Raw genomic sequence first — 57,671 nt, forward strand, 5'->3', positions numbered from 1 at the left:
AGCGCTTACATTATCTGCTGGATTCGCTTGTGCTCCTGCACTCTCATCTACTGTTAATGATATATTTGTAACTTTTGCGGCTTCTACTGCTGCATCATTTAAATCTGCACTTGGTCCATCATCTTTTATATTAAATACACCTACATCTACACTTGTATCACTTGATGCTAATGCTACTGTTGCTGTATCTGTATCTCCATCTGCATCTGTTACTGTTTGTGTTAAGTTTATTGATACATCTTCATTATTTAGTTGTCCTAGTACTAGGCTCTCTGTATCATTATCACTTGTTGTATCTGAATGCCATACATTCTTACTTTGTGTAAATGTTACTGTTGATCCGTTATTACTAATTGTAAAGTATGTTGTTGTCCCTACTTTACCAACTATCTCTCCATTCTCTTCACTTAATAAAATCTCTGCACCTTTTGCACCATTCACACCTAATGCATATAATCCTGATGATACCCCTGATACTGTTGTTCCTGTTGCATTTGTTAAGCTTAGTGAGTAACTTATACTTCCTGCTCCATCTGTTCCATATACTTCTGAGGCTGTTACTCCCCCTACTCCTACTACTTTAAACAAGCTTGAGAAGTCAGCCTCTGATGAGTTAGCGCTTACATTATCTGCTGGATTCGCTTGTGCTCCTGCACTCTCATCTACTGTTAATGATATATTTGTAACTTTTGCGGCTTCTACTGCTGCATCATTTAAATCTGCACTTGGTCCATCATCTAAAAATCTAATATCTAAAGATTGTTCACTTGTTGCAGAAACTGTATCTTTATCTGCATCTGTAATTGTTAATTTTATTTTAATTAAGTCATCTAAGGTTAAAGGTGTATCCTCGTGGTCTAAAATACCATCATTATTTAAATCTGCATTTACATCTGCATCATCAGAATGTTCCATTGCTTGGTATTGAGTAACTGTAACTTCGCCAGTGGAACTATTAATTGAAATTGTAAATACAGGATTTGTAGTTGTATCACCTGCAACATATCCAGAAAAAGATCCATCATTATTTTCTTTTAATAAGATTTCCGTATTATCGCCAGTTAAATATAATCCTGTTTGAGCTCCATCAGTTACTGATAAACTATACTCTTCTGTTACATTTCCAGTACTATTATCAGCACCTACAGAATAAGTAAATAATCCAGATATTGCGCTTGCAGAAATTGTTGCACTTGTTTGTCCTGCAATACCACTATCAAAATCAGATTCATCAAGTTTAACTAATAAATCGCTTTGATTATTTTTTATAGTTGGTTCATCATCTTCAAATTGAAGAGCATTACTAATATCAACATTTGCTGTTCCTGTTGCACTATCTTCGTCACTATCAGTAACTACTGCTGTTGCATATAAAACTACATTTCCATTAGCTAATCCAATAATCTCATCAGTACCACCTGCAATATTATCTGGAGTACCATGATCTATCTCTTCATATTGAGTTAAACTAACTTCACCAGAAGTTGCATCAACACTAACTTTGAATACTTCAATACCAGAAGTTGTTGTACCAATAATATCTCCATTTGGATTTACTGATACACTAATTGGTTCACCAGCATGAGTTAAACCAGTAGTAGTATTTTTAACTGCTAAACTATAAGTAATAGTACTGCTTGCAGAAGCATCATTATCAGCTCCAATACTTACATTATTAATATCAAAAAGAGTTGAAAAAGAAGCTTTAGCAGTACTTTCATTAGCTCCAATTGTTTCTTCATCCAATGTTGTTAGTGTTGGGATATTTTCTTCATTATACTGAATATCTGCACTTGGAGTGTCGTCAACAATATTAAGATTTAACTCTGCATCAGCAATATCACCATCATTATCTCTTACAGAAATAGCTATTGATGAAGAAGGTAAAATATTTGAACTATTGTTTGTAGCATCACCATCATCCAATTCACCTTCATGATTTACATTATCTAATAAAGTGTACTCATAATTAACTTCATATAAATTTGCACTTACTTGAGTAAATCCTGTAATTACAATTTCACCTTCTCCAACATTAATTGGATTTGAAGAAGTAGTGTTTGTTGCAAGTAATTCAGCTAAAGTAAAATCTACACCTGCAATAGTTATTAAAGATATCCCATCTGGAGAATCAATTGAAAAATTACCATTATAAATCTCACTATCATCAGATGAACTTAAAAGCCCAACTTCATAAACAGTCCCTGCATCGCCAATAATCAATAGTGGCGAACTATCAAGTTCTGCGGCATCAACTTCTCCATTTGGATCTGCTGGGTCAAAAGTAGTACCTCTACCTCTTCCAACTACACTATTAACTTGTCCAGATGGATCAATAGGGTCATTTGTTAGACCTCCTGTATCACCAACTTCACCTCCAGCTGCTGCAGCATCTAGTTGTTCAGCTAAAGCACCGAAACCATCAATAACAATACCATCAAGGAAAGTAGGATCAGGATTGTTTGTATCAGCTAATAATTCTTTTAATTGGCTAATAACATTATCACCTTCAAAGTCATAATTTAAGGCTGTTTCATTAAGCTCTTTAAGTCCATCTTCGTCATTCATAATACCAAGAACAGTTTTTTCTTTTTCATTAGCAATACCATCAGATGCTTTGATAAAATCTGCCATATTTTCTAGAACTATAACAATTCTTTCACCATTACCAGTAAAGACAAGTTCAATAGAACTTTCACCATCTTTTAGGTTAAAAGTATATTGTCTACTCCCATCTGAATTATCAAAATAAAACTGTTGCCCAGATGTAGGAGAAAAAGTAGTATTCTCTGAAATTACTTTGGTTTCAACTAGACCATTTGGATTTTTTATTATTAACTTAATCATGACTTTTCCTTTAAGTATTTTTTTATACTTTATTTTATAAAAAAAAAGTCTCTATAAAGTCTCTTTAAAAAAATTGTTGATTTTTTTTAATAATTGTAGATATTACTTGTTAGTAATAATTTTAAAAAGTGCACCATCTTTTTTATTTTCTACCCAAAGTCTTCCATTCATGTTATTTTCAATTATTAATTTTGACATAAATAATCCTATTCCTGTACCATTCATTTTTTCATAGGTAAAAAACGGTTTGAATATATCCTCAATGGGTTTTACTTTTACTCCGCCACCATTGTCTTCAACACAGATAATAACTTCATCTTCTGCTTCGTCAATAGTTATTATTATCTTTGGATTTTTTATTTTTCTTTGGATTAATATATCTTTTGCATTATTAATAATATTAATTAAAACTTGCGTATATTCATTTTTATAACCATAAACTGTTGGATTTTTTTTAACAATAATATCTAACATGATATTATTATTTTTTAAACTACTACTTAAAATATTTAAAGAAGCGTTTATTTGAGAAGATAATTTAAACTCCTCTTTTTCTTTTGTTGTAGCAAAAAAGTTTTTAAAGTCATCAATAGTATTTGACATATATTTAGTTATTTCATTTAATTTAATGATTGTTTGATTTAACTCTTTTTTATCAATATCTAAATCAAAATCTATTTTTGCTTGTATTGGAATAAATAATGAAGAAATTTCCATTAATGGTTGTCGCCATTGATGTGCAATATTATTTAGCATCTCTCCCATAGCTGCCATTTTGTTTTGTTGGAACATTATTTTATCTTTTTGACGATTTTTTTCAACCTCCAAATTAATAAGCTTTTCAAGTTCTTTATTCTGTTCCTCTAATTCAAGGAATTCATCTAGTTTTGTTTGTCTCATAACTAATCAATTAATCTTTAGGGGAGGGAGAAACCCCTTAAAGATTAAAAGTTTTCACCTCTAGAAAAAATAGATTTTGTAATCTCTTTTCCTTTTGAGTTTAAATATGCTGTTTTTCCATTAAGAATAACCTTCGCAAATCCTTTTGAAAAATCAAATGCATAATCATATTTTGGTTGAGCTAAGACATTACAAGTTTCGTCAATATAACCCCATTTACCATCTTTAACAGTCCTTGCAAAACCGTCAACATAATTGTAAATTTCATCATATTCATCATTGATTTTAAGATCCATGTTTTTTGTTATACAACCCCATTTGCCATTTGCATTAGATTGTACAAAAGTTGCATCTGCAAAAAACTCTCTTGCATTTTTAAATATAGGTTTTTGGACAACTTCAAACTTTTTGTTCATATATCCATACTTACCATCAATTTTAATAATTGAAAAGCCATTGAATAGTTTTGAAATTGAATCATAAATTGGTTTTACAACCATTTCATTTTTTCTATTTACAATTCCATACTTCTTATTATATTCAACTACAGTATACTCATCACCATAATAATTGTGTAACCAATGAAAATTTAGAACATTTGGATGTTTAGTTTTAATATTTTTATTTTCTACATCATCAAAACTTGACATCTCGTCATAAATTGGTTTTATTATTACTTCACTATTATTTTCTAAAGTTCCATACTTACCATTTTCATTGATTATTGCTAGACTATTTTCACTAGAGTTTGAACACCCTGTAAATACTAACAATAGTAAAGAACTTAAGAATAGTATTTTTTTTGCCATAATTTATCCTTATTTATTTGGATCTGTCTCTATTCTGAACTCAACTCTTCTAGATAATACATAGTTTTCAGTTCCATCTTCGTTTAGAACAGATTGTGATGAAGATTTTCCATCAGCTACAAAAGCTTTTTCAATAAAACCTTTATTTTCTACAACTGCATTATCACTATTTCCAGTTATATATTCTAAAACTTTATCTGCTCTTTTTTGAGAAAGAATTCTATTTTTTTCAAATTTTTCTTCAGCTGTCTTTGCAGTTCTATACCTAGATGAAGTGTGACCTTCAACATGTACAGAAGTGATTTCATTACTATAATCTTTTAAAATATTTACATATCTTGGGAAGAAACTATTTAAAATCTCTTTATAATTAGTAGAAATTTTACTACTTCCTCTTGTAAACATCAATGCTGGGTTTTTAAATCTAAAAGTTAAAGTATCTTCATCAATCTCTGCATTCCATTGTTCAAAATCTGGTTCAAACTCAGCTTTTAAAGCATTATATAAATCATTTAATACATGAATTGTTAAATCATCTTGAGCTTTACCCCTTTGATTTGCTGAATTAATTGCCATTGCCATTGCTGTATAATCACCATTTTCCATTTTTTTCTCAACTTGGGCACACCATCTATCTTTATTGATAACACCTTCAGTTATTGTCTCTCCACCATCAAATGATAATTGAACTTGTTTTACATCAGCATCTAAAACATCACCACAAATTTTTGGTGTATTATCATTAATTATTTCATAATCATCCATTGTAATTAAATTATAAAATTGTTCAGCAGGAGCTGCAACCTTTTCTGGTTCTTTACATTCTGATTCAACATTTTCAGTTCTTAATAACTTTGCAATTAAAACATCATTTGTTTTTGAAGCATAATGAAGTGGAGACATCTCATATTTATCTAATACATCTCTTTTTGCGCCATTACAAATTAATAATTTAGACATTTTTGTATAACCATTTCTTGTTGAGTCTATTAATGGCGTATCTCCATATTTATCAACACTATTAACAGTCGCACCATTTTTAATAAGTTTTTCAGCAATATCAAAATGATTAAATCTTGAAGCTAAATGTAAAGGTGTGTAACCAAACTTATCTTTTTCGTTTAAATCAATTTTTTCATTAATAAAAAAATCAACTAATTTCATATCGTTAATTCTAACTGCATCGTGAATAGATGATTCAGTTAAAATATCCTTATGTTTTAAACTTGTAACATTATCTCCAGTAACTGTTTTATTAGAATTAGATGCAGTAGAAGTAGTAGAAACTTCTTTACTAGAACATCCACTTAAAACAATTAGTGTAGCAACACTAAAACCAATCAAATATTTTTTCATTTTATTCTCCCTTTATTTAATTTTATCTTTCATGTAACGAATCTTGTTTTACTTTTAAAATAGGTTTTAAAATAAAATCTAGTATCGTTTTCTTACCAGTTACTATATCAACACTTGCAATCATCCCTGGAATAATTGGAAGTTTCTTCCCATTTCTCTCAAGGTAGTTTTTATCTGTTTTTACAATAACTCGATAATAACTTTTGTCCTCTTTTGAATTTTCATCTACAATTGAATCCGCCGAGATTTCTACAATTTTACCAACCAACCCACCATAAATTGAGAAATCATATGCTGTAATTTTTACAATAGCCTTTTGGCTAGGATTTATAAAAGCAATATCTTTTGGATCAATCTTTGCTTCAACAAGAAGAATATCACTTTGAGGAACTATTTCAATCAAGTCCATACCTGACTTTACAACACCCCCAATAGTATTAAAGTTAAGTTGCTTTACAATTCCATCAACAGGTGACAAAATTGCAGTTTTAGCAACTTTATCCTCTTCACCAACTAATTTTGCTTCAAATTTATTTATCAAGCTTGCAGTTTTTTGTAATTCATCAGATGCTTGTGCCCTAAAAGAATTCAATTTCTCTGATATTCTATTATTTGCTTCAGATATTGCTAGTTCAGATCTTCTTATTGATAATAATGAAGCTTCTAATTCCGCACTAACATCAGTATACTCTTTTTCAATATTCAATAAATCGTATTTAGACCTTACACCCCTTTGAACTAGTTTTTGAATGGTTGCTTTTTGCTCTTTTATAAGTAAAAAGCTTTTTTTCAAGTTCTTAATTGTATTTCTAATCTCTTTTAATTCTTGTTTCTTTTGACCTAGTTGAGTTTCTAAAACTCTAATTGATGACTTTAATTCTTTATATCTATTTTCTAATAGATTTTTTTCCAATTTATCATAACCTGAAGAGTCTTCAACAACCTCTTTTGGAAAATTTATTTTAGGTAACTCTTTTGTAATATCTATTCTTGATTCTATTTCAAGTCTTTCTCTAACAGCTAATAAACTTAAATATTCTTGTTTATTTTCTTCTAATGTTGCTTGAAATCTTGTAGTATCAATCTTCATAAGAGGAGTACCTTGCTTTACAATTTCTCCTTCTTTTACTAATATTTCTGAGATAATACCACCATCTAAAGATTGAACTCTTTGGATTTTATCAGAAGGGATTACTTTACCATTACCCCTAGCAAGTTCATCAATTTCAGCTAGCGCAGCCCAGGTTATAGCTCCAATTATAAAAATAGAAATAAAGATAAATGCTAAATTTGAGAACTTGCTTGGATTTTCATTTGCATGGGCATAATTAGAATATATAAATTCTAAATCCTCATCCTCTTCATCTTTTAAGCCATATAATTTGCCAAACCATCCAACTTTTTTCTTCGACTTTAATTTTTGTGAAGCTTCAGTATAAGATTGATTATAATCTTTATTAAAAGTTTTTAAATTAGTTTCTTGTAATAATGTTTCTTTATTTTCCATTATTACCACCTAAATTTGTTTTAAACAACTCCTCTTTAGATCCATCAAAAGCTATTTGTCCATCATCTAAAATAATAACTCTATCAACTAATTGAAGAAGTGAAGTTTTATGAGTAACAATTACTAATGTCTTATTTCCAATAATTTTTTCAATTTTATTTATAAATGCTTTTTCTGTTTGTCTATCCATAGCATTTGTTGGTTCATCAAGCATTAATATACTTGGATTTGAAACTAAAGCCCTTGCAAGAGTTACAGATTGTCGTTCTCCTCCACTTAAGCCTTCACCTCTTTCCCCAACCATTAAATCAAACCCTGCTTCGTGTTTCCCTAAGAAATCATCGAGTCCCGCAATTTTTGATACATTTATAAGCTCTTCATCAGATACATATTGTTCACCAATAGTTATATTATCTTTAATTGTCCCCATAAATAAAAATGGTTCTTGAGGCACACATCCAACAGCATGTCTTAAATCTATTGGATCAATTTGTCGAGTATCAACTCCATCAATTAAAACAGACCCATTAGTTGGTTCATATAAATTCATAATAAGTTTTAATAATGTAGACTTTCCAGAACCTATTTTCCCTAGAATTGCAATTTTTTCACCTTCATTTATTTTAAGGTTTAAATTTTTAATTGTTTGATGATTTTGTTCTTTATATGAAAAATTTAGATTCTTTAATATTATTTCACCCTTTAAATTTGGTCTACTAATATAAGTTTTATCCTCTTTTTCAAGGGGCATCTTCATAACATCATCTAGATTTTTTAAAGACAACATTGTTTTATCAAATCTTATTAACAAACCTACTAATTGTGAAACAGGAGAGATAACTCTACCATTTAGAATCATAGCTGCAATAATAGCACCCATTGTAATTTCACCTTCAGCAGCTAAATAAACCCCTCCTGCAACTATTGCAATATTTGAAAATTGTGAGATAAAAGCTGTAAAAAAAGTAATACTTTGAGATAAGAAATGTCCCTTATCTGCATAATGTACAGTTTTATTAACAGACTGATCCCAGTTTGTTCTCATTCTATTTTGAGCTCTTACACTTTTAATTATCTCTAAACCTGTAACTGATTCAATTAAGGTTGTTTGTTTAATTTGTTCCTCTTTAACAGATTTTTCAATCAATTTTTTTAAAGGTCTTTGCATATACCAAGAAGTAATTAATGAAATAATTACAGTTGCAATAGTAATATAAGCTAAAGGACCACCTATATAAAATATTACACCAATAAATATTATTACAAATGGGAAGTCTACAAATGCAGCAATTGTAGCACTTGTAAAAAACTCCCTAACTGTTTCAAAAGATTGTAATCTACTTACAAATTGACCTGTAGAAGCTGGCTTTGAATCCAATTTTATATTTAGTACATGATTAAAAATTCTATTAGCAACTAAAGTATCTGTTCTTTTACTTGCTATCCCTAAAAAATAAGATCTTAAAACTTTAAGAATAAAATCAAAAAACATAACTAAAGATATTCCTATAAATAAAGCCCACATTGTTTCAATTGCATTATTAGGAAGTACTCTATCATACACATTCATTGTGAATAGAGGTGTTGCTAGAATAAAAAGATTTATAAAAAGTGAAACCATAATCACTTGCTTATAAATCCCTTTGTTTTTAAATAAAGTTCCCCAAAACCACTCTTTAGGATTTTCAACAAGAACCTCTTTTTCAACCCTATTATTAAAATTAAATTCTGGTTTTATAATTATTAGTTCACCTGTATATTCAGAGTTTAATTTATCTAAATCAATTGTTGTTTCCCCAGAACTTAATCCTGGCATTATAACTTTTGCAAGTCCTTCTTCTTCATCATAATCTAATAATATACAAGATCTATCATTATCTAATAAAAGAACAGAAGGTAAAGCTAGTTTTGTAAGTTTAGTAATTTTTCTTTTTACAATTTTACTTGCAAGCCCAATTCTAGTAGCAGACTCTACAAACATATCAATATTTAATGATCTATTATGAACTGGTAAATTAAATTTTAATGATTCAGCAGAGGTTTCTCTTTTGTGATATTTTGCAAGAAAAAGTAAACACTCAAGTAAAGTATCTACCCTTCTTCTATCTTTTAAATTATTAAAATTTTGTTCTATGCCATTTTTATCTTGCAAGTTTAATCCAATATTTTAATTATATTTTGCGTATAAAGCCTGATGTTTACTTATATTATCAACATAAGGTTTACCAGATAAAATACTTGGACTTAATGATTTAAGTGCCTCTTTTGCTTCTTTTACAGAACTATAAACTCCATATAAAACTTTTGCACTTTTCATACTAGGTCCAAATTCAAAAGCATAAGCATTATCTCCAAGATTGTTTTCTTTTATAAAATCACTTGCTTCAATCATACCATTTTTTGTAGCTATATTAATTGTAAAGAAATTTTTTGGAGCTTCTAGAAAAGATTTATATTCTGAAGTTGCCATTTTCATTGCATCAGATGATGCTTTTTTAGTAATCTCTTTGTCCATTGAATTTACAATAGGTGTAGTATCTAAACCTAACTCTTTTCTAATTAATTTACTATCAGAAGTACTAATTAAACCATTTAGCTGTGATTCTGTTTCTTTATCTTGTTTTTTAGGGCTGTAATCAATCACTCTTGGCTGGATATTTGCACAATCTTGATTAGGGTTAGACAAAATTGTATCTGTTAACATAGATAAATTAAACATTAAATCATAGTAGTTATTTAATGCTGCATATTCCATATTTATTAAACTTTTTGAAGAGTTGTAAAGTTCACTCTCCGCATCTAAAATATCAACGAATGTTCTAGTTCCTGCTTCGAACTCATTTTTATAAGCTTCAACAATATTTACATTTGCTTCCACATACTTTGTTAAAGCTTCAACTCTTTTTTTATATTTAAAATATTTGCTGTAAGTTGATTTTACATCTGCAACTACTTCATTTGTAATATTTTCTAATGTCTTTTTTCTTTCTTGTAAAAATATCATTTCTTGTTCTGATCTAATTGAATCTCTATTACCATTATATAGATTCCAATTTAGATTTAATCTAGCGTAAGCATCTTTTTGAGTACCATTTTCATTTAATTCTAGATCATCATCAATAGATGCTTTTAATTCTAAGTTTAAATTTGGAAGAAATTTTGAATCATATTGGGCGATTTTTTCCCTTTGTTGTTTTATTCTTTCAATCTCTTCTTGAATTCTATAATTTCTTAAAATACCAATTTCAATCGCTTCTTTTAATGTCTGAGGTACTTTAGATTCATCTATAGTTGGTCTACAAACATTACCTTTTGGTTCAGAACCAACAAATTTAACATAATTAGCAATACCTGTATCTTTTAAATCTTGCTCTTCAATGTAACTATCTGTAACAAAATGTAATTTTGAAGAAACTTGGTATGTTTCTAAAACTTCACCACTAATCTCTTCTTTTTCTTTTGCTGTAATTAAATTATCTTCATGAACTTGAAGCATACTTTGAGATAATACGATTCTTTCATCAAACTTAACTAAATCATTATATACTCTAACAGTATCTAGGATAGTGTTTTCAATAGAATATAAACTTCTAAATTTATTTGCAAAATTTTGGTGTTTCATTTCACTAACTTGAGAAGGGGTTTCTCCACCATCATATAAATACTGTCTGAAAATTATAGCTGCATTATAACCATCTTCGCTAGTATTAACATCAGGTGTTGCATCATCAAAGTCTTTATCAATCTTAGCCGTTTCTAAATATGACTCAAAATCTAATGTTGGTAAATATAAACCTTCCCTGTCATCAACATACATTCTATATGCTTCTTGATTTTTTCTTTCAGCTATTATATCTGGATTATTATTTAATGTTAACTCAACTGTATCCCTTAAACTGTTTGCAAAAGAAGAAACAGAAAAAGCCGCTAATCCTATACCTATACCAATAAATGCAATACCCCGTTTCATATATACCCCTTAAATAATTCTTAAGATAAATTTATAATTATTCATTTTAAACTTTAATTATAAATTATTTTATTATCTTACATTTCACTTATTCTAGCATAAAAAGATTAAAAATGTATAGATTTGATAAAAATAATAAAAAAAATTTTAAATTTGTTCTAAATTATCTTAATATATTGTATATTGAAGACGAAAAAAACATACGAGAAAATATTGAAAAAACCTTAAAACTGATGGTCTCTAATGTTTTTTCATGTGAAAATATAGAAGAAGCAAAAAAAATATTTAAAAATAAAAGAATTGATTTAATTATTTCTGATATTAATTTGCCAGATCAAAATGGCCTTGATTTTGTTGAAATGTTAAGAGAATGTAACAATATCACTCCAGTTATTTTATTATCTGCATATACCCAAAAAGATTATTTATTAAAGGCAACTAGATTAAAACTTGTTGATTATCTAGTTAAACCTATAAATTTTGATGAACTAAAAAATTGTTTATTTAAAGCTTGTGAAGAGATAATTGAAAAAGGTTTATTTATTATAAGTTTTGAAGAAAATATCTCTTACAATGTTTTACAGAAAAAACTTTATTCAAAAGATGAACAAATCATAGATTTAACTCATAAAGAGATTTTGTTACTTGAATATTTGATTCAAAATAACAATAGAGTAGTAACCCATGAAGAGATTAAAGAACATATTTGGGAAGATAGCTTTGAAGCAAGTGATTCTGCATTAAAAAATCTACTTAATAAACTAAGAAAAAAAATTGGTAAAAATAGTGTTGAAAATATTTCAGGGGTTGGATTTAGAATACATTTAAGTTAAAATATACTTTTAAATACATCTAAAGGTTAAATCATAAAAAAATTTACTAGTTATATGCTTGTTATAGTTTCACTTATTACAATTTTTTTTATTGGTGGCTCAAATTATTTACACTATAAGATGAAAAAAGAATACCTTACTTATGCTTTAATAAATAGTGAAATACAAACTTTAAATGATATTTACTCATTATGTTCTGGATTAGTTTTAGCAAACCCTACAAAAGAAAATGTTGATAGTTGTAATTTTGTTTATAAAAAAATTGAATATAAAATTGATGAAGTAAAAAAGAAATCTCCATATATTTATTTTTATACAAAATATATTAGTGAGTAAAAAAGAAAGAGCACCATAAGTAAAACTTATGATGCTCTAATAGATATGCATGAAATTAATCAATGTAATGATAACCCGAAAACAATTAATCTACACTTAATTTAATATAATTTTTACTTATAATAAATTGTTTATGTAATATTTTGTCTTTTATATTAATTAAAATAGTATTTATTTCTATTATAATATTTATACAGTTTAGTAATAATCTTGAAACTAAAACTTACTATACTATTGATTTAAATTATCAATTCAAAGGATAAAATTTGATTGCTACAATTCCAAATGACGACCGCTATAAAATGGTGGAAAAAACAATGAAACGACTTAGTTATGATAAAAGTGCATTAATTGAGACTCTTCACACAGCACAAGAAACTTTTGGCTATTTAGAAAATGAAACTCTAAAGTTTATAGCTAGAAGATTAAAACTTCCATATGCAAAGGTTTATGGAGTTGCAACTTTTTATCATTTTTTTAGACTTAAACCAAAAGGGAAACATACAGTGGTAGTTTGTATGGGAACTGCTTGTTATATTAAAGATGCAAATAAAATTCTAGAAAAACTAGAAAATAGATTTAATATAAAAGCTGGAGAAACAACAAAAGATGGTTTACTTTCCCTTATAAGTGCAAGATGTGTAGGTTCATGTTCTTTAGCTCCCATAGCAATTTATGACAATAAAGCAATAGGACATTTAGGAATTGAACAATCAGTAGATGAAGCACAGGAGTTATTATCATGTTAAATTCACTTGAAGAACTAGAAGAATTAGCTTTAGAAAAAAAAGATTTAAAAAGAAATTCCCATGAAGAACTTAGAGTTTGTATAGGAAGCTCTTGCGCAGCATTAAACGCAGACGTTTTATTAAAAGATTTAAAAAAAGAGGTAAAAGAAAATGGCCTTGAAAAAAGATGTAAGGTAAAAGGTGTTGGTTGTAATGGGCTTTGCTCTGAAGCTATTATGGTTGCCCATTATCATAAAGAAGGAGATAGAGAATCAATTTATAGTTTTATAGATAGTTCTAATACAAAAGATTTTATTGATACTTTAAATACTAATACTCCAATAAAAAATAAAAAATGTGATAAAACAAAGCCATTTTTTACAAGACAAGAAAAAATAGTTTTAGAAAATGCCGGAATAGTAGACCCAGATGATATTGATGATTATATTGCATATGGAGGATATTATGCATTTTATAAAGCATTAGATGATATGACTCCACAAGAAGTAATAAATGAGATTAAAATAAGTGGACTTAGAGGTAGAGGTGGGGGTGGTTACCCTACAGGATTAAAATGGGATTCAGTTGCAAAGGTAGATGCACCTCAAAAATATATAGTATGTAATGGAGATGAAGGAGATCCTGGTGCCTTTATGGATAGAGCAATTATGGAAGCAGACCCCCATAAAATAATTGAAGGTATGGCATTAGCTGGATATGCCTGTGGTGCCACAAAGGGTTATATATATGTAAGAGCTGAATATCCAATTGCTGTTCAAAAACTTAATAAAGCAATTAAACAAGCTAGAAAAAAGGGGATTTTAGGAACTCAGATAGCCGATAGTGGTTTTAGTTTTGATTTAGAAGTTAGACTTGGAGGTGGTGCCTTTGTTTGTGGTGAGGCTACCGCACTTGTAACCTCAATTGAAGGAAATCGTGGAAATCCAAGACAAAAACCCCCTCATTTAAGTGACTATGGATTATGGAAATCACCAACTGTTTTAAATAACGTTGAAACCTTTGCAAATATTGCACCTATTATTAAAAAAGGTGGAGAATGGTTTAAATCATTTGGAACAGAAAAATCTCCAGGAACAAAAGTATTCGCACTAACAGGACATATAAACAACACAGGGCTCGTTGAAGTTCCTATGGGTATAACATTAAGAGAACTTATCTTTGAAGTTGGAGGTGGACTTCCAAAAGGAACTAAATTAAAAGCTATTCAAACAGGTGGTCCAAGTGGTGGTTGCATCCCTATTGAATTATTAGATACAAAAGTTGATTATGAATCATTAAAAGAGATTGGTTCAATTATGGGAAGTGGTGGATTAATTGTTATGGATGAAACATCAAATATGGTAGAAGTTGCAAGATTTTTTATGGATTTCTGCCAAAGTGAATCTTGTGGTAAATGTGTACCATGTAGAGTTGGAACTTTAGAATTAACACAATTACTTGATAAGTTTATTGCTAAAAAAGCAACAAAAAGTGATTATGCATTACTAAAAAATATGTGTGAAGTTGTACAAGATACTTCACTTTGTGGTTTAGGACAAACAGCACCAAACCCAGTTCTTAGTACTATAAAGTATTTTGAAGAAGAGTATTTAGAAGGGATAATAAATGATTAAAGAAAAAGCTAGAGTAAAAACCTTTAAAATTAATGATACCGATGTAACAGCCAAATCAGATTCTTCAATACTTGAAGTTGCAAAAGAACATGGAATTAAAATTCCAACACTTTGTTATTTTGAAGGATTAAGTGAAGTTGGTTCTTGTAGAATGTGTTTAGTTGAAGTAAAAGGAAGTGATAAATTGATTCCAGCTTGTACTTCTAAAATCAAAGAAGGTATGGAGGTAATTACAAACTCACCTAAACTTGAAAGTCATAGAAAAATGGTACTTTCTATGATATTTGCGGAAAGAACTCATACTTGTAGTGTGTGTGTTTCAAATGGCAACTGTGAATTACAAGACCAAGCTATAGAACTTGGACTTGAACATTCCCATGTGCCTTATATTCACAAACATTTTGAATTAGATGCTTCCCATAAAGATTATGTTTATGACCCAAATAGATGTATTTTATGTACTAGATGTGTTAGGGTTTGTGATGAAGTTGAAGGGGCTCATGCTTTAGATATTTTTGGACGAGGTATTGATGCAAAAATCATTCATGATATGGATGAACCATGGGCCAATAGTGAAAGTTGTACCTCTTGTGGAAAATGTGTTCAAGTGTGTCCAACTGGTTCATTATTTGAAAAAGGTGTAAGTTCAGCAGAAATGGTTAAAAAGAAAAATATTGTGACAAATCTAATTCAAATGAGGAAAGACAGATGAGTAAATTAAGAGTTGGAACCATATGGCTTGATGGATGTTCTGGTTGTCATATGTCATTTTTAGATATGGATGAAAGAATTGTTGAATTATCTCAATATATGGATGTTGTTTATTCTCCTTATGTTGATGCAAAAGAGATTCCCGAAGATTTAGATTTATTTATAGTGGAAGGTGCTTTAAGTACTGACCACGATTTAGAAATTATAAAAGATATAAGAAAAAACTCTAAAAAAATCTTAGCTTTAGGTGACTGTGCAATAACGGGAAATGTATCAGCTATGAAAAACCTTGCAGGAACTGATGCAGTTTTAGAAAAAGGTTATTTTGATCTTGCTGATTTTAACAAAGGGAAATACCCAGATAAGATAATTCCTAAACTTTTAGATAAAGTTATCCCACTTAATGAAGCTATAGATGTTGATTATTTTGTTCCAGGGTGTCCTACTCCAGCAGATGCAATTTATGCTGTATTAAAAGGTCTTGTTGATGGTGTTGAAGTAGATGTTAGCAAATACACAAGATTTGGATTATAAAAAAGGGGACTTTTTTATTAGGCTTTATTCATAAAGCTCTTTAGATTTTGCTACTTTTAAACGGAATTTATTTCCGTTGTTAAAAAGTAGATAAATATGAATTAGTCCCTTTTAAGATGGGACATATTAAAAGGAAAATATTTATGGGAAAAGAAAAAATTATAATTAGTCCAGTAACAAGGATAGAAGGACATGCAAAAATCACAATTGATTTAGATGAAAATAAAAATGTTGAGGATGCAAGATTACATGTAACCCAATATAGAGGTTTTGAAAAGATGTGTGAAGGAAGACCTTATGCAGAGATGCCAGGATTAACTGCACGAACATGCGGAATTTGTCCAGTAAGCCATGCAATTTCATCTTCTAAAGCTTGTGATAATCTATTAGCCGTAAGACCTCCAAAAGCTGGAAGAAATTTAAGAAGAATAATAAATCTTGCTCAAATCATTCAATCCCATGCTTTAAATTTTTATCATCTAAGTTCTCCTGATTTTGTATTTGGTTTTGATGCAGCACCTGAAGATAGAAATATTTTTAAACTTATGCAAACCCATCCTCAAATGGCAAAAGATGGAATAAACTTGCGAGCTTTTGGACAAAAAATAATTGAAACCCTTGGAGGTAAAAGAATACATCCAACATGGATTGTGCCAGGTGGAGTTAGTCATGAAATAAGCGTTGAAACAAAAGACTCAATATTAGCTTCAATCCCTGAAGCCTTGGAGATTGCTCAAACTGCTTTAAAATACTTTACTGAAAATCTACATAAATTTAAAAAAGAGATTGATTCTTTTGCAAATTTTCCATCATTGTTTATGGGATTAGTAAATAAAAAAGGTAACATAGAACACTATGATGGATTTTTAAGATTTATAGATAGTCAAGGAAATATTTTAGAAGATGGAATTGATCCAAGATTTTATAAAGATTATATTGGGGAAGCAGTTGAAGAGGATAGTTATTTAAAATCCCCATATTATAAACCACTTGGATATCCAAATGGTATGTATCGAGTAGGACCTCTTGCTAGACTTAATATTGCAAACGCATGTGGAACGCCACTTGCTGATATTGAATTTGAAAAATTTAAAAATATAAATAATGGAAAACCTGTACTTAATACTTTTTATTACCATTATGCAAGATTAATTGAGATTATCTATGGAATAGAAAGAATTGAACAACTATTAAATGAACCTCAAACATTAGATACTCAAATTAGAGCCCATGCAAATATTAATAGAAATCAAGGGGTTGGTTGTTCAGAAGCTCCAAGGGGAACCTTATTTCATGATTACCAAGCAGATGATAATGGAATAATTACTGGGGTTAATCTAATAATTGCAACAGGTAATAATAACCTTGCAATGAATGCAGGGGTTAAACAAGTTGCTCAAACTTTTTTAGATGGAAATGATATAAAAGAGGGAGCATTAAATAGAGTTGAAGCTGTTATTAGATGTTTTGATCCATGCTTAAGTTGTTCTACCCATGCGCAAGGTATTGTATCTTCAACAATTGAGATTAGAGATGAAAAGAAGAAGATAATTCAAACTATAAGAAGAGGATAATTAAAACAATGACAATAATTGTAGGTTTTGGAAATGATTTAAGGGGTGAAGATGGTTTTGGAATTGATGTAATAAAAAAATTACAAAACTACGATTTACCCAATACTAAATTAATTTCAACCTTTCAATTAACGCCAGAGTTGAGTCTTGAATTAAAAGAAGCTACAAGATTGATTTTTATTGATGCTACTTTTAGTAATATAAACAATTACTCTTTAGCTTGTAACCTTGAAGAATACAAACATGACCAATTAAGTCATCATATTAGTATTAGAACAATATTAATGATTTTAGAAAGGCTTTATAATACTAAACCAGAATATGAGCTTTATTCCATGTTTACAAATAGTTTTAATGAAATAATTGATGAGAAAAATTATGAAAAAGCTATAAAAAAAGTTGTTGAATTCATAAAAACAGTTAACTAAAAAAGTTAACTGTTTAGAAATGAATCTTCAACTATTTGAATCTCTTCTCTTGAACCAAAATATATTGGTGTAGTTGCATTTATATCTGTAGTTGTCATATCTAAAATACGACCTTTTTTATTAATTGCTCTACCACCTGCTTGCTCAATAATATATGCAATTGGGAAAGCTTCAAAAACAGTAAATAGTTTTCCTTCAGGAAAAGATTTTGTTGCTGGAGAAGAATATAATCCACCTTTTTTAAATAAAATTTGGTGAGTATCTAAACATAATGAGTCAGAAAATCTTAATCTATAACCTTTATTAAAAAAGCTATCAACTAAAGCTTTATGTTCAGGTGTCCACTCAGGAACTAAACCAGCAGTTGAGTTTATTTTCCCAACTTTTTCTAATGTTAAGTTATCTTGTTCAATAAACTCACCATCTTCAAATGAGAAGTATTGAACTCCATCCATTTTTGAAGCAAATACTAATTGAAAAGTTGGTCCATATGTTACGTAAATTGCTGCTTTTAAATGAAAAGCATCCATTTGTTTTTCATAAATACCAAAAATTGAACCCAAAGAAAAGTTTACATCAAGTAAATCGATATTATCAATTGATACATAACTTACTTTGTATTTTCCATTTTCATTATTTACTTTTAAATTTTTGTGTTGTCTTCCAATAAAAGAGTGAATAGATTTTGTTCTTCTAAACTCCCTTTCAATTACATCTGCGCAATAAGATCGAACTTGCTCGTTCATCTCTTTATCAGTTAATCCACTCGAAATAAATCTATCACAATCAACAAATACATTTTTTTCGATATCTTCTGCAATATTTGTAATTGCATTAAAAATAGCTATCATAATAGTTTCCCTAAAAGAAGCTAAAACTTAATGTTTTAGCTTGTTATAAAAGTTCTGAAATTGATAAAATCGAAAATTGAGTTTTTATACTCTAATTTATCTAGTAATTCAAAATCAATATTGTTATTATTTATCATACCAAGTAATTCATTAAAATTGGATATATGCTCTTTAGTTCTATTTTCACTATACTCAGTTGCCGTTGCTGTTGTCATTAAAAAAGCCCAGTCACTACTTTGAGCAAGTAATAACTCCCTTAACATTTGAGTTAGAACTCTAGAAATATTATCATCATTTGTATGGAAATACTCTTTTGTTTTCTCTTCTAAAACATCTGCCATTTCATGAAGGTGTCTATATATCCAATCATTTCCTTCATTTAACCAAACATCATAATAACCTTTATCGCCCCATGATGATGGATTAGGATTTACAACTTGGTTTTTTGGATACATATTTAGATATTCCATTGGAGTTACAGCTTTCATAACTTTATGTTTATCAATTTCTCTAAACATATTTGCTAAAAACTCTGGACCTTCAAACCACCAATGACCAAAAAGTTCAGCATCATATGGAGAAACTACCATAGGTGTTCTATCCATAAGTGAGCCTAAATGGTCAAATTGTTTTTCTCTATGCCAGTGGAAATTCTCAGCATGTTGTTTTGTTCTATCTTGAGCAATCCAAGGATTATATGCTTCTTTATAGTCTGTTGTACCAGTGATTTTATGATATTTAAATCCTGTAAATACCCTAACCCCATCTGGATTAATATATGGCTTAATATAATCAAAATCTAAGTCATAACCAATATCTCTATAAAAATCTCTATAATTAAAATCTCCAGGATAACCCTCTTTTGAACTCCAAACTTGTTTTGAAGATTGGGCATCTCTACCAAAAGCAGCACATGAATGGGGAGTATAAGTAGGAGCATAAACTCCATTTACAGAAGTTGGTCTACCATATGTTAAAGCGTGTGAATCAACAATGAAAAATCTTATTCCTTTTTCATTTAATATCTCATCTAAACCATCATAATAAGCACACTCAGGAAGCCAAATCCCTTTTGGCTTTCTTCCAAAATGTCTTTCATGGGATTGAACAGCTATTTCTATTTGTGTTCTAACTGCATGTACATTTACACTTAAAATTGGAAGATAACCATGGGTTGCACCACATGTTATAACTTCCAATGAACCTTTGTTATAAAAATATTTATAACCATTTAAAACGTTTCCTTCTAGAAAACCTTCAAAAAACTCTTTTGTTTCAATAAATAAATCTCTATAAAAGTTTGCTAAAGGTGAGAAATGTGCATCGCCCTTTGTTCTTTCAACTTCTTTATTACCTAGTTCTATATGCTTATCTAAAAAAACTCTATATTTACCCATAAGATGTGAATCAGCTAACATCTCAGCTAAAGGAGGTGTAACAGAAGTTGTAAGTTTAAAATTAACCCCATCATCATCTAATTTTTTTAATCTTTTTAATAAAGGAATATAACACTCAGTAATAGCTTCAAAAAGCCAATGTTCTTCTAAAAAATTTTCATATTGTGGATGTTTTACAAACGGTAGATGCGAGTGTAATACAGGTACCCAATAACCTTTAACCATAACTTTCCCCTAATTTTAATTACCCTAAATTTTTAGGATATTTTTGTCAAACTCTATTTTACAACTGAAGAAGAACTAAATTTTTGTTTCTCTTCAACTTCTTCTATAAAATGTTTAATCTTTTCCATCTCTTCAATATATTTTGCTGAAGACACTCCTTGCTCTGAATGCTCAATTGTACTTCTAATAACTTCAGTCCATCCCATTTTTTTTCTAATCCAAACCTCATCTTCACTACTTGGTAAATTAACTTGTGAAGAAAATGTATGTACTGTATTTGAAGTGATTAATTCAATAAAATCATCCTCTTTTGTTAAACCAACCTTTACATAAACATTCATATTCTCAAAAGGTCTTTTTACATAGTATTTACCTAATGCAAAAGAAGATTCAAAACTATAAAGTTCTTGATTATCTGTATTAAAAACTTTAAAATAAAGTTTATCTTTTCCTAAATCAATGTTATTTTTTGCTAGTGTTTGATCACTAACTTCCCAATACACAAAATATTTTTCAGTATTTACCATCAAAATTCTTAGGGTATCTTTATTGTACCTATCTGGGATTTTATACTCTTGGACAACTGGTTCTCCCTCTTTTACAAGGGTATCAATTACGTGCGATGAACTAGAAAAATCATTTTCTAGCTTCATACTCTCTTTTACTAAATCATCTGCTTTTGGATTCATAGTTTTCCCTATTGATTTTTGAAAATATTATATTATAAAAATGTTACAAATTTGTAATAACACTGTTTAAATATTATCGAATATATTATTTACTATCTCTTGTGCTTCAATCTGTATTTGTTTTAAATGTTCACTTCCTTTAAAACTTTCCCCATATATTTTATAAATATCTTCCGTACCACTTGGTCTAATAGCAAACCAACCATTTTGTGTACTTACTTTTAATCCACCAATTGCTGCACCATTATCTGCTTTTGTTAAAATTGATTCTATTTTTTCACCGGCTAAGGTATCAGCTTTTATATCCTCAGGTTTTAAATTTTTAAGTGCTTTTTTCTGTTCATTATTAGCAATGGCATCTAATCTTCCATATACTGGCTCACCAAATTTTTCAATTAAATCATCATAATAAAGTCCAGGGTCTTTTTTTGTTTTTGCTAAAATTTCAACTGCTAGAAGATTTAAAATTATCCCATCTTTATCTGTACTCCAAGGTTGTCCATTTTTTCTTAAAAATGAAGCCCCTGCACTCTCTTCTCCACCAAAGAATACCTCTTTTGTATTTAATGGTTTTACAAACCATTTAAATCCAACTGGCGTTTCAAATACTTTTTTACCATTATCTTTTACAACTCTATCAATCATAGATGAACTTACAAGTGTTTTTCCTACACCTAAACCATCAAACTCTCTATTTTTTGATAGATAATCAATTGCAACAGATAAATAATGGTTTGGATTTAATAAACCTTTACTTTTTGTAACAATACCATGTCTATCAAAATCTGTATCATTTCCAAAGGCAATATCAAAATCCTCTTTTAAATCAATTAATCCTGCCATTGCATATGGTGAAGAACAATCCATTCTAATCTTTCCATCTTTGTCACAACACATAAATGAAAATGTGAAATCAGGAGTATCATTAAACACTTCAATATTTAAATTATATTTTTCTTTTATAGCTGTGTAATATGCCATACCAGATCCACCCATGGCATCGGCACCAATTTTTAAATTGGCATCTTTAATAACATCCATATCAATTACATTTACTAAATCATCAACATATGGACTTACAAAATCATATTCAAATAAAAAACCTGATTCTAGGGCACTTTCTAAATCCATTAACTTTACATCTTGTAAATCGTTTTTTAAAATCTCATTAGCCCTTACTTCAATAACTTTTGTGATTGATTCATCAGCTGGTCCTCCATCACTAAAGTTATATTTAAACCCACCATCACTTGGAGGATTATGAGAAGGAGTTATTACTATCCCATCTGAATTTTCATGACTTAGGATTGCATGAGAGATTACAGGTGTTGGTGTATACCCAAAATCTTTTGCATAATAAGTTTTAACACCATTTGCAGCTAAAACCTCAAGTGTAGTTCTATGAGCTGGAGTTGATAAAGCATGTGTATCCATCCCCACAAAAAGTTGAGAATGACCTTTTTGCTTATGAAACTCAGCAACAGCTTGAGCCATTGCCATAATATGCTCTTCATTAAAACTATTTTTAGAAGCACAACCTCTGTGACCTGAAGTTCCAAAAGCTACCATATGAGCTTCATTTTCTACATCTGGAACTTTTGTATAATAATCACTTATTAGTTGTGGAATATTTTCTAAAATTGATTTTGGTGCCTTTTTCCCTGCAAATTCATGTACTCCCATTTCTTCTCCCTATAATTAATTTTTATCTATACATCTTTTCGTAATATTCATTTGCCATTCGTCCAGATTCAAATGCTGGTATAACATCATTCATTGAATTTTTCATTATTTCAATCCATTGTTTTTTATCTTCATAATACATAGGCAAAATTTTATCTTCTAAGATATCCATTAAATACTTATTATCTAATCTATCTTGTTCCTCAATTGGAAGACCTCTTCCTTCTGTTGTAATTGTAAAAGAATTAACTCCTTCTTTACAAAATTCTGGATGCCAACCATCAGCAATAGATAAATTAACTGTACCATTCATCGCTGCACTCATCCCACTTGTACCACTAGCTTCTCTAGTAACTCTTGGATTATTTAGCCAAACATCACAACCTTTTTTTAACTTCATAGAAAGGTCTAATTCATATCCAACTAAAATAGCTACATTTTTATAAGCTCTTGCCATATAATTTAAATCATTAAAAATATTAATTGCTAAGTTATCAAAGGGATAAGGTTTCCCTGCCCAAATAATTTGAACTGGATGTTTTTGATTTTTAATTAGGTTTTCAAATCTTTGTAAATCATATTTTAAAAGACCTGGTCTTTTATATTCTGCAAATCTTCTTGCCCAAACAATAGTTAAAACATCTGGGTCAAACATTTTTCCTGTTTGGTTTGCAACTTCTACAAAAAGCATTTTCTTTAAATGTTTTTTTCTTGCATCAAGTTCAAAATCCTCATGTTCATCTAAAGCTTTCATCAGAGTTTTATCACTCCAATATCTTCTATTTTGAGCATTTGTAATTGCAATAATTTCACATCTACCCTCAACATCTTTCCACATCTCATTTGCAACTTCACCATGGATTTTAGAAACTCCATTTGCAATTTTTGCCAATTTTAAAGCTCCAACAGTTAAAGAGAAACTATCTCCTTGAATCCCTGTTACATCTCTAACTTCATGTAATTGTGAACCTGCAAAAAATCCCATTCTATCAAGCATATAAATATTATGTTCTTCATTCCCTGCAGTTTCTGGAGTATGGGTTGTAAAAACAAGTCTTTTTTTAACTTCCCTTGCATCTTTAAATCTATTTAATAATTCAAATGCCATTGGTAAAGAATGTCCTTCATTCATATGATAAATATCTGGTTCATATTTTAAAGCTTCTAAGATTTTTGCTCCCCCAATACCTAAAACTATCTCTTGAGCTACTCTAGTTTCATTATTTTGGTCATATAATTTATGGGTAATTGTTCTTGCTAAATAATCATTCCCCTCAACATCTGTTGAAAGTAAAATTAATGGCGCAGAATTAAAAAGTTCACTAGGAACTAAATAAGCTTTAACAATAACTGGTTTTCCATTTATATCAACAGTTACTGATACATTTAAATCTTCTAAAAAATAATATCTTTTTCTTCTAAATTCAACTTTTAAATATCTATCTTCATCTCTACCTTGGTCATAATAACCATAACTCCAAAGCATACCTATTCCAACAACATTTTGTTTTAAATCATAGGCACTTCTCATATGTGAACCAGCTAAAAAACCAAGTCCCCCTGAGTATATTTTTAAAGCTTGGTGAATTGCAAACTCCATTGAGAAATAAGCAACAGATTTTGAATATTTTTTATCAATTTCATAACTATGTAAATAGCTCATATTAAATTTTTCCTTTTTATTTTTTATATAGATTTATATACTCATGGGCAGAGTTTTTCCATGAATTATCAATTTGCATATTATGTTTAGAAATATCTTCAAATTTATCTTTATTTGCATATAAAGATAATGCCTTTGCAATTGCATGATTAAACCAAAACAGATTATGTTCATCAAAGGTTACTCCAACACCTAGACTTAATTCTTCTAAATTATTAATATCAGTAAAATCTATAACAGTATCTTTTAATCCTCCTGTTTTTGCAACAATTGGTAAAACCCCATATTGCATACAAATCATTTGATTAAGACCACATGGCTCAAAAATAGAAGGCATTAATAAATAATCTGCACTTGCGTATAATTTTCTTCCAAAACCTTCATCATAACCAATTCTAATTTTTATATTTTTATATCTATCAATTAAACTTCTAAAGGCATTATTATATGAATCTTCACCACTTCCTAAAATTACAAAATTTGCTTCATAACTTGCGAAAAGTTCCATCGCATCTAAAATTAAATCAACACCTTTTTGAGAAGTAAATCTTCCAATAAATATAAATAAAGGTTTATTATCTCCAACTAATCCAAGTTCCTCACATAAAAGCTCTTTATTTTTTTTCTTTCCTTTATAGCTTTTAAAAGAGAAGTTCTTTTCAATATATTCATCTTTTTTAGGATTAAACACTTCTGTGCTAATTCCATTTACAATCCCTTTTAGTTTATAACTATTGATTCTTAATGTTTCATCTAAACCATTTCCAAAACTTGCTGTTTGAATCTCTTGTGCATAAGTACTACTAACTGTTGTAACCTTGTCACTAAAATAGATACCAGCTTTTAAAAAGTTAACTGCATCATAATACTCTAAACCATTAAATTTAAAGCAAGTATCCCAATCAAGTTCAAGTTGATCCATAACATCTTTCCCAAAAACACCTTGGTAAGCTAGATTATGAATTGTTAAAACAGTTTTAATATCTAGTTTATATCTAGTTTTTATAAGCATTGGAACAAGTGCCGTTTGCCAATCATTTACATGAATTGCATGAATATCTAATTTCATTCTAATCATAACTTCTAAAATAGAATAAGAAAAAAGACCAAACCTTAGTGCATTGTCTCCAAAATCCCCAAAATCATCATAATATAAACCTAATCTATCACATAAAATTGGATTATAAATAAACAACTCATCTTGTGAATCTTTTTTATGGAAAACATCAAATTGATGTCTAACTCCAGCTAACCAATAATCAAATGTCAAACCAGCATAAACAATATTAAATTTGTCCCTATCTATTTGATTATATAAAGGCATAATAGAGTAAACTCTTTCCCCTTCGTTCCGTAAAGCCTCTGGTAAAGCATGACCAACATCAGCTAAACCTCCCGTTTTGGCATATGGGAATATCTCACTTGCTGCAAAAAGAATACTCATTTGCTCTCCTTATAAATTTTAGCTGCATCTTCTGGAAGCATTACATTTATATACATATTACTATCCAATTCAAATCCTGCTTGTTTGTAGATTCTAGGTTTTATCTCTATATAAAATCTAAAATACTCTTTTGTTTTATCGTTATACTCTTCATATGGAGCATTTTTAATAATCATATTAAAACTCATTTCCCCTAATGATTTATGAAATTTTGAAAAAAATTCTTTTGTAATATCACATAAAGCACTTAAATCAGTTTTACTAAACTCAGTTATAGAAGATAGTTTTTTCTTAGAAACAATCTTTGCTTCAAAAGCAAATTTAGATGCATATGGACAAAAAAGTACAAATTCACTATTTTGAGAAATTATGTTTTTTTGATAGTTTAATTCTTCATAAACAATATCATCCATTAAAGCTCTTTTATGCTCATTAAAATACTCTTTTTTATAAACAATCTCTTCTTTAATCTTTTTTGGAAGAAAAGGTAAAGCCATAATTTGAGAGTGTGAATGGGACATAGAAGCACCTGCATCTTTTCCATAATTTTTAAATACCGAAAGATAAGCAAACCTATCATCCTTTTGAAGATTAACTGCCCTTTCTTTTATAATTGTAAAATAATTTAGAAAATCATTATAATCAAAATCCCAAATCTGTTTTTCATGGTTTGGCGTTTCAATAACTACTTCATGGGCTCCAAATCCAGAATATGTCTCAAAAAAACTCTCTCTTGAAGATTTTGACTGTACATCAATTGAAAGAGCATTATATAGATTTGGAACTACCCTACACTGCCATTTCCCATCTTGGGAAATTCTTGTAATTTCGTTTGGAGTAAATTCTTCTTTTCCCATATCAAAGGGACATTTTTCGTGAATAATTTCACCAAGATAAACATCTTTTTTATTATGTAAGTCACTTGGTCTTTTTAGTCGCTCAGGAGCAAAGAGTGTCCATTCTCTTGTTAATTTACAATATCTAAAATCTGACACACAATCTCCCTATATATACCAGTTTTTTAAGAATAAATTCTCAAAATCTAAAACTGTCTCATCATAAAGTGGATACCTTTGAATTTTTCTATTATCTTGGAAAATCTCAAACATAAAATTCACTTTTTCTTTCTTTTGATCATAAACTTTTAACTCAATTCCCTCATCTAAAGCTAAATCAAAATATGTACCATTTTGAACTAGACTTTCAATTTTCTCTTTTAAATCAAATATAAAAATCTTATCATCGATATTAATTTTTAATTGCAATTCTTCATCTTTTAAATACTTAATTTTTTCACCTTTTAAATAAAGGTATAAGTTACAATCTTTATCTTTCCCATAATATAAATAGTCCACAATAGAAGCAGAAGAATCCATAGTTGAAAACTCTTTTTTAATATCTATCTCTCCACTATTTAACCATTCAAAAAAGTTACTGTTGTTACCATCTACAACTGGATAGATAAAATCTCTAGGAGGAATATGAACTCTTTTTTTATTATCTTTTTTTACAATTGGAGTAAAAATTTCTGTTGGTACATTTTTTTCCATTAGTTCATAAATATTTTTTAAATGAGCCCTAAATTGTTCATCAAACTGATGATTTAATTCTGTATAATGGTCATCTCCATACCACCAAAACCAATCACTTCCAAGGGCAATTAAGAACTCTTTTTCAACTTTTTTTAATACATCATCACTTAAATTTTCTTTTTCATTATCAAAAGTAGCCTTGGTCATATCAAGTAATTCCCAAGCTCTATTTTTTTCATTACTACCAATCCAAATATCAAAGTTTCCATTTATCCAACTTCCACTTGCAAGGGTTTCTATTTCAACCTCTTCTAAATCTTCTATATTAGGAACATCGTCAAATAAAATTGTCTCTAACCAAGCTTGAGAATCTAATTGTTTATATAACTCTTCAAAAAACTCTTTTGCATTGTTTGGATAAAATTCCCATGCATTTTCACCATCAAGTATTACAGGAACAATAACCGATTCGGAAGAATTAAAATAGATACTTTTTAGATGAGATATAAAGTCATGGGCAGCTTCACGTGCTCCTTTTTTACTATATTCAAAACCTATTAAATCACTTAAATATTTATCCCTAAAAAATAGATTTACTTTTCCATTTTTTGTAATTAAAGAGTATGGTTTATAAATTAATTCTTTATTTCCATTATGAAGTGTTTTAAAAATTATCTCTTCATCAGAACAAGCCCATTTTACACCGTTTTCAGCAAGTAATGAAATTGTCTTTACACTAACACTTCCCTCGCTTGGCCAAAAACCATTTACATTTGTATCAAATTGTTTTTTGTAATACTCAACTGCATTTTTTACTTGCATAGAAGCAAAGTCCTTAAAATTTGCTTCTTGGGAATGGGGTAATACAACATGGGGTTTTGCTTCAACGGCACTTTGTCTATCTAATAACAATGGTAAAATAGGATGGTAAAAAGGAGTTGTTGAGATTGCAATTTGTCCACTATCACAAAGTTTTTTATAATAAGGAATTACCTCTTTTAAAAAATCAAACATTGTTGCTACTAATTGTAGTTTTTGTTCTTGATTAAAGCCTCTTTTTTGATTTAATAAATTTTTAACAATATTATTGTTTTCTCTTATAAAATTACCACACCATGTTAATAAAAATAAAACTTCTAACTCTACTAATTCTTCATTGCTAAAAGAATTAATAGAATTCCCTTCAGCTTTAAATTTAACCAAAAATTCATTATATCTAGAAAGGGGTTTTATCATATTTTGTTCATTTGGTAAGAATAGATATTCTTCTAAAAACAACCTCTCTTCTGCATTTAATAAACTTACTTCTTTTTTTAAAATCTCCATAAATTTATCATTGGCTGTACCATTAATATACTCTTCTATTTGAGCCATCAATGATGGAACTAAATTAAAAGTAGCCTTGATATTTGGAAATTTTTCCAAATACCAAGGGATATCATAATAATCTTTTGTAGCATGTAAAAACACCCAAGGCATTAAAGTCTTGTTTGTTAAATCATCTTTATAATAAGGTTGATGCATATGCCATAAAAATGACAAATATAATTTTTTATTCACTAATCCACTTTTCTATTTTGTCTTGATATGAATAGAATATTTTTCCAGCACTTTTTTCATCTTCTGCTTGTACATATAGATTTAAATATTCATTATGTTGATCTGGAACCATTAAAATCCATTCATCATCATTCATCCAAATTTTTACACCATCAACATTTGATGTTTGCTTACCTTTTCCATCTTCAAGAAATTTTCTCATCATTTTACCTTTTAAGGTATCAGGACAAGGAATATTTTCCCCTTTGTAAACAAAATCTTTAATATCTCTTACAATTTTTGAAAGTTCTTTACCTGATTTTTGAAGTAATTCAAGGATTTTAAAACTTGCATAAATTGAATCTCTATTTAAACCAAATTCACTAAAGGCAAAATGACCATCACTATCTGCAATTAGGTCATATTCTTTTAACTCTTTTGCTTTAAGATTTTCAAGTTTATCCATTGTGATTTCAATATTTTCATAACTAACAAAATCAGGAGCCCATGCTGGTAATAAAACTTTTAGTTTTCTATCTGTCGTCATATCTAATAATTGTAATACTGCAATTAAAAGCTTATAATCATAGATTAATCTTCCAGTTCCATCTACAACTTGAAGCTTGTGCCCATTTGGATAAATTAAAAACCCACAATCTAAATTCATAGCTCTAACTATATTTTGCATAGTAGTTTGTGTTTTTTCAATATCAGCTGATTTAATTTTTTCACTTTTGTGTGCATTTAAAATGATATTTTCAATACCAAGTTCATTTATAATTCTAGGATAAATATCTGAAGTTGATCCATTCATAATATCAGCAGCTACTTTGATTTCAGAAGCTTGGAATAATGATTTATCAAAAGAGTTTTGAATCGCTTCAATATATTCATCACTTAAAGTAAAATCATCAACAACAGTACCAATATCTGTATATGGAACCCTTCTAAAGTTTTCTCTAAAAAATACTCTTTCAATAGATTGAGCAACCTTGCTATCAACAGGAAGACCTTCACTTGTATAAAAGATTATTTCTGTTTCAGTTGGATCAAAAACAGATTGTCTGAAGTGAACACCCGCTGCCATATCTTCTTTACTACTTAAAGCATGTCTCATTACATTTGATGGAACATTTCTTGGGTCTACAATATTAACTCCAGTTGATAATATACCACCAACAAAAGCTCTTTTTAACATAAATGTTGAGGGGTGGTAATCCCTTGAGATATAAATATTACATCCCTTTGGAAGAATTGAACCAAAAGCTTCTGCTAATTTTGTTGTCATTTGACAAGATAATTCGATATTTGTTCTACCAACTACAGAACCATCTTCAAAAATAGATGATTTGTATTTATTTCCCCAAATGATATTTGAACTTATTACAGAAGAAGCTTCTACTACTTTATCAGGCCACATAATAATATCTTTTTCAAAAGATACTTTTTTATTAACTAGGCAATTTTCTGCCATAATAACACCATGGGATGCTTTTGATTCATCTTTTATAATATTTCCATTACAAATTACAGAATTATTTAGTTTTACTTTTACCCCTAGTTTTACATCATGCCATAAAACTGTATCAATTACTTCTGAGTGTTTAGAAACTTTTGTATTATCTCCAATTACACAGTTTTTAAGGGTAACCCCTTCATCAATAGATACATTTTTACCTAAAACTACAGTTCCCTCAACTCTAATTTTTTTGTTTAAAGTTATTCCCTCTTCACAATAAATTGTCCCTTTATCTAAAGAGCTTGCCTCCCCTTTAAATGGAAGTTTGATATCTCCAAGCATAATATCTTTGTAAACATCTCTATAACTTTCTGGATTTCCAACATCTCTCCAATACCCCTTTTGTGGACAACCCCATAAAGGAATATCTTCTTTCATCATTTTTGGGAATAAATCTTTTGCAAAATCGTAGTTTTGTTTAAATGGAATTAAATCTAACACTTGTGGTTCTATTATGTAAATTCCAGTGTTAATAGTATCACTAAATACCTCTCCCCAACTTGGCTTTTCTAAGAATTTTTCAATCCTATCCTCTTCATTTGCAATTACAACTCCAAATTGAAGTGGGTTTTCTACAGGTGTTAAAGTAATAGTTAATTGTGACTGTTTTTTCTCATGGAATTTTTTTATCTTTTTAAAATCAAAATCAGTTACTAAATCTCCACTAACAATAATAAAGGTTTCATCTAAAAATTCTCTAGCAAAAGCAACTGCTCCAGCAGTCCCATAATCATCATCAGGTAAAAAATATTGAATATTTACTCCTAAATCTTTTCCATCTTTAAAATGTTCTTTAATGATATCTGGTTTAAAATAAAGTAAAACACCAATCTCTGTAATACCCAATTCATCTCTTAATTTTATGATGATATGTTCCATCATCGGTCTATTTAATATCGGAAGCATTGGCTTTGGTACCGAATTTGTCAATGGTTGAATTCTCGTACCAAATCCTCCTGCTAAAACAATTGCTTTCATCCCTATCTCCCCTTTGTAAATTTTAAACCTAATTAACTAGTCTTCTTGCTAAGTCTAATAATTCTTCTTTTATCTTATACTTTTGCGAATTGACATACTCTATTGATACAAAATCAAATTCACTTTTGTTGTAAACAATTACACTTCCTCCCTTTTCACCAGAAAGTAATCTATCTACAGCAAAAGTTGCAAATTGTGAAGCTAAAAGTCTATCGAATACAGTTGGATTTCCACCCCTTTGTACATGACCTAAAATTGTTGCTCTTGTTTCAATTCCTATATCATTTTGTAACCAATCTACTAACTGTTGAGTGCTAGTACATTTATTATCATGACACCCTTCTGCAACTACGCAAACAACATATTTTCTACCATTTGCAATCTCTTTTTTTAATCTTTCACCTATAATATTTAAATCATAATCTAGTTCTGGAATTATACAAACCTCAGCACCACAAGCAATTGCAGATACAAGTGCTAGATAGCCACAGTCTCTTCCCATAGTTTCTATTACACAGGCTCTTTTAAAAGAAGATGAAGTATCTCTTACTGCATCCGTTGCTTGTCTAATTACATTTAAAGCTGTATCAACCCCTAAACAATATTCTGTTCCAAAAATATCATTATCAATGGTTGCAGGAATCCCTACAAAGTTCACTCCAAAATCTTTGTGGAATTGGTTTAATGCTCTAAAGGAACCATCTCCTCCTAAAATTACTATTTTATCAATATTATGTTTTTGTAAGTTTTTGTAAGCTTGTTCTCTATATTTATATTCAAAAAATCTTTTTGATCTTGATGACCTAATTTTAGTACCACCTTCGTGCATAATTCCTGCAACATCTTCATATGTCGCAGGTCTTATGTCACCGTCAATTAAGCCCTTTAATCCATCATAGATTAAGTAAGGTTGAACTTTTCTGTTAAAACAATAGTCGACAAACTGTTTAATCGCAGGATTCATTCCTGCACAGTCTCCCCCTGATGTCATTATTGCTATTGCCATAATTCACCCTAAGTGTTAAATTTATTTTACAAAATGTATATTAGTATTGACCAACAAAAAGTGTCATATCAACTAATCTACTTGTATATCCCCATTCATTATCATACCATGCTAAAACTTTTACAGTTTTACCTTCAATTACAGATGTCATATCTGGAACAAATGTTGAAGAGTACGAGCTTCCAATAAAGTCACTTGAAACTCTTTTATCATTATCAATCTCAATTAACCCTTCGAAATTAGATTGACTTGCAAGTTCCATTGCTTTATTTACATCTTCTTTTGTTACTTCTTTTGATAAGTTAACTGTTAAGTCTACTACTGAAACGTCAGCAGTTGGAACTCTCATTGCATAACCATTAAGTTTACCTTTTAAATTAGGCATAACTAGTGCAATTGCTTTTGCAGCTCCAGTTGTAGTTGGAATCATATTCATAGCAGCAGCTCTAGCTCTTCTTGTATCTTTAGCATGTTTACCATCTAAAATATTTTGGTCATTAGTATATGAGTGAATTGTAGTCATTAAACCATTTTCAATTCCAAATGTATCATCTAAAACTTTACAAATTGGAGCTAAACAGTTTGTTGTACAAGAAGCATTTGAAATAACAGCCTCACCTTTATACTCATCAGTGTTGATATTTAACACGTATGTTGGTGTATCATCTTTAGCAGGTGCAGACATAACAACCTTTTCAACACCATTTTTTAAATATGCTTGACATTTTTCAGTTGTCAAAAATGCTCCCGTACACTCAATAACAACCTTAGCTCCACAACCACCAAAATCAACATTTTTTGGATCTCTATCAGAAAACACTCTAACTTTTACACCATTAATTAAAATATTTTCATCATCAATTTTTTCTGCGCTGATTCCCATGTGAACTGTATCATACTTTAATAAATAAACTAACATATCCATATCACAAGTTGTATTTAATGCTACAAGCTCCATATCACTTCTTTGAGATACAATTTTTGTTGCGATTAGTCCAATTCTACCTGTTCCATTGATTGCTACTTTTAATGCCATAAGTATTCCTTTTGTTAATATAAATCTATAATACACAATATTGATTACAAAATAATTCCAAAAAAAGTATAGAATGTAATCAATATGTAAATATGTAGTATTATTATAATTAAGTAAAATAAAATATAAACATAAATGGATAAGCTTCAATGATGTTTTTTATAAATTTGAGGGAAAGGGATAAAAAAGATACAAATTAACAAAAAGATTTACCTTTAAAAATACTACAATCTTAATAATTAAATAATGGAAGTTGATTATACTATCCAAAGGGCTTTTTAGGTTTTGCTAAATATTTTAGCACTCAACTTGATTTAAAATATAAAATTACAATTGAATAAAAGGATTGAATATGAAAATGTACGGAATTAATAGTTGCCAAAGTGTTAAAAAAGCTAAAGCTTTCTTTGATGAAAATAATATCTCTTATGATTTTATAGACTTAAATAAAAAACCAGTCAATAAAGAAAAATTAGCAAAATGGCAAACTTTTACCTCTGCAACTTCAATGTTAAATCCAAGAAGTAAGGTTTATAGAGATTTAAACCTAAAAACTGAAAAACCGACCGAAAAAAAGGCATTAAATATAATTGTAAAAGATAATAGCATCTTAAAACGACCAATTATAGAACATGGATTAAATGGTGAAGAGAGATTTACTATTGGTTTTAAAGAAGATGAATATAAATCAACTTTTTTAAATTAAACTCTACTAAAAGGAGCAGGTTTTCTGCTCTGCTTATTTTTTTTTCTTTCTTCCAAAATATTTTCATAAGTTTCTAAATCTTCAATTATCAACTTTTGGACATACTCCAAATAAGATAGTTTTTTTTCATTTGCTCTTTCATAGAATTTCTTTTCTAACTCCCGACCAAGTTCAATATTTAATATAATCATTAATAAACCTTCACAACCTTGTTATAATAAAAATAATTATAACAAAATAACATAAAAAAAAAGATTATTTTAACTACTTAAAGCTTTTTTATAATATTTTAAGAAATTTAGAAAGATTTGTTTTTCTTCATTTGAAAGAGATATCGATTTATTTTGAAAAAGATAAGGAACCTCAGAATGGAGTAAATAAAGGTATTCATTAAAAGGCAAACCTTTTTGATTAATTATTTTATTCCTATATTTAAATATTAATTTTTCAAATTTTTCTAATTCTTTTTCCATACTCTTTTCTTGTTGTTATATATAAAAATATTATATATTCAATGTTTTACATTTTGATTACAAGAAAATTCGCTAAATTAAATAGTTTTAAGAGTTAAACTAAACTATTATTATTTCAATAGTAAATTTTGCTCCGGTGTATTCAATATCTTTATATATATAAGTAACATTTTCCACCATTAAAGTCCCATTTAAATGATTTCTTACAATTTCTTGACTCATATACAATCCAATACCAGTACCCTGAGATTGATGTTTTGTAGTAAAATAGGGTTCAAAAATTCTTTCTATAATACTATCTTTAATCCCACCACCATTATCTTTTATTTCTATATAAAAGCTATTATTTTTTTTATAAGTTTTAATAAAAATCAATCTTTTTTGATTCTCTTTTGAAATTAAAATATCTTTTGAATTATTGAATATATTTATAAGAACTTGTACAAGTTCATTTTCTATGGAGAATAGTTCATACTCTTCAATATCTTTTATAACTTCTATCTCTTTTGCAGCAAATTGAGAACTTACTAAGTTTAAAGCTTTGTCTACAGAATCTGAAATCATAAAATTTTTTCGATCTTTATTATTAGGATTAAGAAAACCTCTAAAATCATCAATTGTTTTAGAAAGATATTGTACTGAATTATTTATAGCAGTTAAAGAGGAATCAATCTCATCAGGAGATAAACAATCCAATTCTTTTTGAATCTTTAATCCTGTAGCAGTAGCTGAAATTGCTGATAAAGGTTGTCTCCATTGATGGGCAATATTTCCTATCATCTCTCCCATTGCTGCCATTTTAGATTGTTGTATCAACAACCTTTCCTTTTCTATAGCTTTATTATTTTCATCTTCAATTTTACTTCTGTATATTATAAATTTTTGAGATATTTTACGAGATATATAAAAAGATAATAGAATAAATACAGCCGTTATAAAAATAGAAAGTAAAATTATTTCCCTAATAGATTTCTCTTTTGAGCTTAATAAATTTTTTGTTTTTTGTTCAATCTCTTTATTAAATTTTTCTAAAAAAAATCCCGTACCAATAACCCAATTCCAATTATCGACAAATCTAATATATGAAATTTTATCCTGTTTTTCAAGATTTTCAGGATTTACCTCAGTGATATATCTCATAAAACCTTTCTTATTTTCTTTAGCAAAATTTATTACATCTTTTATAACATATTTACCTAAATTGTTTTTTATATTATATCTATTAGTTCCAACTAAAGAATCTTTGTAGTGAGAAAGAACCGTTCCTTTATCATCAAATATAAATATATAAGAGTTATTTTCTGCTTTTATCTTTTTAATTTTTAACAATAACTCTATTTTTAAATCATTTTCAAAATCATCAATATATTCACCGGTTCCTATTGCAACATTTAGTGGTTCAAAATATTTATAAAAACTAATTTTTTTGTAAGTATCTTTATTGTTATTAGGTTTAAACCAATAGTAAGTATCGTATCTTTCACTCTTGTCTTTTATTGTCTGAACAATAGTTTTAACAAATTGATATCCCTTTGCATCTTTAAACTCTAACTTATTTTTATTTTCTAAACTTTTATTTAAAGGTTGTAAAATACCTATTCCATTTACATCATCAATAAAAAAATACCCTCGACCATTGTTATATTTTATACTTCCTAATACTTTTTTTATTATTGAAAGTAACTCTTCTTTATTTATATAGTCTTTTGTTTCTTCATATATATTTGTTGCAATTGCATGGGCTTCATACACCCTATTTTTTATTTGTGCTTTTAGTAATTGTTCAGATTTATCTTTTTCATATGTAATTAGATTATAAATATTATCTATTTTACTTTTTATAATTTGCTTATTTTCTATAAGATATTTTTGTTTCGTTAGTTTTATTTCTTTAGTAAATGCTTCTTCCATTTTTGTCAAATATATATTTGATACAAAAAGAGATACAAGAATAACAAGAATTATTGGAGAAAATTTAATTATATTTAAAATATTTTTTTCATCATTTGTGATTTTCATACTTATCTCTTTATAAAATTCCTAATAAGGAGTATATAATAATTATAATAAAGTTTTTGTAGATTTTATAGGAAAATAAATTTTTTATACATTTGATGTGAAATAATTAAATGAAAATATAGAATTAAAATAAAAAAAGGGAAGATAGAAAACCCATCTTCCCTTTTATTTATAAATATAAAATTTATATTATAAAGCAGTTACGTTAACAGCTTGAAGACCTTTTTGACCCTCTTCTACTTCGAAAGTAACTTTTTGACCTTCATCTAAAGAAACTCTTCCGTAACCTGTGTTATTGATTTGTCTGTAGTGAACGAATACATCTTTCCCACCATCTTCTTGTTGAATAAATCCAAAACCTTTTTCACTGTTGAACCATTTTACTGTTCCGTTTGCCATTGTCTTTCCTTTTTTTAATATGTCTTATAACAAAAAACTCAAATTATAAATACATATTAACATGACAAAACCCAGTCAAAAATTTGACAAAATTAGCATGAGTTACTACGTTCTATTTGTGTTTGTTTAAATTATAAATGGAGGAGGTAGCCGGACTCGAACCGACGCATACAGGATTTGCAATCCCGGGCATTACCAACTTTGCTATACCTCCGCATAATCATTTTAACAGTAGTAAGATAAAATGATTGTTAAAAAAAATGGCAGAGAGCAAGGGATTCGAACCCTCGGAGGCGTGAACCTCGCCGGTTTTCAAAACCGGTGCTTTCGACCAACTCAGCCAACTCTCTACGCAAAAAAAAAGATGCTCTCGCATCAATTGAAAAGTGGTGCGAATGGTGAGAATCGAACTCACACTCCGAAACCGGAATGGGATTTTAAGTCCCACGCGTCTACCTATTCCGCCACACTCGCACTTAACAGTAGTTTGTATTTAAAAAACATTGTGTTGTTTCTCAAATTGGACTGGAATTATAATAGATTTTTTTTTGTTTGTCAAGGGTTTTTGAAAGAAATTTAAAAATTTTTCAAAAATATTTTTTTTTAATAAGAAACAAACACCAAAAAATGTATAATTCACCCTACAAAAAAGCCCATAAGATAAGGCTTTATTCTTAAAGCCCTTTAGTGTTTTGCTTCTTTTAAGTGGAATTTATTTCTACTGATAAAAAGAAGAGATTAAAATTACGGTCCCTTTGGATTGGGAACCAATTGAAAGGATATATATTGAGAAGTGATGAAGTAAAAAAAGGTTTTGACAGAACACCACATAGATCTTTATTAAGAGCAACAGGTTTAAAAGATGAAGATTTTGATAAACCGTTTATTGGAGTTGCAAACTCTTTTATTGAATTAATTCCTGGACACTTTTTCTTAGATAAAGTATCAGCAATTATAAAAGAGGAGATTAAAGCAAATGGTTGTGTACCATTTGAGTTCAATACAATTGGTGTTGATGATGGTATTGCAATGGGTCACGATGGTATGTTATTTTCACTTCCAAGTAGAGAGATTATTGCAAACTCTATTGAAACAGTTATGAACGCTCATAAACTTGATGCAATGATTGCTATTCCAAACTGTGATAAAATTGTTCCTGGTATGATTATGGGCGCATTAAGAGTAAATGTGCCAACTGTATTTGTAAGTGGTGGTCCAATGCAAAAAGGACACACTAAAGATGGTACGCCTATTGATTTAGCTACTGCTTTTGAAGCTGTTGGTAAACATGAAGCAGGGGAGATGAGTGATGAAGAGTTAAAAGATATTGAATGTAATGCATGTCCAAGTGGTGGATCATGCTCTGGTATGTTTACAGCTAACTCTATGAATACACTTATGGAAGCAATGGGTATTGCACTTCCTGGAAATGGTACAATCTTAGCTTTAACGCCTGAGAGAGAAGAGTTATATAGAAAAGCAGCTAGAAGAGTTTGTGAAATTGCAAAAGATGCAGCATCAAGAGAAAAATATAAATTAAAAAATATATTAAATGAAAATGCAGTTAGAAATGCTTTTGCAGTTGATATGGCAATGGGTGGAAGCTCAAACACTGTATTACATATGTTAGCTATTGCAAAAGAAGCAGATGTTAATTTTAACTTAGAAGATATTAACTCTATTTCTAAAAAAGTTTCACATATTGCTAAAATCTCTCCATCTTTATCAACAGTACATATGGAAGATATAAATAAAGCTGGTGGTGTAAATGCAGTTATGAAAGAGATGACAAAAAGAGGTGATGATATCTTAATTGAAAATCTTACAATAACTGGTGAAACTTTATATGAAAAAATTGCTGATGCCTACATCAAAGATACAAATATTATTCATACTATTGATAATCCATATTCACAAGTTGGTGGATTAGCAATTCTTTATGGAAACCTTGCCCAAGAAGGTGCTGTTATTAAAACTGCTGGTATTACTGGAGATAGAGTATTCACAGGTAAGGCAGTATGTTTTGATGGACAACCAGAAGCTATTTCTGGAATTGTTGGAGGAAAAGTAAAAGCTGGTGACGTTGTTGTTATTAGATATGAAGGTCCTAAAGGTGGTCCTGGAATGCAAGAGATGCTAGCTCCTACTTCACTTATTATGGGTATGGGTCTTGGTGATAAATGTGCATTAATCACAGACGGAAGATTTAGTGGAGCTACTAGAGGTGCTTCAATTGGTCACGTTTCTCCAGAAGCAGCTGAGGGTGGAATGATTGGTTTACTTAAAGATGGTGATGAGATTCATATCGATGTTGACAAATATATTCTTTCTGTAAATTTAACAGATGAGGAAATAGCAAAAAGAAAAGCAGAATTTAAACCTCTTAAAAAACCTCTTAACTCTTCGTGGTTAGGACAATATAGAAGTTTAGTTACAAATGCAAGTAATGGTGCTGTATTAAAAACTGACCTTTAAAATAAAATATAAGAAAAGAGTAAAGTTTAAAAACTTTACTCTTAACTTTTAACTACAAACTCCACAAAAACTCCACTTTGTATTAAGCATTTGTTTACACTTTATTCAAAAATAGTTTACATTTAGATATTATAATTCTTTTTATAGAATATTAAAGTCTCTTTTTTTGAGACTATTAGAAAGGACTAAAAATAATGAGTAAAAAAGCTATTTTATTTGCCACTATCTTTGCAACAAGTTTATTTGCATCAAGTATAGATTTTCAAATGGCAGAAAAAAATCCACAAAGGGTAACTCCAAGTAATTCCCACCAAATTTTATCTTTCAATGAAAGTGTAAAAGATGCAATGCATTCAGTTGTAAATATTGCAGCTAAAAGAAAAGTTTCTTCAAATGCAGGAAATATTCCATTTCAAATGTTTAATGACCCATTTTTAAGAAGATTCTTTGGGGATCAATTTAATGAACAATTTCAACAAAATAGAATTCAAAGATCACTTGGTTCTGGTGTAATTATCTCAAGAGATGGATACATAGTTACAAATAACCATGTTATTGAAAATGCTGATGAGATTACAATTACAATTGGTGAAGACCCAAAAGAGTATAATGCTAGAGTTATAGGTAAAGATGCCGATTCTGATTTAGCAGTTATTAAAATTGAAGGGGATAACTTCACTGCAATTAAACTAGGATATTCTGAGACACTAAAAGTTGGTGATTTAATATTTGCCCTTGGAAATCCATTTGGTATTGGAAGTACTGTAACACAAGGTATTATTTCTGCTTTAAACAAAGACAATGTAGGTATTAATAGATATGAGAATTTTATCCAAACAGATGCATCTATTAACCCTGGTAATTCTGGTGGTGCCTTAGTTGATAGTAGAGGTGCTTTAATTGGTATTAACAGTGCAATCATTTCTAGATCAGGTGGAAATAATGGTATTGGATTTGCAATTCCAGTTGATATGGTAAAAAATGTTGTTAAAAAATTAATCTCTGATGGTAAAGTAACAAGAGGATACCTTGGGGTTGTTATTGATGATTTAAAACCAAATCTAATGAAACTATATAAAAGTAATAGTGGTGCTTTAGTTTTAGATGTAGCAAGTGATACTCCTGCTGCTAAAGCTGGATTAAAAAGAGGTGATTTAATTACATCTATTAACAATAGAGAGATTAGAAATAGAAAAGATTTACAAAATGTTATCGCTTCATTTAAACCTGATGAAACTATTAAAGTTGAAATTGAAAGAGATAAGAAAAATATTACAAAAGAGATTACTCTTGGAAATAGAGCTGGTCTTATAACTTCTGAAGCTAACAATGGTAAATTTTTAGGTGGTCTTCAATTATCAGAAATAAATGCTGATATGATAAAAAGATTTAGATTAAGCTCAAATGCTGAAGGTGTTTTAATTGTAGGGGTAGAACCAGGTTCAAAAGCAGAAAAAGTTGGTTTTCAACCAGGTGATGTTATTATCCAAATTGAAGAAATCGAAGTTAAAAGCTTTGGGGACATACAACAAGCTGTAAGAAAGTATAATAAACAAGATAAAAGAGTTTATGTTAATAGATATGGTCAAACAATACTATTAGCAATTAAATAAAGGATTTACAATAGTTCAGGTACTTATGATAGAAGATGATTTAGAGTTAGCTCAAATCATCACTGACTACTTAGCTTCATATGATATTGAAGTAACAAATACTGATAGCCCTTACAATGGGCTATCAATGTTAAGTTTAAAAGACTATAAACTACTTATTTTAGATTTAACGCTTCCGGAGATTGATGGATTAGAACTTATTCCAAAGATTAGAGAAAAATCTCAAATTCCAATTATTATCTCTAGTGCTAGAGATGATATTCTTGATAAAGTTATGGGTCTAGAAAGAGGAGCTGATGATTATCTTCCAAAACCATACAATCCAAGGGAATTACAAGCAAGAATTAAAGCTATTTTAAAAAGAATTTCTTCCGTTGTAAAAGAGGAAGAAAATATCAAAAAAACTGATTTTGAATTAAGAGAAGATGATATTCAAATTTTATTTAAAGGTGAAGTTTTATCTTTAACTCTAGCAGAGTTTGATATTTTAAAATTAATGATTCAAAGAAATGGTGCAGTTGTAGCAAGGGAAGACTTTATTTATTCAAGTGATCATATTGAAGATGATAGTAGTTTGAAAAACATTGATGTTATGGTCTCAAGAATTAGAAGTAAAATATCTAAAATCGATGATAGTAGAACATATATAAAGTCAGTTAGAGGAATTGGTTATCAACTAATATCATGATTCGTAATATCTCTATTTCTGCCTTTATCAATACCATATTTGTTTTAGCATTAATTGCAATTTCTCTTACTTTTGCAATTTTTATCAAGCTTGACCAGCAAAGATATAATATAAATATGCAAAAGAAATATGAACTTGTTGCAGAAAGCCTATTAAAATCTTTACAAACAAACCCTACAAATAGCAGTATCAAAATCATTTTGGACCAATTTAAAATGAAAAGAATTCAAGATGAAGATTTAAATTTTAAAATTATAAATCATGCTAAACCTACTTTGCTTAGAACAAATAATTTAGGAATGTATAGAATTTTTAATCTTGAAGATGATTTATATATTTATGTTCAAAAAGATGGTTACAATTTGATGATTCAAGATTCTCAAAACTATTCATATAATCTTATAATCATAATATCTGCTGCAACATTCTCCCTTGCAGTATTACTCTCTTTATACTATATTTTAAAAAGAAAATTAAAACCACTTAGGGATTTAAATAAAGAGATTAAGAAGTTTTCAAATGGTGACTTTAATGTAAAAATCAAATCAAATAGTAGTGATGAGATTGGAACAATTGCTAAAACCTTTGGGGATGCAATAACTCATATAAATAATCAAACAAAATCAAAAGATCTTTTCATGCGTAATATGATGCATGAACTTAAAACACCAATTACTAAGGCTATGTTTATAGCTGAAACTTTAGAAGATGATAAAACACGATTAACTTTACAAAAAGCTTTTAAAAGAATGGATGATATCATTAAAGAGCTTGCTATGGTTGAAAAACTTACCTCTAATAATACCTTTGTTTATAAAGAACTTACTTCATTTTTTAAAATCTATAAAAGAACCGTTGAGATTGCTATGTTAAGTCCAGATAAAATTAGTGCAAAGGTAAATGATTTTAATCTAAATGCAGACACAGCAATGTTTTCTGTAGCCCTTAAAAACTTAATAGACAATGCCATTAAGTTTTCACCAAATAAGCATGCAATAATAAAAGCAAACAAACAAAGAGTTGATATCATTAGTGATGGAGAACCTTTAAAATATGAACTGGAATATTATACAGAACCATTTTCACAAGAAGAGAAAAGAAGCGATGGTTTTGGATTAGGATTATATATTGTAAAAACCATTGCAAACTTGCATGGTTATAAATTGGTTTATAACCATACTAAAGGGAAAAACACCTTTTCTATTTTAATCTCTTAATCTATTTTTTTATTACAACATCTTTCATAATCTCAAACCAGTCCCTAGAGAAATGTTTTTTAATATATTTCTCTCTATGGGGAACTATACAGCCTGAACAGTTTTGATGGATATAATCATCCCCTATATATTGAGAACCATCTTTAGAGTCAATAGAACAGATAGAATAAACAGTTTTATCATCTTGCTTTTCTACTCCCTCATCATCAAATCTAAAATTTGGACAAGCGCACAAATAGCAATTTAACTCTTCATAATCATGGCACTTTTTATTGTCTTTGTAAAGTGGACAAAAACCTGGTTCATTTTTTACCATATTATCAAATCTAAAATACTCTATTACCTCATCATCACTTTTATCTTTTAATTTTTCCATAACCTTGGCATGTCTTTTACCATGATTTTCAAACCATTCAATATATTTCATTTTTTAATTTTCCTAAACATAAATCATTTTTTTAGTCATACCACCATCAACAACTATATTTGTTCCAGTAATAAAACCTTTATTTTTTAATAAAAACTTTACAGTATCAACAATATCTGAAGCTTTTCCTACCCTATTACTTAGGTGTTGTTCTTTATCCTCTTTTGTTGGCTTATAGTTTTCGTCTATATTAATCCAACCAGGACTAATAGAATTTACTTTAACCTCAGGGGATAAACTTAAAGCTAAAGCATGAGTTAAAGAAGAGAGTCCACCTTTTGAAGCACTATAACTCTCAGTTCCTTTTTCACTCATAATTGCTCTAGTTGAAGAGATATTTATAATATGTCCTTTTGATTGCTCTAAATAAATAGAAAACTCTTTAGATAAAATATATGGTGCTCTTAAATTTGTATTTAAAACACTATCCCACTCTTCATAAGTTTGCTCCTGAAGTGGCTTAAATAAACCAAATCCAGCATTATTTATAAGGGCAAAAATAGAATTATATTTTGATTTAATCTTTTCTATAGTTTTTAGTAATTCATCTTTAGAAGATAAATCACATTTATAAAAATCTACATCTTTTAAATCTTTCTCTTCTTTGTCTATATTTATAATATTGTATTTTTTTCGTAAACTCTTGGCAATAGCTTTTCCAATACCATTAGAAGCACCCGTTACAATAATATTTTTCATTTAATTTAATTCCTTTGAATCAATTATAAAACTTACAGGTCCATCATTTTGAATAGATACATCCATATATGCACCAAAAACTCCAGTTTGGGTATTAATCCCAGCTTTTTTAAACTCTTCTACAAACTCTTCATAAAGTTTATTTGCTACATCAGGAGTTTCGCTACTATCAAAGCTAGGACGTCTTCCTTTTTTTATATTTCCAGATAGGGTAAATTGAGAGATAATCAAAGCTTCCCCATCCACATCAAGAAGTGATAAATTCATCTTGTCATTTTCATCTTGGAAGATTCTTAGATTTACTATTTTGTTTACTAGCTTTTTTATATCTTCACTTGTATCGCCTTTTTTAACTCCAAGAAGAATATTTAATCCTTTATTTATCTCTCCAACAATTTTATCATCTACTTTTACACTAGAAGAACTTACTCTTTGTATTACTGCTATCATCTTTTAATTACTTTCCTTAATTAAAATTCCTGTTTCTATGAAGTTATTGATTTTATTAAATATATCAAGTTCTATTCCTTCAGCAATATCCCATTTATTAATAAAAAACTCACTTTTAAAAATAGTAATATTTTCTTCAATAAGTTCTTGATATTTTTTTCTAAATTCAGATTGAGATTTCTCACGATTTACTAGATTCTCAATTACATAGTTAATATATTCATCAAAATTATTAAACTCTTTATATCCAGACATTCCTACTAACCTATTGGAATTATAATCAAACCCTAGATTATAAAATCCTTTTACAATATAGTATCTATCTTTTTTTTCTGCCATTGTGTGATAAATTATAAAATTAATATTTACTAAGATCAAACATCGTAATACTTCAACTTCTGTTTGATCATCGTCAACTTTTTCTATCCATTCGAGAAGATTATCTAAAACCTGAATATAAATTCTTGCATTTAGTTCTTCTGTTTCTTCGATAGTTTTTAAAACAAAATCTTTATCTAGTTTTTTATATTTCTTATTACTATTATAAATTAATCCAAATAGTTCTTCTATTGATGGTTTATAATATAAATATTTTGATACAGTTTTTTCTTTAACACTTGAAAAAATTTCTTTTTCTTTACCTTTAAATACATCATCATTTAAAATAATTACAATCTTGCATTTAAAATTTAAAGAAAGTTGAGTTATAAACCCAAAAAGGTCATTTAAATCTATTTCTTTTGATTTTCTTTCAAAATCATCAAAGCAAATAATTCCACCATTATTTAATCTCTCTAAAGCAATTCTTTTTTCATTGTCTTTTGACTCTTCTTCCAATGCAGTTACTAGTTCTGATAAGTCAAAAAAAGATGATGCTAGCTTTCCATATCTTTTAGTATATTTAGTAAAAGTTGAAGTTGTTTTAGTAACTAAATTTTCGCCACCAATAGAATGAAAAAATACTTGGCTAAAAATATCATTTTCAATCTCTTCAATAGTACTTTTCCCATATAAACTAACATAAGAATAAGATTTGTCTTTTAAATCTTTTTTTAACTCTTCTTCAATTACATTCTGCCAAAAATGAGTTTTCCCACTTCCCCATTTCCCTGATAACATAATTACTTTATTGTTGTTATCATCTTTTCTAAGATAACCTTTATCATCTCGTGTACCAAGTAAATAATCTTTTAACTCTTTTTGATTTGCCATTTTACTTCTTTTTAGTTTGTATATAATATTTTACTATATTAAAATAAAAGGACTAGTTGTATGTAGATTCAAGGCACTAAAAATTTTTCTTGATTGAGCTTACATAAAGTAAGTGATTGAAAGAAAAATATTTAGCAACGAAGAAGATGCTTACAAATTGTTCTTTTATTTATATTCCAACTTTTCAATAACTAATTTCTTATTTTTAAAAGGGTCAACAATAGCCTTAATATCATCAAAACTATATTTTAATCTAAACCCAATAGGTGAACCCTTTGCAGTACTTTCTAAAATATAATATGGTTTACCATTTACATATAAAGCTTTTATATGTGGAATCTTATCTTTTAAGTTAACTATCACAAATATATGTTTTGGAACAAGGACAAAATATGCTTCATACCCTTTTACTTTTAACATTGAAATCAATAGGTTTGACTTATCATCACAGTCCCCAAAGTTTTGTTCAACTACCTTTTGTGAACTTCTTGCAACACTTTTATTAACTTTATAAGGAATATTTGTTACAAAGTTTAACATTGATTGGACTTCACACCCATGGTTTCCTTTACACTCTTTTGTTAACTCATTTGCAAGTCTTCTTGTAAAATCATCTGTTCTTACTTGATTTACATAGGTTGCTCCATCAATATCTATAAATTGATGTTTAACAATAAAAAAGGATTTATAAATCATTGCAATTATAAATAAAACAGAAACAACAGATATTATAATAGAAAGATAATACAAAAATCTGTTTTTAAATAGCATATAAAATCTCTTTTAACCTTGCAATACTCTGTTTAGAATCAACATATATGTTCACAAAACTCTCATCTATAAAATCATATTTTAAACAGTTTGGAACAATAATGTTTTTTTCTTGAAGTTTTAATCTAAACTCTTTTGAGTTTATTTTTTTAAGCTTAATTAAAAGAGAATTACTACTACTATGAAACAAAAAATCTACATATTTACAAGAATGAAATATCTTTTCTAATTCAATTCTATTTTTTATATTTACACTATTTGAGATAACTTTAAAATCCCAATCTTTTAAAGACTCCTCTAAGTACTTCATATCATATGCAGATAGTTTATTTTCTGGTTCATATTTTCTAATTGATTCAATATTTCTTCTTATTGAAAAAAGTGTAGAGATATTAAGATTTTCATTTGAGTAGTAGATTGAAAGATTTTTTATAATATATAACTTTTCATACTCTTCAAGATATTTTATAGCAGCATCTTCTCCACAAAAATCTAACATAGTTTCATCTATTAAAACTGTTGCATTTTTTTCTTTCCAATATTTAAAAAGATTTTCCAAATCATAATATGTTCCATCTAAATATGAAGGATTAGCAAAAACTACCAAACTATCTTGTTTTATTGGTAAAAATAGATTTTCAAATCTATTGATAAGTCTAACTTCATAAGATAAATTAGTTGCGGCTTTTTTAAAAGCTAAAGAACATGGACTATAAATAAAACAATATTTTAAATCTAAAAATTTCAATAAAGAATATATTGCTGAACTAAAACCATTATACAATTCAATTTGATTTTTACTAATATGATATCTTTTCTCTAAAAGATTTAATAAATTACTATAATCTGCACTTGAAATTAAACTATAATCGATATTAGTGTTTGGTTTTAAAAAATTTAAATCGCAAGAGAAATCAATCATTTTATGCCAAGTTTAAAAAGTTTTTTATTCCAGTAAATATAATTTGAGCAGATAAAGCTGCCAAAAAAAGACCTGTTATTTTAGATATTATCAATAGTCCTTGCTTTCCAATAACTTTTTTAATAATATGAGAAAAATATAACATTATTCCAACTAATAAAACAGCACATACTAAAGCAAAACTTCCTAAAAACAAAGATGATTTTGATTCAAAACCTGCACCCATAACTAAAAGTACACCAATTGTTCCAGGTCCAATTGTAATTGGTATTGCTAAAGGGACAACTGCTAAATCGTGTAAATTTGCACCATCAACCTTTTGCCCATCTTTACTTCCTCTAATCAAATCAACAGCTGATAAAAACAATAAAGCCCCTGCACCAATTCTAAAAGCATCTAAAGTTATTCCAAAGACAGTAAAAATATGTGTTCCAAAAAAAAGTAATACAAGACTTAGAACTATAACTGAAGTAGTAACTTTTATCGCTAATGTTTTTTTCTCTTTTACAGTAGCTTCATTTGTTACTGTCAAAAATACAGATAATACAAAAAATGGTGTCATGATAAAGAACATTTTTAAAAATGTTGCAACAAAAAGGTCCATAAACACTTCCTAAAAATTATATTTTAGGAAGTATATCTAAATTATGATAAGTAATTAAAAGTGAGTATCAAGTAGTTTTAAAAACTCTTCAGGGTTTTTATATCCTGCTATTTGAGCAGCTTTTATCTCTTTTCCTTCTTTATTCCAAAAAATTAAACCAGGAGGTCCAACAACTCCAAACCTTTTTTGCATAGCTTTATCATCTTCATTATTTTCTGTTACATCAGCTTTTAAAAGTGTAAACTCTTTTAATTTAGCAATAACCCTTGGGTCTTTAAAAGTAATAGCTTCAAGCTCTTTACAAGAGATACACCAATCAGCATAAAAATCTAACATCACTGGTTTAGATGAAGCCTTTACAGCTAAGTTGATTTGCTCATTTGTTTTAACTTTACTCCAAGATAATTCCTCAACATTTTGAGAAATAGCTACACCACTTGTGAATTTATCCAATGGGTTTAAAGGATTTGTAGCTCCACTTACTGCCCCTACAAATATTAAAACACCATAAATCATAATAACTGTTGTAATTAGTTTTGCAATAATATGTTCAAACACTTTTAAATATAGTGCCGCTCCAATTAATAATAATGCCCACATAAACATAACAATAGTTGCATCTAACACTCTATCTAACATCCAAACTGCAACACCAAGCATTACAATACCAAAAATTTTAGTTACATTTTCCATCCAACCACCTGGTTTTGGCATATATTTACCAGCTCCAAGTCCAATTAGAAGTAATGGAATACCCATACCCATACTCATTACAAATAAGGCAGCTCCACCTAAAAAGGCATCACCAGTTTGTCCAATATAAACTAAAGCTCCAGCTAATGGTGGAGCAACACAAGGACCAACAATAAGTGCAGATAAAAATCCCATAATTGCGATTCCTAATACACCTTGTTTTTCTTTTCCATCTGTTGTTTTATTTATCTTATTTTGAATACTTTGAGGAAGTTCTAATTTAAAAAATCCAAACATTGAAAAAGCAAGTGCCACAAAAATAGCTGAAAAGGCAACTAAAACATATGGATTTTGAAGTGCAACTTGTAAATTAGCACCAAAAACTCCAGCTAAAACCCCTGCTATTGTATATGCTGCAGCCATAGACAAAACATAAACTAAAGATAAGAAAAACCCTTTAGAAGCTGTTAAAGTACCACTATCCCCTGCTTTTACAATAATAGAAGAAAGAATAGGAATCATTGGAAAAACACATGGAGTTAAAGATAACAATAATCCAAACCCAAAAAATGTTGCAAGTACAATTAAAATATTCCCACTTTTTAATGTATTTGCAATTGCATCTGTTTCATTTAATGTCTCTTCTTGCACTTGATTAGTTTGAGCTTGTACTTCTTCTTTAATTTCATTAGCACTAGATGCATTTGAAAAATCAATATTTTCACTAGTGCTCATTGGAGCATAACAAAGCCCTGCTTTTGAACACCCTTGAAATTCTACTGTTATTTCAATATTCGAAGCATTATTTGTTTTTTCTTTTAATAAAGCATAAGGGATTTTAATATCCATATCATGATTATGAATCTGCCAAATCTCATACTCTTTTGATTCTGGTATATCTAAATCATTTCTTATATCCACTTTTTGTGGTTTTGTTATTAAAAACTTTAATTTATCATCATATAAATAGATATCTTTACCAAGTTTAATACTGAAAATTACATTTTCATCTTTTTTTTCAAAACTTGTTTTAAATGCTTCTTCTGGTTCTAAAAAATCTTGGTTTGCGAAAGCATAAATTGAAAAGAAAATAAGTATAAGTAGTTTTTTTATCATTTTTAAGCCTTAATTAAAATGCATTTTTGAGCTATTTGTTAATTGTGGTACATCTTTAATTCCAACTTCCCTCGATATTGGTTTTCCATCCTTGAAAAAAACTATTGTTGGAAGAGCTGTAATACCATACTTTTTTGCTAAATCCATATATTTATCGATATCAACTTTATATATTGTAATATCCATAGGTTTAACCTTATCAAAATCTTCTAAGCTTTGAGCTAATATTTTACAAGGGGGACACCAAGTTGCATAAAAATCTACGATTACGTTACCTTTTTCTATTTTTTTATCAAAATTAGTTGTATCTAAATGTTCAAATCCAAATAATGTTGAAATAGTAAAAAGAAAAGCAAAAAACACTTTTTTCATTATATTCCTTTTTTAATTTTAACTATTATAGTGAAGTTTTGTGAAGAAATTGTTTATAAATTACTTTTTATAAGTTTATATCAAAAAAGAATTATAATTTATAATTATAAAATTCCTAAGATTAAAATGGTAAAATTACCAAATAAAGGGAGTTAAATGAATTATTTAATAGATTTATCGCCAAGTGAAGTAGAAAAACTTATTGAAAAAAATATTGTTATGATAGATGTAAGGCGAGATGAAGAGTGGGCTTATACAGGAATTGTAAAAAATTCACATCTTATGACTTTTTTTGATATGTTTGGAAATGTAGATGTTCCAACATGGTTAAAAGAGTTTGAAAAACTTGTAACATCAAAAGAGCAACAATTTGTATTAATTTGTGCCCATGCTAATAGAACAAGAACAATTGGCAATTATTTAATTCAAAACCATGGATATACTAATGTTTGTCATTTGTCTGGGGGAATGGCATTGTGGCTTGAAGAGGGGAAAGAAGTGGAACGTGTTTAAAAGCTAAAGAGAATTACTCCTCTTCTGCTTTTTTAGCTGCACTTGCTTCTTGTAGTACTGCAATTACATCATCTAAATTTTCATATGGAATATGAGATTTCCATTCGATATCTTTTCCATTTAATGAAATACCAATACTTACAATATCAGGAGTTCCTTTTCCATATGGTTCAGATACATTTGAAATAGAAATTATACCTTTTTTAGTTCCTGCTAATGGTAATTTTTTTAATTCTGTTGTCATAAGATTTTCCTTTTAATGTCCCAGTTAAAAGGGACCAGATTTTATTTATATATTCTACAATAAGAAACTGTTTTTCTCTTAAAAAGTTGTTATTAAAGTTATAAGCTTATTTTTTTGAGGCTATTTTTTCACCAAACTTAACACTTTGGTTAAGAAGATTATTAATTTCTACACTATTTTCTTCCCAAACCATAACTACAGTTGAACCCATTTTAAAGTAACCTAAACAATCACCTTTTTTAACACTTTTTTCTTCATACTCATAAATTTGGATATCTCTTATATCTGTATTTGTTTCAACCTTTGGTTCAAAAGTAAATACCATTTGTCCAACATTTAAAGCCCCAACAAAAACCATATAAAAAAGTTTATTGTCATTAATACACTCTAAAATCACCCTTTCATTTTCAACAAATAAATCAATTTGTTTGTTTAAATACTTTAAATTTACAGGATATAATTTCCCTGGAATATGAATTAATCTTTTTATTTCAAAATCAATTGGAGCATGATATCTGTGATAATCTTTTGGTGAAAGATAAAAATTCATATATGAACCATTATTTAATTTTTTAAAATTCTCAGCACAATGGTAAGTTAACATATCCTCTACAGAATATTCCATCCCTTTTATTTGAAGTAATAAATCTTTTTCTAAAGTTCCACATTGAGTGATAAAACTATCCGTTGGTGAGATAAAAACATTTTCATCTTTATTAATCTCCCTAGCAATAGCAAGCTCTCTTGTAAATAAATCATTTAATGATTTATAAAATTTAGGGTTTCTAAATTCACTCATATTTAAACCTAAAAATTTAACATAACCATTGTTTATAATCTTTTGAATAAAAGATGGGAACTTGGTCTTTGCAAATTTTCCAAAATATTGTGAAATTATATTTGTAATATGCATTATTTTCCTTACATAGTTTCTAATTGGTTTGTATTTTATCTAAATATTTCTTCAATTTTAAATTCTATTTAATAACAATTTTTTAAAAGATTTATTTAAATATTTTTTAGTAATATTTCAAAAAATTAAAGATAATAAGGAAAAAAATGCACAAAATTATTGTTGAAAAAGAATGTGGATGTTTCAGAAGAAGTGATTTAGAAAATAATATGGAATTTACTTCAAAAGATGATGCTTTAAGTAAAGCAATTGCTATGAAAAATCAAATGAATGACGAGTTCTGTGGAAAACATGAATTTGATTTAGTTGAATTCCAAAACAATTTTGTAATTAACTTCGCACAACAAAAAGTTTCTGGATGTTGTGGTGGTGGTCACTGTAGTTAATGAATCAAGTCATTGTTGAAAAAGAGTGTAGTTGCTTTAAAAAAAGTGATTTACAAAACAATTTAGTATTTGACTCAAAAGATAAGGCTTTGATTAAAGCTTTAAGAATGAAAGATAAAATGAATCAAGAGTTTTGTAGAAAACACGATTTTTTGGTGCATGAAAAAGATGGGGATTTTATAATCTCCTTTGCACCTAACAATGGAAATGAATTTGTATGCTGTGGCAAAGGTTGCTGTGACTAAAGTGTTTGGGATTTTATCTCCTAAACACTTTCTTTTAACTCTCTTTTTTTATCTAAAAAAATCTCTATAGCTTTTTTTATCTCTTCAAAATTTTCATCATCACCTTGAAGTCTTTGGAAATATAAATCATAATTTACATCTGGATCAATTTTAGTTATTTCAAAAATAATATCTAAATAAGTACTAAAAGGAACATCATCTCCACTTTTACTAAATCTCACTGCCCTTTGGAGAGATACAAATGGATTTTGATTTATCCTAGAGATACTATTTTTTCTAGTTTTTAAATAGTTTATGAAAACTTCACGAATATCTGATTGAACAATCTCTACTTTATTTGTTTTTGTATTAAATCTACATCTAAAGCCAATTTTAGTAGATGAAAAATCAAAAATGTCAACTACAAAATTTAAATCTTTTCCTAAAAACCTTTCTCTGTAAACACATTGAAATATATCATTTTCAAATTTGAATGTATGTGAATTGTTTTTATATAAAAAATGTTTTTCATCAATATAACTTAAGATATTTTCTAATTCATCTTTTGTTTTAAAAAATAAATCTAAATCTCTAAATGTATCTCTTTTTAGACATGAACCAGCTAAATAAAACTCAATATACTCTTCATCAAGAGGTTTTAATAAAGCATTTTTAAAAAAGTTTTCCATTCTATCAACTACATTTTTTAGTCTTTTATCTAAAGTTATTGCAGTATCTTTTGTTATAAAATCATAATCTAACCAAAGTTTATAGTTCAAATATTTTCCTTTTAATAAACTATATTATTTTAATATATCTTTGCTAATTATTTGGAACTAAAATTGTAAGTTTTCCTTGTTCTTTCATTCCACCAGCTTCTAACTCTGCATTCTCCCCATGTCCAAAAAAGAAATCTGCTCTTATTTCACCTTTAATTGCTCCCCCTACATCAGCTGCAACCATAAGTCTATTTATCTTTTCTTTAGTTACAGAAGATTTTGTATTTATAAATACAGGCATTCCAAGGGGAATATATCTTTTATCAACTGCTAAATTCCTTCCTCCAACTAACTCAGAACCAAGTGCCCCTGTTGCACCTTGTTCTCTTTTAGAAAAGAAAATATAGCTTCTATTTTGATTTAAAATTTCATCAATTCTATGAGGATTATCTTTTAAATAAGCTTTTATACCTTGTAAACTTGCACCATATTCTTGTAAAACTCCCTCTTTTAATAAAGCTCTACCAATAGCAAAATATTTATGCCCATTTTGATTAGCATACCCCACATTTATAACTTCACCAGTGTCTAATTGTATTTTACCAGAACCTTGTATTTGTAAAAAGAATAAATCTACCTCATCATTCACATAACAAATAGCTTCTAAATCATCTCTTTTATTTAAATCTTCCCTATCATCATAAGAGATAACTTTACCATTTACAAGTTTTCCTCTTAATCTATATTTTTTTAGTTCTGGATAAGAATCACTTAAATCAATCATCAACATATCATCTGGTGTTTTGTAAATTGGATATTTATAAGTTTCACTTTGTGTAAGGCTTCCATGTAAAAGGGGCTCATAATAACCTGTTATTATCCCTGTATCAGTTCCATTTGAATTATATAATTCATAAGCTGTAAAATTTTCTGTAAAAAACTTTGAAGGATTTGTATAATCATTTACTTTTTGACAAACATCTTTAAAAAGTTCATATCTTTTTGCTCTTTGGCAATCTTTTTTAAATACTTCTAATGCTAAATCTAAATCATCTTCATAAAACCCATCTATCTCATCTATATTTATTTTTTTTACATTTGCTTTAGAAATTGATAGTTTTTCATATTTTTTAAAGTCTTTTAGTGAACAACCTGTAAATAGTAAAATAAATATTGTTGTTATGATTGTAAGTTTCTTCATTATAATTCCCTTTAATTTTGGGGAATTCTAACATTTAAAAGTTAATAGTTGTTAAATCTATGAATTTAATACTTTAAACTATTAAATTCCACAGTTTGAATTACCAGATTGAGAATAAACCTCTTTCATTCCACATACTTTGCAAGTATATTCAATATCATTAACACCTGAACAACCTCCACCTTTTAATAATCTTGCATTAATAACTTCTTGTTTAAAAGTTGTTTTAGTATTTTCATCATAAAAAGTTTTAGTTTTTGCTCCACAAGTTGGGCATTCACCGTTGTTTAATTTATCAACTCTTGAGTGTTTATTTTTGTAATAGAGTAAAATTGAGAAGATTACTATTAAAAAAGTTAATAGTAAAAAAATAATAGTTTGCATGAAGTAGAGATTACTCTACTTCAGCGTCGATAACATCGTCGTCATCTTTTTTAGCTTTTTGGTTTGGTTGAGCACCACCTTGTCCTTGTTGCTCTTTAGCATACATTGCTTCAGCTAATTTGTGAGATTTTTCAGTTAATGATTTAACTTTCTCTTCAATTTGCTCTTTTGTTGCATTTTCATCTTTTAGAATCTCTTCTAATTCTGCAGCTGCATCAATAATAGCTTTTTTCTCTTCTTCAGAAACTGCATTTTCATTTTCTTCTAAAGTCTTTTTAGTTGAGTGTAATAATGCATCAGCTTGATTTCTAACATCAATTAACTCTTTTTTCTTAGCATCAGCTTCTTTATTCGCTTCTGCTTCATTTACCATTTTTTCAATCTCTTCATCAGATAATCCAGATGAACCAGAGATAGTAATTTTATTCTCTTTTCCAGTTCCTTTATCTTTAGCAGATACATTTAAAACACCATTTGCATCAATATCAAATGTTACTTCAATTTGAGGAACACCTCTTGGTGCTGCTGGGATATCAGAAAGTTCAAACATACCTAAAGATTTATTATCTTTAGCAAATTCTCTTTCCCCTTGACCAACATGAATTGATACAGCTGGTTGGTTATCTTCAGCAGTAGAGAATACTTGAGATTTTTTAACAGGAATAGTTGTACCTTTTTCAATAAGTTTAGTCATAACTCCACCAAGAGTTTCAATACCTAATGATAAAGGAGTAACGTCTAATAATAATACGTCTTTAACATCTCCTCTTAATACACCTGCTTGAACCGCTGCACCTTTTGCAACAACTTCATCAGGATTTACACCTTTATTTAAATCTTTTCCAAAGAACTCTTTTACAACAGAGTTTGCTTTTGGTAATCTTGTAGAACCACCAACCATAATCACTTCTTGAATCTCACCTTTATCTAATCCAGCATCTTTAAGTGCAGTTTTGATGTGATCTAAAGTTTCAGTAATTAAGTTTTCAGTCATTGACTCAAATTTTGCTCTAGTTAAAGATTTAACTAAGTGAACTGGTCCAGCTTGTCCCATTGAGATAAATGGTAAGTTGATTTCAGTTGATTCAGCAGAAGACAACTCTTTTTTAGCGTTTTCAGCTGCATCTTTTAATCTTTGTAATGCCATTTTGTCATTTTTAATGTCAAATCCATTCTCATCTTGGAACTCTTTTGCTAACCAATCAATAATAGCGTTATCGAAGTCATCTCCACCTAAGAATGCATTACCATCAGTTGAAAGTACTTCAAATGTTCCATCACCAATTTCAAGAACAGTAACGTCAAATGTACCACCACCTAAATCGTATACTAGAACTTTTTCTTCACCTTTTTTATCTAAACCATATGCTAATGAAGCAGCAGTTGGCTCATTGATAATTCTTAATACATTTAAACCTGCAATTGTACCTGCTTCTTGTGTTGCTTTTCTTTGAGCATCATTGAAGTATGCTGGAACTGTAATAACTGCATCAGTAACAGTTGCACCTAAATACTCTTCAGCATCTGCTTTTAATTTTCCTAAGATTTTTGCAGAAATTTCTTGCGGAGTATAAACTTTATCAGCAATTTCAACTGCTGCAGCACCGTTTCTATTAACGATTTTATATCCAACTTTTGATTGTGCTTCTTTAGCATTCTCTTCATCCATCATTAAACCCATAATTCTTTTTACAGAATAAATTGTTTTTTCTGGGTTTGTAATAGCTTGTCTTTTTGCTGGATCACCAACTAAAACTTCACCTTTATCAGTAAATGCTACAATTGAAGGAGTTGTATTTTTACCCTCTTTATTTGGGATAACTTTTGCTTCACCACCTTCATAAACTGCCATACAAGAGTTTGTTGTACCTAAATCTATACCTAATACTTTACTCATAACTATATCCTTATCATTTTTTTATTATTAATTTTATTTTTAAATCAAATAGTTTAAAGACTTTGCGGTCATTTTTTCTAATTTGCTATTGAAACCATAGCTGCTCTAAGCAGTCTATCCTTAAACTTATAACCTTTTTGTAACCTTTGAACAATTTGTCCAGTTTCATGGTCTGGGCTATCAACTTGCATTACAGCATCATGGAAATTTGGATCAAATTCCCCATCTGTTTCAACTAATGTAATATCATGCTTTTCAAATGCAGTGTAGAAGTTTTTAATAGTTAACTCAACACCCTCTTTTAGTTTTGCTAAAAGCTCCTCTGCTGGCATATCTTTTGCTGCTTCTTCAGCAGCAAGTGCCATTTCAAGAGTATCAATTGGTGCTAGTAAATCTTTTGCAAACTTTTCAGATGCATAATCAATTGCTTGATATTTCTCTTTTTCTAATCTTTTTTTAATATTTTCAAAATCGGCATGAACTCTAAAATATTTATCTTCACTTTCTTTTAACTTTGCTTCAAGTTCAGCAATTTTTTCTTCTGCACTTAATTCCTTTGGCTCTTCATTAGATTCTGTTGTTTCTTCAACATTTTCTTGAGTTTG

At 28.7% G+C, this 57,671-nt stretch carries 54 protein-coding genes and 3 tRNA genes (1 of these 57 running past the window's edge); 16 read left to right on the plus strand and 41 right to left on the minus strand.

Translation table 11 applies throughout. The annotated features are described in order from the left end of the window. From FDK22_RS15725 to FDK22_RS08265, 7 genes are all read right to left on the minus strand, one after another. The coding region (locus tag FDK22_RS15725; protein WP_171012947.1) for a DUF5801 repeats-in-toxin domain-containing protein at window positions 1–2,847 on the minus strand (2,847 nt) is incomplete at its 3' end. Between the two features lie 102 nt (window positions 2,848–2,949). Beyond that, complete coding sequence (locus FDK22_RS08240; protein WP_138152445.1) at window positions 2,950–3,747, minus strand: sensor histidine kinase; 798 nt, start codon at window positions 3,745–3,747, stop codon at window positions 2,950–2,952. Between the two features lie 44 nt (window positions 3,748–3,791). Continuing rightward, on the minus strand, window positions 3,792–4,556 hold the full coding sequence (locus FDK22_RS08245) for a WG repeat-containing protein (RefSeq protein WP_138152446.1): 765 nt from the start codon (window positions 4,554–4,556) through the stop codon (window positions 3,792–3,794). A gap of 9 nt (window positions 4,557–4,565) precedes the next feature. Continuing rightward, the gene (locus FDK22_RS08250; RefSeq protein WP_138152447.1) at window positions 4,566–5,912 is read right to left on the minus strand and encodes an ankyrin repeat domain-containing protein; all 1,347 of its coding nucleotides are present in this window, start codon (window positions 5,910–5,912) and stop codon (window positions 4,566–4,568) included. A 22-nt stretch (window positions 5,913–5,934) separates the two neighbouring features. Continuing rightward, window positions 5,935–7,419, minus strand: coding sequence for an HlyD family type I secretion periplasmic adaptor subunit (locus FDK22_RS08255; protein WP_138152448.1), 1,485 nt, complete (start codon window positions 7,417–7,419; stop codon window positions 5,935–5,937). Further along, a complete protein-coding gene (locus FDK22_RS08260; RefSeq protein ID WP_138152449.1) occupies window positions 7,409–9,571 on the minus strand; it encodes a type I secretion system permease/ATPase in 2,163 nt (720 codons plus the stop codon). The genes FDK22_RS08255 and FDK22_RS08260 overlap by 11 nt, the downstream gene beginning before the upstream one ends. A 15-nt stretch (window positions 9,572–9,586) precedes the next feature. Then, the gene (locus tag FDK22_RS08265) at window positions 9,587–11,389 is read right to left on the minus strand and encodes a TolC family protein (protein WP_138152450.1); all 1,803 of its coding nucleotides are present in this window, start codon (window positions 11,387–11,389) and stop codon (window positions 9,587–9,589) included. 113 nt (window positions 11,390–11,502) lie between these two features. Here FDK22_RS08265 and FDK22_RS08270 point away from each other — a divergent pair, with 113 nt between their 5' ends. The 8 genes from FDK22_RS08270 (at window position 11,503) to FDK22_RS08305 (ending at window position 18,167) form a co-directional block, all read left to right on the plus strand. Then, the gene (locus tag FDK22_RS08270; RefSeq protein WP_138152451.1) at window positions 11,503–12,222 is read left to right on the plus strand and encodes a response regulator transcription factor; all 720 of its coding nucleotides are present in this window, start codon (window positions 11,503–11,505) and stop codon (window positions 12,220–12,222) included. 54 nt (window positions 12,223–12,276) lie between these two features. Further along, window positions 12,277–12,558, plus strand: coding sequence for a hypothetical protein (locus tag FDK22_RS08275; protein ID WP_138152452.1), 282 nt, complete (start codon window positions 12,277–12,279; stop codon window positions 12,556–12,558). A 266-nt stretch (window positions 12,559–12,824) separates the two neighbouring features. Further along, on the plus strand, window positions 12,825–13,307 hold the full coding sequence (gene hoxE / locus FDK22_RS08280; protein WP_212744994.1) for a bidirectional hydrogenase complex protein HoxE: 483 nt from the start codon (window positions 12,825–12,827) through the stop codon (window positions 13,305–13,307). After that, window positions 13,301–14,920, plus strand: coding sequence for a NuoF family protein (locus FDK22_RS08285; RefSeq protein ID WP_138152453.1), 1,620 nt, complete (start codon window positions 13,301–13,303; stop codon window positions 14,918–14,920). The genes hoxE and FDK22_RS08285 overlap by 7 nt, the downstream gene beginning before the upstream one ends. Then, complete coding sequence (gene hoxU, locus FDK22_RS08290; RefSeq protein ID WP_138152454.1) at window positions 14,913–15,632, plus strand: bidirectional hydrogenase complex protein HoxU; 720 nt, start codon at window positions 14,913–14,915, stop codon at window positions 15,630–15,632. Before FDK22_RS08285 ends, hoxU begins: the two co-directional genes overlap by 8 nt. Then, window positions 15,629–16,165 carry an NADH-quinone oxidoreductase subunit B family protein gene (locus FDK22_RS08295; RefSeq protein ID WP_138152455.1) on the plus strand — a complete coding sequence of 179 codons (537 nt, stop codon included), beginning with the start codon at window positions 15,629–15,631 and terminating at the stop codon, window positions 16,163–16,165. Before hoxU ends, FDK22_RS08295 begins: the two co-directional genes overlap by 4 nt. 143 nt (window positions 16,166–16,308) lie before the next feature. Next, a complete protein-coding gene (locus FDK22_RS08300; RefSeq protein WP_138152456.1) occupies window positions 16,309–17,739 on the plus strand; it encodes a Ni/Fe hydrogenase subunit alpha in 1,431 nt (476 codons plus the stop codon). An 8-nt stretch (window positions 17,740–17,747) separates the two neighbouring features. Further along, window positions 17,748–18,167: a hydrogenase maturation protease gene (locus FDK22_RS08305; protein ID WP_138152457.1), complete on the plus strand. Its 420-nt coding sequence runs from the start codon at window positions 17,748–17,750 to the stop codon at window positions 18,165–18,167. A 5-nt stretch (window positions 18,168–18,172) separates the two neighbouring features. On the opposite strand, the gene FDK22_RS08310 is transcribed toward FDK22_RS08305, so the two are convergent. The 11 genes from FDK22_RS08310 to gap all read right to left on the minus strand — a co-directional run bounded on the left by FDK22_RS08310 (window position 18,173) and on the right by gap (window position 33,729). Further along, a complete protein-coding gene (locus tag FDK22_RS08310) occupies window positions 18,173–19,018 on the minus strand; it encodes a class 1 fructose-bisphosphatase (RefSeq protein ID WP_138152458.1) in 846 nt (281 codons plus the stop codon). A 35-nt stretch (window positions 19,019–19,053) separates the two neighbouring features. Further along, complete coding sequence (locus FDK22_RS08315) at window positions 19,054–20,640, minus strand: glycoside hydrolase family 57 protein (RefSeq protein WP_138152459.1); 1,587 nt, start codon at window positions 20,638–20,640, stop codon at window positions 19,054–19,056. Between the two features lie 53 nt (window positions 20,641–20,693). Beyond that, the gene (locus FDK22_RS08320) at window positions 20,694–21,329 is read right to left on the minus strand and encodes a DUF4912 domain-containing protein (RefSeq protein ID WP_138152460.1); all 636 of its coding nucleotides are present in this window, start codon (window positions 21,327–21,329) and stop codon (window positions 20,694–20,696) included. Between the two features lie 66 nt (window positions 21,330–21,395). Next, window positions 21,396–23,012: a phosphoglucomutase (alpha-D-glucose-1,6-bisphosphate-dependent) gene (gene pgm / locus FDK22_RS08325; RefSeq protein ID WP_138152461.1), complete on the minus strand. Its 1,617-nt coding sequence runs from the start codon at window positions 23,010–23,012 to the stop codon at window positions 21,396–21,398. Window positions 23,013–23,034: 22 nt separating this feature from the next. Then, window positions 23,035–24,675, minus strand: a complete 1,641-nt coding sequence (gene glgP / locus FDK22_RS08330) for an alpha-glucan family phosphorylase (RefSeq protein WP_138152462.1) — start codon at window positions 24,673–24,675, stop codon at window positions 23,035–23,037. Between the two features lie 16 nt (window positions 24,676–24,691). Beyond that, complete coding sequence (locus FDK22_RS08335; protein WP_138152463.1) at window positions 24,692–26,119, minus strand: glycogen synthase; 1,428 nt, start codon at window positions 26,117–26,119, stop codon at window positions 24,692–24,694. Continuing rightward, a complete protein-coding gene (galT, locus tag FDK22_RS08340; RefSeq protein ID WP_138152464.1) occupies window positions 26,116–27,114 on the minus strand; it encodes a galactose-1-phosphate uridylyltransferase in 999 nt (332 codons plus the stop codon). The genes FDK22_RS08335 and galT overlap by 4 nt, the downstream gene beginning before the upstream one ends. A gap of 9 nt (window positions 27,115–27,123) precedes the next feature. Beyond that, window positions 27,124–29,211: a glycoside hydrolase family 57 protein gene (locus tag FDK22_RS08345; protein WP_138152465.1), complete on the minus strand. Its 2,088-nt coding sequence runs from the start codon at window positions 29,209–29,211 to the stop codon at window positions 27,124–27,126. Further along, window positions 29,204–31,687 (minus strand): sugar phosphate nucleotidyltransferase, encoded by a 2,484-nt coding sequence (locus FDK22_RS08350; RefSeq protein WP_138152466.1) that lies wholly within the window; start codon window positions 31,685–31,687, stop codon window positions 29,204–29,206. Before FDK22_RS08350 ends, FDK22_RS08345 begins: the two co-directional genes overlap by 8 nt. 28 nt (window positions 31,688–31,715) lie before the next feature. Beyond that, complete coding sequence (locus FDK22_RS08355; protein ID WP_171012948.1) at window positions 31,716–32,693, minus strand: 6-phosphofructokinase; 978 nt, start codon at window positions 32,691–32,693, stop codon at window positions 31,716–31,718. A 40-nt stretch (window positions 32,694–32,733) separates the two neighbouring features. Beyond that, on the minus strand, window positions 32,734–33,729 hold the full coding sequence (gap, locus tag FDK22_RS08360; protein ID WP_138152468.1) for a type I glyceraldehyde-3-phosphate dehydrogenase: 996 nt from the start codon (window positions 33,727–33,729) through the stop codon (window positions 32,734–32,736). Between the two features lie 352 nt (window positions 33,730–34,081). Here gap and FDK22_RS08365 point away from each other — a divergent pair, with 352 nt between their 5' ends. Beyond that, a complete protein-coding gene (locus FDK22_RS08365) occupies window positions 34,082–34,435 on the plus strand; it encodes an arsenate reductase family protein (RefSeq protein ID WP_138152469.1) in 354 nt (117 codons plus the stop codon). Here FDK22_RS08365 and FDK22_RS08370 read toward each other — a convergent pair. The 7 genes from FDK22_RS08370 to FDK22_RS08395 all read right to left on the minus strand — a co-directional run bounded on the left by FDK22_RS08370 (window position 34,432) and on the right by FDK22_RS08395 (window position 37,800). After that, entirely contained in the window at window positions 34,432–34,626 is a 195-nt protein-coding gene (locus FDK22_RS08370; protein ID WP_138152470.1) for a hypothetical protein, read from the minus strand. The two genes, FDK22_RS08365 and FDK22_RS08370, sit on opposite strands and share 4 nt — an antisense overlap. A gap of 69 nt (window positions 34,627–34,695) precedes the next feature. Then, a complete protein-coding gene (locus FDK22_RS15800; protein ID WP_212744995.1) occupies window positions 34,696–34,908 on the minus strand; it encodes a hypothetical protein in 213 nt (70 codons plus the stop codon). A gap of 99 nt (window positions 34,909–35,007) precedes the next feature. After that, a complete protein-coding gene (locus FDK22_RS08375; protein ID WP_138152471.1) occupies window positions 35,008–36,927 on the minus strand; it encodes a sensor histidine kinase in 1,920 nt (639 codons plus the stop codon). A gap of 189 nt (window positions 36,928–37,116) precedes the next feature. Next, window positions 37,117–37,326, minus strand: coding sequence for a cold-shock protein (locus FDK22_RS08380; protein WP_138152472.1), 210 nt, complete (start codon window positions 37,324–37,326; stop codon window positions 37,117–37,119). A gap of 138 nt (window positions 37,327–37,464) precedes the next feature. Further along, window positions 37,465–37,540: transfer RNA gene (locus tag FDK22_RS08385), tRNA-Cys, on the minus strand. Between the two features lie 47 nt (window positions 37,541–37,587). Beyond that, a tRNA-Ser gene (locus tag FDK22_RS08390) sits at window positions 37,588–37,676 on the minus strand. Window positions 37,677–37,713: 37 nt separating this feature from the next. Continuing rightward, window positions 37,714–37,800: transfer RNA gene (locus FDK22_RS08395), tRNA-Leu, on the minus strand. A gap of 312 nt (window positions 37,801–38,112) precedes the next feature. Between FDK22_RS08395 and ilvD the strand changes: the two genes are divergently transcribed. The 4 genes from ilvD (at window position 38,113) to FDK22_RS08415 (ending at window position 43,319) form a co-directional block, all read left to right on the plus strand. Next, window positions 38,113–39,801, plus strand: coding sequence for a dihydroxy-acid dehydratase (gene ilvD, locus FDK22_RS08400; RefSeq protein ID WP_138152473.1), 1,689 nt, complete (start codon window positions 38,113–38,115; stop codon window positions 39,799–39,801). A 194-nt stretch (window positions 39,802–39,995) separates the two neighbouring features. After that, the gene (locus tag FDK22_RS08405; protein WP_138152474.1) at window positions 39,996–41,414 is read left to right on the plus strand and encodes a Do family serine endopeptidase; all 1,419 of its coding nucleotides are present in this window, start codon (window positions 39,996–39,998) and stop codon (window positions 41,412–41,414) included. Between the two features lie 10 nt (window positions 41,415–41,424). Beyond that, the gene (locus FDK22_RS08410; protein WP_228711683.1) at window positions 41,425–42,102 is read left to right on the plus strand and encodes a response regulator transcription factor; all 678 of its coding nucleotides are present in this window, start codon (window positions 41,425–41,427) and stop codon (window positions 42,100–42,102) included. Further along, window positions 42,099–43,319: an ArsS family sensor histidine kinase gene (locus tag FDK22_RS08415; RefSeq protein ID WP_138152476.1), complete on the plus strand. Its 1,221-nt coding sequence runs from the start codon at window positions 42,099–42,101 to the stop codon at window positions 43,317–43,319. The genes FDK22_RS08410 and FDK22_RS08415 overlap by 4 nt, the downstream gene beginning before the upstream one ends. Before the next feature lies 1 nt (window position 43,320). Here FDK22_RS08415 and FDK22_RS08420 read toward each other — a convergent pair whose 3' ends face one another. The 9 genes from FDK22_RS08420 to trxA form a co-directional block, all read right to left on the minus strand. Next, on the minus strand, window positions 43,321–43,746 hold the full coding sequence (locus FDK22_RS08420; protein ID WP_138152477.1) for a hypothetical protein: 426 nt from the start codon (window positions 43,744–43,746) through the stop codon (window positions 43,321–43,323). A gap of 12 nt (window positions 43,747–43,758) precedes the next feature. Then, window positions 43,759–44,445, minus strand: a complete 687-nt coding sequence (locus FDK22_RS08425) for an SDR family oxidoreductase (protein WP_138152478.1) — start codon at window positions 44,443–44,445, stop codon at window positions 43,759–43,761. Continuing rightward, window positions 44,446–44,895 carry a D-aminoacyl-tRNA deacylase gene (gene dtd / locus FDK22_RS08430; protein WP_138152479.1) on the minus strand — a complete coding sequence of 150 codons (450 nt, stop codon included), beginning with the start codon at window positions 44,893–44,895 and terminating at the stop codon, window positions 44,446–44,448. It lies immediately after the preceding gene. A gap of 3 nt (window positions 44,896–44,898) precedes the next feature. Next, entirely contained in the window at window positions 44,899–46,107 is a 1,209-nt protein-coding gene (locus tag FDK22_RS08435) for a P-loop NTPase fold protein (RefSeq protein WP_138152480.1), read from the minus strand. A 165-nt stretch (window positions 46,108–46,272) separates the two neighbouring features. Beyond that, the gene (locus tag FDK22_RS08440) at window positions 46,273–46,878 is read right to left on the minus strand and encodes a transglutaminase-like domain-containing protein (RefSeq protein WP_138152481.1); all 606 of its coding nucleotides are present in this window, start codon (window positions 46,876–46,878) and stop codon (window positions 46,273–46,275) included. Then, a complete protein-coding gene (locus FDK22_RS08445) occupies window positions 46,868–47,800 on the minus strand; it encodes a PLP-dependent aminotransferase family protein (RefSeq protein WP_138152482.1) in 933 nt (310 codons plus the stop codon). The genes FDK22_RS08440 and FDK22_RS08445 overlap by 11 nt, the downstream gene beginning before the upstream one ends. A 1-nt stretch (window position 47,801) precedes the next feature. Continuing rightward, entirely contained in the window at window positions 47,802–48,404 is a 603-nt protein-coding gene (locus FDK22_RS08450) for a MarC family protein (RefSeq protein ID WP_138152483.1), read from the minus strand. Between the two features lie 54 nt (window positions 48,405–48,458). Continuing rightward, window positions 48,459–50,213 (minus strand): protein-disulfide reductase DsbD, encoded by a 1,755-nt coding sequence (gene dsbD / locus FDK22_RS08455; protein WP_228711671.1) that lies wholly within the window; start codon window positions 50,211–50,213, stop codon window positions 48,459–48,461. Window positions 50,214–50,222: 9 nt separating this feature from the next. Further along, entirely contained in the window at window positions 50,223–50,585 is a 363-nt protein-coding gene (gene trxA, locus FDK22_RS08460; protein ID WP_138152484.1) for a thioredoxin, read from the minus strand. Window positions 50,586–50,741: 156 nt separating this feature from the next. Here trxA and FDK22_RS08465 point away from each other — a divergent pair, with 156 nt between their 5' ends. Next, window positions 50,742–51,098, plus strand: coding sequence for a rhodanese-like domain-containing protein (locus FDK22_RS08465; RefSeq protein WP_138152485.1), 357 nt, complete (start codon window positions 50,742–50,744; stop codon window positions 51,096–51,098). Window positions 51,099–51,111: 13 nt separating this feature from the next. On the opposite strand, the gene FDK22_RS08470 is transcribed toward FDK22_RS08465, so the two are convergent. Further along, complete coding sequence (locus FDK22_RS08470) at window positions 51,112–51,342, minus strand: hypothetical protein (RefSeq protein ID WP_138152486.1); 231 nt, start codon at window positions 51,340–51,342, stop codon at window positions 51,112–51,114. 106 nt (window positions 51,343–51,448) lie between these two features. Continuing rightward, on the minus strand, window positions 51,449–52,255 hold the full coding sequence (locus FDK22_RS08475; RefSeq protein WP_138152487.1) for a phosphatidylserine decarboxylase: 807 nt from the start codon (window positions 52,253–52,255) through the stop codon (window positions 51,449–51,451). A gap of 146 nt (window positions 52,256–52,401) precedes the next feature. On the opposite strand from FDK22_RS08475, the gene FDK22_RS08480 reads away from it, so the two are divergent. Then, the gene (locus tag FDK22_RS08480) at window positions 52,402–52,641 is read left to right on the plus strand and encodes a hypothetical protein (RefSeq protein ID WP_138152488.1); all 240 of its coding nucleotides are present in this window, start codon (window positions 52,402–52,404) and stop codon (window positions 52,639–52,641) included. After that, window positions 52,641–52,886 carry a hypothetical protein gene (locus FDK22_RS08485; protein ID WP_138152489.1) on the plus strand — a complete coding sequence of 82 codons (246 nt, stop codon included), beginning with the start codon at window positions 52,641–52,643 and terminating at the stop codon, window positions 52,884–52,886. Before FDK22_RS08480 ends, FDK22_RS08485 begins: the two co-directional genes overlap by 1 nt. Window positions 52,887–52,906: 20 nt before the next feature. Here FDK22_RS08485 and FDK22_RS08490 read toward each other — a convergent pair whose 3' ends face one another. From FDK22_RS08490 to grpE, 5 genes are all read right to left on the minus strand, one after another. After that, window positions 52,907–53,644, minus strand: a complete 738-nt coding sequence (locus FDK22_RS08490) for a Gabija anti-defense Gad2 family protein (protein ID WP_138152490.1) — start codon at window positions 53,642–53,644, stop codon at window positions 52,907–52,909. A 43-nt stretch (window positions 53,645–53,687) separates the two neighbouring features. Beyond that, complete coding sequence (gene mltA, locus FDK22_RS08495) at window positions 53,688–54,785, minus strand: murein transglycosylase A (RefSeq protein ID WP_138152491.1); 1,098 nt, start codon at window positions 54,783–54,785, stop codon at window positions 53,688–53,690. An 81-nt stretch (window positions 54,786–54,866) separates the two neighbouring features. Further along, window positions 54,867–55,169 carry a hypothetical protein gene (locus FDK22_RS08500; protein WP_138152492.1) on the minus strand — a complete coding sequence of 101 codons (303 nt, stop codon included), beginning with the start codon at window positions 55,167–55,169 and terminating at the stop codon, window positions 54,867–54,869. A gap of 10 nt (window positions 55,170–55,179) precedes the next feature. Further along, window positions 55,180–57,066 (minus strand): molecular chaperone DnaK, encoded by a 1,887-nt coding sequence (gene dnaK / locus FDK22_RS08505; RefSeq protein ID WP_138152493.1) that lies wholly within the window; start codon window positions 57,064–57,066, stop codon window positions 55,180–55,182. Between the two features lie 77 nt (window positions 57,067–57,143). Further along, window positions 57,144–57,671, minus strand: the 3' portion of a protein-coding gene (gene grpE, locus FDK22_RS08510) for a nucleotide exchange factor GrpE (protein WP_138152494.1). It continues 54 nt past the right edge of the window; only the last 528 of its 582 coding nucleotides appear in the window; the start codon falls outside the window, past its right edge — the gene reads right to left on this strand; it ends in the stop codon at window positions 57,144–57,146.

The organism is Arcobacter arenosus, assembly GCF_005771535.1.
In the GTDB taxonomy this organism is placed as follows: domain Bacteria; phylum Campylobacterota; class Campylobacteria; order Campylobacterales; family Arcobacteraceae; genus Halarcobacter; species Halarcobacter arenosus.

Bases quoted from the DNA above. Each gene is read 5' to 3' on its own strand.
- FDK22_RS08240 (WP_138152445.1), bottom strand. From the start codon at position 3,747: ATGAGACAAACAAAACTAGATGAATTCCTTGAATTAGAGGAACAGAAT.
- FDK22_RS08245 (WP_138152446.1), bottom strand. From the start codon at position 4,556: ATGGCAAAAAAAATACTATTCTTAAGTTCTTTACTATTGTTAGTATTT.
- FDK22_RS08250 (WP_138152447.1), bottom strand. From the start codon at position 5,912: ATGAAAAAATATTTGATTGGTTTTAGTGTTGCTACACTAATTGTTTTA.
- FDK22_RS08255 (WP_138152448.1), bottom strand. From the start codon at position 7,419: ATGGAAAATAAAGAAACATTATTACAAGAAACTAATTTAAAAACTTTT.
- FDK22_RS08265 (WP_138152450.1), bottom strand. From the start codon at position 11,389: ATGAAACGGGGTATTGCATTTATTGGTATAGGTATAGGATTAGCGGCT.
- FDK22_RS08270 (WP_138152451.1), top strand. From the start codon at position 11,503: ATGTATAGATTTGATAAAAATAATAAAAAAAATTTTAAATTTGTTCTA.
- FDK22_RS08275 (WP_138152452.1), top strand. From the start codon at position 12,277: ATGCTTGTTATAGTTTCACTTATTACAATTTTTTTTATTGGTGGCTCA.
- FDK22_RS08285 (WP_138152453.1), top strand. From the start codon at position 13,301: ATGTTAAATTCACTTGAAGAACTAGAAGAATTAGCTTTAGAAAAAAAA.
- hoxU (WP_138152454.1), top strand. From the start codon at position 14,913: ATGATTAAAGAAAAAGCTAGAGTAAAAACCTTTAAAATTAATGATACC.
- FDK22_RS08295 (WP_138152455.1), top strand. From the start codon at position 15,629: ATGAGTAAATTAAGAGTTGGAACCATATGGCTTGATGGATGTTCTGGT.
- FDK22_RS08300 (WP_138152456.1), top strand. From the start codon at position 16,309: ATGGGAAAAGAAAAAATTATAATTAGTCCAGTAACAAGGATAGAAGGA.
- FDK22_RS08305 (WP_138152457.1), top strand. From the start codon at position 17,748: ATGACAATAATTGTAGGTTTTGGAAATGATTTAAGGGGTGAAGATGGT.
- FDK22_RS08310 (WP_138152458.1), bottom strand. From the start codon at position 19,018: ATGATAGCTATTTTTAATGCAATTACAAATATTGCAGAAGATATCGAA.
- FDK22_RS08315 (WP_138152459.1), bottom strand. From the start codon at position 20,640: ATGGTTAAAGGTTATTGGGTACCTGTATTACACTCGCATCTACCGTTT.
- FDK22_RS08320 (WP_138152460.1), bottom strand. From the start codon at position 21,329: ATGAATCCAAAAGCAGATGATTTAGTAAAAGAGAGTATGAAGCTAGAA.
- pgm (WP_138152461.1), bottom strand. From the start codon at position 23,012: ATGGGAGTACATGAATTTGCAGGGAAAAAGGCACCAAAATCAATTTTA.
- glgP (WP_138152462.1), bottom strand. From the start codon at position 24,675: ATGAGCTATTTACATAGTTATGAAATTGATAAAAAATATTCAAAATCT.
- FDK22_RS08335 (WP_138152463.1), bottom strand. From the start codon at position 26,119: ATGAGTATTCTTTTTGCAGCAAGTGAGATATTCCCATATGCCAAAACG.
- FDK22_RS08350 (WP_138152466.1), bottom strand. From the start codon at position 31,687: ATGAAAGCAATTGTTTTAGCAGGAGGATTTGGTACGAGAATTCAACCA.
- FDK22_RS08355 (WP_171012948.1), bottom strand. From the start codon at position 32,693: ATGGCAATAGCAATAATGACATCAGGGGGAGACTGTGCAGGAATGAAT.
- gap (WP_138152468.1), bottom strand. From the start codon at position 33,729: ATGGCATTAAAAGTAGCAATCAATGGAACAGGTAGAATTGGACTAATC.
- FDK22_RS08365 (WP_138152469.1), top strand. From the start codon at position 34,082: ATGAAAATGTACGGAATTAATAGTTGCCAAAGTGTTAAAAAAGCTAAA.
- FDK22_RS08370 (WP_138152470.1), bottom strand. From the start codon at position 34,626: ATGATTATATTAAATATTGAACTTGGTCGGGAGTTAGAAAAGAAATTC.
- FDK22_RS15800 (WP_212744995.1), bottom strand. From the start codon at position 34,908: ATGGAAAAAGAATTAGAAAAATTTGAAAAATTAATATTTAAATATAGG.
- FDK22_RS08375 (WP_138152471.1), bottom strand. From the start codon at position 36,927: ATGAAAATCACAAATGATGAAAAAAATATTTTAAATATAATTAAATTT.
- FDK22_RS08380 (WP_138152472.1), bottom strand. From the start codon at position 37,326: ATGGCAAACGGAACAGTAAAATGGTTCAACAGTGAAAAAGGTTTTGGA.
- FDK22_RS08405 (WP_138152474.1), top strand. From the start codon at position 39,996: ATGAGTAAAAAAGCTATTTTATTTGCCACTATCTTTGCAACAAGTTTA.
- FDK22_RS08415 (WP_138152476.1), top strand. From the start codon at position 42,099: ATGATTCGTAATATCTCTATTTCTGCCTTTATCAATACCATATTTGTT.
- FDK22_RS08420 (WP_138152477.1), bottom strand. From the start codon at position 43,746: ATGAAATATATTGAATGGTTTGAAAATCATGGTAAAAGACATGCCAAG.
- FDK22_RS08425 (WP_138152478.1), bottom strand. From the start codon at position 44,445: ATGAAAAATATTATTGTAACGGGTGCTTCTAATGGTATTGGAAAAGCT.
- dtd (WP_138152479.1), bottom strand. From the start codon at position 44,895: ATGATAGCAGTAATACAAAGAGTAAGTTCTTCTAGTGTAAAAGTAGAT.
- FDK22_RS08435 (WP_138152480.1), bottom strand. From the start codon at position 46,107: ATGGCAAATCAAAAAGAGTTAAAAGATTATTTACTTGGTACACGAGAT.
- FDK22_RS08440 (WP_138152481.1), bottom strand. From the start codon at position 46,878: ATGCTATTTAAAAACAGATTTTTGTATTATCTTTCTATTATAATATCT.
- FDK22_RS08445 (WP_138152482.1), bottom strand. From the start codon at position 47,800: ATGATTGATTTCTCTTGCGATTTAAATTTTTTAAAACCAAACACTAAT.
- FDK22_RS08450 (WP_138152483.1), bottom strand. From the start codon at position 48,404: ATGGACCTTTTTGTTGCAACATTTTTAAAAATGTTCTTTATCATGACA.
- dsbD (WP_228711671.1), bottom strand. From the start codon at position 50,213: ATGATAAAAAAACTACTTATACTTATTTTCTTTTCAATTTATGCTTTC.
- trxA (WP_138152484.1), bottom strand. From the start codon at position 50,585: ATGAAAAAAGTGTTTTTTGCTTTTCTTTTTACTATTTCAACATTATTT.
- FDK22_RS08465 (WP_138152485.1), top strand. From the start codon at position 50,742: ATGAATTATTTAATAGATTTATCGCCAAGTGAAGTAGAAAAACTTATT.
- FDK22_RS08470 (WP_138152486.1), bottom strand. From the start codon at position 51,342: ATGACAACAGAATTAAAAAAATTACCATTAGCAGGAACTAAAAAAGGT.
- FDK22_RS08475 (WP_138152487.1), bottom strand. From the start codon at position 52,255: ATGCATATTACAAATATAATTTCACAATATTTTGGAAAATTTGCAAAG.
- FDK22_RS08480 (WP_138152488.1), top strand. From the start codon at position 52,402: ATGCACAAAATTATTGTTGAAAAAGAATGTGGATGTTTCAGAAGAAGT.
- FDK22_RS08485 (WP_138152489.1), top strand. From the start codon at position 52,641: ATGAATCAAGTCATTGTTGAAAAAGAGTGTAGTTGCTTTAAAAAAAGT.
- mltA (WP_138152491.1), bottom strand. From the start codon at position 54,785: ATGAAGAAACTTACAATCATAACAACAATATTTATTTTACTATTTACA.
- FDK22_RS08500 (WP_138152492.1), bottom strand. From the start codon at position 55,169: ATGCAAACTATTATTTTTTTACTATTAACTTTTTTAATAGTAATCTTC.
- dnaK (WP_138152493.1), bottom strand. From the start codon at position 57,066: ATGAGTAAAGTATTAGGTATAGATTTAGGTACAACAAACTCTTGTATG.